General features: G+C 73.6%; 48 protein-coding genes, 1 tRNA gene, 1 rRNA gene and 1 pseudogene. 23 read left to right on the top strand and 28 right to left on the bottom strand.

The features are described 5' to 3' along the window. The 7 genes and pseudogenes from ACFVGO_RS31125 to ACFVGO_RS31095 form a co-directional block, all read right to left on the bottom strand. Positions 1-605, bottom strand: a pseudogene (locus ACFVGO_RS31125) (hypothetical protein); the annotation flags it as partial. A gap of 150 nt (positions 606-755) precedes the next feature. Next, positions 756-1,382 (bottom strand): GNAT family protein, encoded by a 627-nt coding sequence (locus tag ACFVGO_RS31120; protein WP_359899884.1) that lies wholly within the window; start codon positions 1,380-1,382, stop codon positions 756-758. Further along, entirely contained in the window at positions 1,379-1,927 is a 549-nt protein-coding gene (locus tag ACFVGO_RS31115) for a MogA/MoaB family molybdenum cofactor biosynthesis protein (RefSeq protein WP_359899788.1), read from the bottom strand. The genes ACFVGO_RS31120 and ACFVGO_RS31115 overlap by 4 nt, the downstream gene beginning before the upstream one ends. Next, positions 1,924-2,364: a cyclic pyranopterin monophosphate synthase MoaC gene (moaC, locus tag ACFVGO_RS31110; protein WP_380635337.1), complete on the bottom strand. Its 441-nt coding sequence runs from the start codon at positions 2,362-2,364 to the stop codon at positions 1,924-1,926. The genes ACFVGO_RS31115 and moaC overlap by 4 nt, the downstream gene beginning before the upstream one ends. Before the next feature lie 127 nt (positions 2,365-2,491). Next, positions 2,492-3,829: a gephyrin-like molybdotransferase Glp gene (glp, locus tag ACFVGO_RS31105; RefSeq protein ID WP_359899792.1), complete on the bottom strand. Its 1,338-nt coding sequence runs from the start codon at positions 3,827-3,829 to the stop codon at positions 2,492-2,494. A gap of 34 nt (positions 3,830-3,863) precedes the next feature. Continuing rightward, positions 3,864-4,784 carry a UTP--glucose-1-phosphate uridylyltransferase GalU gene (gene galU, locus ACFVGO_RS31100; RefSeq protein WP_359899794.1) on the bottom strand — a complete coding sequence of 307 codons (921 nt, stop codon included), beginning with the start codon at positions 4,782-4,784 and terminating at the stop codon, positions 3,864-3,866. Between the two features lie 50 nt (positions 4,785-4,834). Beyond that, positions 4,835-5,770, bottom strand: a complete 936-nt coding sequence (locus ACFVGO_RS31095; RefSeq protein ID WP_359899796.1) for a GGDEF domain-containing protein — start codon at positions 5,768-5,770, stop codon at positions 4,835-4,837. Positions 5,771-5,833: 63 nt separating this feature from the next. Here ACFVGO_RS31095 and ACFVGO_RS31090 point away from each other — a divergent pair, with 63 nt between their 5' ends. Continuing rightward, positions 5,834-6,424 (top strand): 5-formyltetrahydrofolate cyclo-ligase, encoded by a 591-nt coding sequence (locus ACFVGO_RS31090; protein WP_380353975.1) that lies wholly within the window; start codon positions 5,834-5,836, stop codon positions 6,422-6,424. Positions 6,425-6,487: 63 nt separating this feature from the next. On the opposite strand, the gene ACFVGO_RS31085 is transcribed toward ACFVGO_RS31090, so the two are convergent. Further along, positions 6,488-9,208: a penicillin acylase family protein gene (locus ACFVGO_RS31085; protein WP_359899800.1), complete on the bottom strand. Its 2,721-nt coding sequence runs from the start codon at positions 9,206-9,208 to the stop codon at positions 6,488-6,490. A gap of 239 nt (positions 9,209-9,447) precedes the next feature. Between ACFVGO_RS31085 and ACFVGO_RS31080 the strand changes: the two genes are divergently transcribed. The 5 genes from ACFVGO_RS31080 to mscL all read left to right on the top strand — a co-directional run bounded on the left by ACFVGO_RS31080 (position 9,448) and on the right by mscL (position 14,238). Continuing rightward, positions 9,448-10,932: a potassium/proton antiporter gene (locus ACFVGO_RS31080; RefSeq protein ID WP_380353977.1), complete on the top strand. Its 1,485-nt coding sequence runs from the start codon at positions 9,448-9,450 to the stop codon at positions 10,930-10,932. A gap of 395 nt (positions 10,933-11,327) precedes the next feature. Continuing rightward, on the top strand, positions 11,328-12,701 hold the full coding sequence (locus ACFVGO_RS31075) for an MFS transporter (RefSeq protein ID WP_380635332.1): 1,374 nt from the start codon (positions 11,328-11,330) through the stop codon (positions 12,699-12,701). A 126-nt stretch (positions 12,702-12,827) separates the two neighbouring features. Continuing rightward, positions 12,828-13,145, top strand: coding sequence for an FmdB family zinc ribbon protein (locus ACFVGO_RS31070; RefSeq protein ID WP_359899804.1), 318 nt, complete (start codon positions 12,828-12,830; stop codon positions 13,143-13,145). 358 nt (positions 13,146-13,503) lie between these two features. Next, the gene (locus tag ACFVGO_RS31065; protein ID WP_359899806.1) at positions 13,504-13,788 is read left to right on the top strand and encodes a hypothetical protein; all 285 of its coding nucleotides are present in this window, start codon (positions 13,504-13,506) and stop codon (positions 13,786-13,788) included. A gap of 30 nt (positions 13,789-13,818) precedes the next feature. Beyond that, positions 13,819-14,238 (top strand): large conductance mechanosensitive channel protein MscL, encoded by a 420-nt coding sequence (gene mscL, locus ACFVGO_RS31060; RefSeq protein WP_359899808.1) that lies wholly within the window; start codon positions 13,819-13,821, stop codon positions 14,236-14,238. Positions 14,239-14,273: 35 nt separating this feature from the next. Here mscL and ACFVGO_RS31055 read toward each other — a convergent pair whose 3' ends face one another. Beyond that, a complete protein-coding gene (locus ACFVGO_RS31055; RefSeq protein ID WP_359899810.1) occupies positions 14,274-14,495 on the bottom strand; it encodes a hypothetical protein in 222 nt (73 codons plus the stop codon). Positions 14,496-14,685: 190 nt separating this feature from the next. After that, positions 14,686-15,657 carry a sigma-70 family RNA polymerase sigma factor gene (locus tag ACFVGO_RS31050; RefSeq protein WP_380635329.1) on the bottom strand — a complete coding sequence of 324 codons (972 nt, stop codon included), beginning with the start codon at positions 15,655-15,657 and terminating at the stop codon, positions 14,686-14,688. A gap of 424 nt (positions 15,658-16,081) precedes the next feature. Between ACFVGO_RS31050 and ACFVGO_RS31045 the strand changes: the two genes are divergently transcribed. Next, a complete protein-coding gene (locus ACFVGO_RS31045) occupies positions 16,082-16,930 on the top strand; it encodes a phosphatase PAP2 family protein (RefSeq protein ID WP_359899814.1) in 849 nt (282 codons plus the stop codon). 111 nt (positions 16,931-17,041) lie between these two features. After that, positions 17,042-17,932 (top strand): carbon-nitrogen hydrolase family protein, encoded by an 891-nt coding sequence (locus tag ACFVGO_RS31040; protein WP_359899816.1) that lies wholly within the window; start codon positions 17,042-17,044, stop codon positions 17,930-17,932. Between the two features lie 91 nt (positions 17,933-18,023). Here ACFVGO_RS31040 and ACFVGO_RS31035 read toward each other — a convergent pair whose 3' ends face one another. Together ACFVGO_RS31035 and ACFVGO_RS31030 are read right to left on the bottom strand one after the other, a co-directional pair. Next, positions 18,024-20,492, bottom strand: a complete 2,469-nt coding sequence (locus ACFVGO_RS31035) for an ABC transporter permease (RefSeq protein WP_359899818.1) — start codon at positions 20,490-20,492, stop codon at positions 18,024-18,026. 313 nt (positions 20,493-20,805) lie between these two features. Beyond that, positions 20,806-20,878 (bottom strand) — tRNA-Arg (locus ACFVGO_RS31030). 177 nt (positions 20,879-21,055) lie between these two features. Between ACFVGO_RS31030 and ACFVGO_RS31025 the strand changes: the two genes are divergently transcribed. Continuing rightward, complete coding sequence (locus ACFVGO_RS31025) at positions 21,056-22,594, top strand: glycosyltransferase family 39 protein (RefSeq protein ID WP_380353988.1); 1,539 nt, start codon at positions 21,056-21,058, stop codon at positions 22,592-22,594. A 143-nt stretch (positions 22,595-22,737) separates the two neighbouring features. Here the strand turns inward: ACFVGO_RS31025 and ACFVGO_RS31020 are convergent, their stop codons facing one another. Next, positions 22,738-25,239, bottom strand: a complete 2,502-nt coding sequence (locus ACFVGO_RS31020; protein ID WP_380635325.1) for a D-alanyl-D-alanine carboxypeptidase family protein — start codon at positions 25,237-25,239, stop codon at positions 22,738-22,740. A 298-nt stretch (positions 25,240-25,537) separates the two neighbouring features. On the opposite strand from ACFVGO_RS31020, the gene ACFVGO_RS31015 reads away from it, so the two are divergent. The 3 genes from ACFVGO_RS31015 (at position 25,538) to ACFVGO_RS31005 (ending at position 27,981) form a co-directional block, all read left to right on the top strand. Continuing rightward, positions 25,538-26,278, top strand: coding sequence for a GPP34 family phosphoprotein (locus tag ACFVGO_RS31015; protein WP_355268249.1), 741 nt, complete (start codon positions 25,538-25,540; stop codon positions 26,276-26,278). 627 nt (positions 26,279-26,905) lie between these two features. Further along, a complete protein-coding gene (locus tag ACFVGO_RS31010) occupies positions 26,906-27,769 on the top strand; it encodes a helix-turn-helix transcriptional regulator (RefSeq protein WP_359899824.1) in 864 nt (287 codons plus the stop codon). Then, positions 27,766-27,981: a DUF397 domain-containing protein gene (locus tag ACFVGO_RS31005; RefSeq protein WP_359899826.1), complete on the top strand. Its 216-nt coding sequence runs from the start codon at positions 27,766-27,768 to the stop codon at positions 27,979-27,981. Before ACFVGO_RS31010 ends, ACFVGO_RS31005 begins: the two co-directional genes overlap by 4 nt. Before the next feature lie 106 nt (positions 27,982-28,087). Here the strand turns inward: ACFVGO_RS31005 and ACFVGO_RS31000 are convergent, their stop codons facing one another. Next, positions 28,088-29,203 (bottom strand): ADP-ribosylglycohydrolase family protein, encoded by a 1,116-nt coding sequence (locus tag ACFVGO_RS31000; RefSeq protein WP_380635323.1) that lies wholly within the window; start codon positions 29,201-29,203, stop codon positions 28,088-28,090. A 161-nt stretch (positions 29,204-29,364) separates the two neighbouring features. Then, positions 29,365-31,953, bottom strand: coding sequence for a bifunctional FO biosynthesis protein CofGH (locus ACFVGO_RS30995; protein ID WP_380353996.1), 2,589 nt, complete (start codon positions 31,951-31,953; stop codon positions 29,365-29,367). 183 nt (positions 31,954-32,136) lie between these two features. Here ACFVGO_RS30995 and ACFVGO_RS30990 point away from each other — a divergent pair, with 183 nt between their 5' ends. From ACFVGO_RS30990 to ACFVGO_RS30980, 3 genes are read left to right on the top strand one after another with little or no spacing between them, the layout of a single operon-like run. Beyond that, positions 32,137-33,387 (top strand): outer membrane lipoprotein carrier protein LolA, encoded by a 1,251-nt coding sequence (locus ACFVGO_RS30990; RefSeq protein WP_380353998.1) that lies wholly within the window; start codon positions 32,137-32,139, stop codon positions 33,385-33,387. Positions 33,388-33,390: 3 nt separating this feature from the next. Beyond that, positions 33,391-34,485, top strand: coding sequence for an ABC transporter ATP-binding protein (locus tag ACFVGO_RS30985; RefSeq protein ID WP_380354000.1), 1,095 nt, complete (start codon positions 33,391-33,393; stop codon positions 34,483-34,485). Continuing rightward, entirely contained in the window at positions 34,472-35,365 is an 894-nt protein-coding gene (locus ACFVGO_RS30980; protein ID WP_359899836.1) for an ABC transporter permease, read from the top strand. Before ACFVGO_RS30985 ends, ACFVGO_RS30980 begins: the two co-directional genes overlap by 14 nt. Here the strand turns inward: ACFVGO_RS30980 and rarD are convergent. Then, positions 35,355-36,323, bottom strand: a complete 969-nt coding sequence (gene rarD, locus ACFVGO_RS30975; protein ID WP_380539206.1) for an EamA family transporter RarD — start codon at positions 36,321-36,323, stop codon at positions 35,355-35,357. The two genes, ACFVGO_RS30980 and rarD, sit on opposite strands and share 11 nt — an antisense overlap. A 218-nt stretch (positions 36,324-36,541) precedes the next feature. Further along, complete coding sequence (locus tag ACFVGO_RS30970) at positions 36,542-37,390, bottom strand: SDR family oxidoreductase (RefSeq protein WP_359899840.1); 849 nt, start codon at positions 37,388-37,390, stop codon at positions 36,542-36,544. Positions 37,391-37,491: 101 nt separating this feature from the next. Here ACFVGO_RS30970 and ACFVGO_RS30965 point away from each other — a divergent pair, with 101 nt between their 5' ends. Then, on the top strand, positions 37,492-37,893 hold the full coding sequence (locus ACFVGO_RS30965; protein ID WP_359899842.1) for a helix-turn-helix domain-containing protein: 402 nt from the start codon (positions 37,492-37,494) through the stop codon (positions 37,891-37,893). Here ACFVGO_RS30965 and ACFVGO_RS30960 read toward each other — a convergent pair. Further along, a complete protein-coding gene (locus ACFVGO_RS30960) occupies positions 37,877-38,644 on the bottom strand; it encodes a TetR/AcrR family transcriptional regulator (RefSeq protein WP_359899844.1) in 768 nt (255 codons plus the stop codon). The genes ACFVGO_RS30965 and ACFVGO_RS30960 overlap by 17 nt on opposite strands. A 60-nt stretch (positions 38,645-38,704) precedes the next feature. Here ACFVGO_RS30960 and ACFVGO_RS30955 point away from each other — a divergent pair, with 60 nt between their 5' ends. Then, positions 38,705-38,971, top strand: coding sequence for a DUF6011 domain-containing protein (locus tag ACFVGO_RS30955; protein ID WP_359899846.1), 267 nt, complete (start codon positions 38,705-38,707; stop codon positions 38,969-38,971). A 62-nt stretch (positions 38,972-39,033) separates the two neighbouring features. Here the strand turns inward: ACFVGO_RS30955 and ACFVGO_RS30950 are convergent, their stop codons facing one another. Then, entirely contained in the window at positions 39,034-41,007 is a 1,974-nt protein-coding gene (locus ACFVGO_RS30950; RefSeq protein WP_380635317.1) for a tetratricopeptide repeat protein, read from the bottom strand. A gap of 236 nt (positions 41,008-41,243) precedes the next feature. Here ACFVGO_RS30950 and ACFVGO_RS30945 point away from each other — a divergent pair, with 236 nt between their 5' ends. Next, positions 41,244-41,960 (top strand): chitinase, encoded by a 717-nt coding sequence (locus ACFVGO_RS30945; protein WP_359899850.1) that lies wholly within the window; start codon positions 41,244-41,246, stop codon positions 41,958-41,960. A gap of 368 nt (positions 41,961-42,328) precedes the next feature. Here the strand turns inward: ACFVGO_RS30945 and ACFVGO_RS30940 are convergent, their stop codons facing one another. Continuing rightward, complete coding sequence (locus tag ACFVGO_RS30940) at positions 42,329-43,318, bottom strand: SDR family NAD(P)-dependent oxidoreductase (RefSeq protein WP_359899854.1); 990 nt, start codon at positions 43,316-43,318, stop codon at positions 42,329-42,331. A gap of 70 nt (positions 43,319-43,388) precedes the next feature. Here ACFVGO_RS30940 and ACFVGO_RS30935 point away from each other — a divergent pair, with 70 nt between their 5' ends. Next, entirely contained in the window at positions 43,389-43,838 is a 450-nt protein-coding gene (locus tag ACFVGO_RS30935; protein WP_359899856.1) for a MerR family transcriptional regulator, read from the top strand. Here ACFVGO_RS30935 and ACFVGO_RS30930 read toward each other — a convergent pair. Then, positions 43,808-44,677 carry a hypothetical protein gene (locus ACFVGO_RS30930; protein ID WP_380635314.1) on the bottom strand — a complete coding sequence of 290 codons (870 nt, stop codon included), beginning with the start codon at positions 44,675-44,677 and terminating at the stop codon, positions 43,808-43,810. The genes ACFVGO_RS30935 and ACFVGO_RS30930 overlap by 31 nt on opposite strands. Positions 44,678-44,728: 51 nt before the next feature. Between ACFVGO_RS30930 and ACFVGO_RS30925 the strand changes: the two genes are divergently transcribed. Next, positions 44,729-46,075: a tetratricopeptide repeat protein gene (locus ACFVGO_RS30925; RefSeq protein WP_380635312.1), complete on the top strand. Its 1,347-nt coding sequence runs from the start codon at positions 44,729-44,731 to the stop codon at positions 46,073-46,075. 121 nt (positions 46,076-46,196) lie between these two features. Next, a complete protein-coding gene (locus tag ACFVGO_RS30920) occupies positions 46,197-46,868 on the top strand; it encodes a DsbA family oxidoreductase (protein WP_380354013.1) in 672 nt (223 codons plus the stop codon). Positions 46,869-47,002: 134 nt separating this feature from the next. On the opposite strand, the gene ACFVGO_RS30915 is transcribed toward ACFVGO_RS30920, so the two are convergent. From ACFVGO_RS30915 to ACFVGO_RS30890, 6 genes are all read right to left on the bottom strand, one after another. Further along, positions 47,003-47,260: a hypothetical protein gene (locus tag ACFVGO_RS30915; protein ID WP_359899864.1), complete on the bottom strand. Its 258-nt coding sequence runs from the start codon at positions 47,258-47,260 to the stop codon at positions 47,003-47,005. A 65-nt stretch (positions 47,261-47,325) separates the two neighbouring features. Then, a complete protein-coding gene (locus ACFVGO_RS30910; protein ID WP_380354016.1) occupies positions 47,326-47,661 on the bottom strand; it encodes an antibiotic biosynthesis monooxygenase family protein in 336 nt (111 codons plus the stop codon). Positions 47,662-47,816: 155 nt separating this feature from the next. Continuing rightward, positions 47,817-48,773, bottom strand: coding sequence for a GNAT family N-acetyltransferase (locus ACFVGO_RS30905; protein ID WP_380635309.1), 957 nt, complete (start codon positions 48,771-48,773; stop codon positions 47,817-47,819). A gap of 43 nt (positions 48,774-48,816) precedes the next feature. Further along, the gene (locus tag ACFVGO_RS30900) at positions 48,817-49,161 is read right to left on the bottom strand and encodes a hypothetical protein (RefSeq protein WP_380635307.1); all 345 of its coding nucleotides are present in this window, start codon (positions 49,159-49,161) and stop codon (positions 48,817-48,819) included. Between the two features lie 44 nt (positions 49,162-49,205). Continuing rightward, on the bottom strand, positions 49,206-49,457 hold the full coding sequence (locus ACFVGO_RS30895) for a hypothetical protein (protein WP_359899872.1): 252 nt from the start codon (positions 49,455-49,457) through the stop codon (positions 49,206-49,208). Further along, on the bottom strand, positions 49,454-49,819 hold the full coding sequence (locus ACFVGO_RS30890) for an ATP-binding protein (RefSeq protein WP_359899874.1): 366 nt from the start codon (positions 49,817-49,819) through the stop codon (positions 49,454-49,456). Before ACFVGO_RS30890 ends, ACFVGO_RS30895 begins: the two co-directional genes overlap by 4 nt. 182 nt (positions 49,820-50,001) lie before the next feature. Between ACFVGO_RS30890 and ACFVGO_RS30885 the strand changes: the two genes are divergently transcribed. Then, entirely contained in the window at positions 50,002-50,883 is an 882-nt protein-coding gene (locus tag ACFVGO_RS30885; RefSeq protein ID WP_359899876.1) for a helix-turn-helix transcriptional regulator, read from the top strand. A 12-nt stretch (positions 50,884-50,895) separates the two neighbouring features. Further along, entirely contained in the window at positions 50,896-51,096 is a 201-nt protein-coding gene (locus tag ACFVGO_RS30880) for a DUF397 domain-containing protein (protein ID WP_359899878.1), read from the top strand. Between the two features lie 133 nt (positions 51,097-51,229). Here the strand turns inward: ACFVGO_RS30880 and rrf are convergent. Beyond that, positions 51,230-51,312, bottom strand: a 5S ribosomal RNA gene (rrf, locus tag ACFVGO_RS30875); the annotation flags it as partial.

Below are 51,312 nucleotides of genomic sequence, written 5' to 3'. Positions count from 1 at the left end.
GGGGCGGCGCCGGGCGCCGCGGCCTCGGCGCGCTGCTGCTCGCGCTTGCGCAGCCGCTCGGCCGCCTGGGCGGCCCGGACCCGGTCGAGCTTCACCTCGTACCGCTGGCGCTCCAGCTTGCGCAGGTGGCCGATGTACACGGTGAGGAGGACCGCCGGGACCGCCGGGACCCAGAGGAAGGCCAGTCCGGCCACCGCGGCGACCACCGCGCCGAGCGCGAAGGAGAAGAAGAGGGCGGTGACCATCCGGCGCCGGCGGGCCAGCAGCCGCGCCCGGCGTTCGGTGCCGGCCCGCGGCTCGGGGGCCGGCCGTTCGGCCGGGCGCCGAACCGGGGGTTCGGGCTCCCGCGCGGGGTCGCCGGAGGAGGTCCCGTCCCGTTCGGGAGGACCGTCGTCGCTCTGTTCGCCGTCACGCGGTTCGTCGCCCAGGGCCCGGGCCGCCCGCCGTTCCAGCCCCGAACGCCCGGCCAGCAGGCGGATGGCGGTGCTGAAGCGTTCCGTCGGGCGCGCCTCGTTGAGTTCGTCCTGCCTGCGGAGCCACATCGGCACCAGATAGGCGGCCCAGGCCCCTACGATGACGGCGTAGATAAGGCCGCTACTGCTCACGATTCACACCGTACGGGCGCCGGGGAAGGCCTGGCAGCAATTTGGCGCGGCGTGTCGTGTGATCAAGCTGATTCTCCGACTATTTTGCCGCTATTTGTGGGGGTCCGGTGCCCCTCCGATGCCATATCGATATTTCTTTCGAACATGTATTCAATTACTGCGCTCGCGCCCGGAACTGAGCGCCCGCCAGCGCTCCAGCATCCCCTCCGGGACCTCCTCGTCGGTCAGCGCGTAGACGAGGTGGTCGCGCCAGTCGCCGTCGATGTGGAGATAGCGCGGCCGGATTCCCTCCGAGCGGAAGCCGAGCTTTTCCACCACGCGCCGGCTCGGGACGTTCTCCGGGCGGATGCAGACCTCGATCCGGTGCAGCCCGAGCGTACGGAAGCAGTGGTTCACCGAAAGCGCCACGGCGGTCGGGATGATGCCGCGGCCGGCCACGTCCTCGTCCACCCAGTACCCGATGTTCGCCGAGCACATCGAGCCCCAGGTGATCCCGCCGACGGTCAACTGGCCGACCAGGCGGCCCTTGTGGAGCACGACGAAGGGCAGCATCCGGCCGGCCGAGGCCTCGCCGCGCAGGAAGCGGACCATCTGCCGGTACGTCGGCCGGGGGCCGCTCACCCGACCCGCCGGGCCGGGCGGCACGGTGGCCTCCCAGCGGCGCAGCCAGTCCCGGTTGCGGCGGCTCACCTCCTGCCACTCGCGCTGGTCGCGCGCCCGGATGGGGCGCAGCACGACGTCCCCCTCGTGGAGTTCTACCGGCCAGCCGGCGTTCAGTGCCCGCTCCTGGATGCTGGAGCCCCGGTCGCTGGGGCGTCGGGCCGGGGGTGGTCCCCGCCGCCGAGCTGGTCGACGGCGTGGGCGAGCAGCGGCTCCAGGACGGCCAGGCCGTCCCTGACGCCGCCGGTCGAGCCCGGCAGGTTGACGATCAGGGTACGTCCGGCGAGCCCGGCGAGCCCGCGGGAGAGCGCCGAGGTCGGCACCTTCTCCCGGCCGTACGCACGGATGGCCTCGGCGATGCCGGGGACCGCCCGGTCGATCACCCGGGCGGTCATCTCGGGGGTGAGGTCCATCGGCGAGATGCCGGTGCCGCCGGTGGTCAGCACCACGTCGTAACCGGCCGCGACGGCCTCCCGCAGCACGGCCTCCACCGGCTCGCCGTCCGGGACGACCCGGGGGCCGTCGGCGGTGAAGCCCATCGCGGTCAGGCCGGCCACCAGCAGCGGGCCGCCGCGGTCCGCGTAGACCCCGGCCGAGGCCCGGTTGGACACCGTGACGGCCAGCGCCCTCCCGGCGGGCACCGCGCCGGCCGGCGCCGTCACGCGTCCACCTCCGGCGCGAACCAGTCGCCGCTCTTGCCGCCGGTCTTGCTCAGCACCCGGACGGACTCGATCGTGGCACCCTTGTCCACCGCCTTGACCATGTCGACGACGGTCAGCCCGGCCACCGCGACGGCGGTCAGCGCCTCCATCTCGACGCCGGTGCGGTCGGCGGTCCGCACGGTGGCGGTGATCTCGACCGCGTCGTCCGCGACGGCGAGGTCGACCTTGACGCCGGAGACCGCGATCGGGTGGCAGAGCGGGATCAGGTCCGGGGTCTTCTTGGCGCCCATGATCCCGGCGATCCGGGCCACCGCGAGGGCGTCGCCCTTGGGCACGCCCTCGCCGCGCAGCAGCTCGACCACCTGCGGGGAGACCCGCACCCGGCCGGCCGCCACCGCGGTGCGCGCGGTGGTGGCCTTCTCGGAGACGTCGACCATCCGGGCGGCGCCCTGGTCGTCGACGTGGGTGAGGCGGTCGCCGGGGGGAGGTGTCGTCACGGGGAACTCCAGGGGCGCGCAGGTCGAATACCGCGCTACCGTACCGTTCCCCGGTCCGGGGAGCCGATCAGGAGTCCAGCAACACCACGTCCACCTCGCTGCCGGCCGGCAGCGCGGTGGTGTCCTCGGGGACGGTGATCAGGCAGTTCGCCCGGGCCAGCGCGCCGACCAGGTGCGACCCGGCGCCGCCCACCGGCTCCACCGTGCCGTCCGCCGCCGAGTAGCGGCCGCGCAGGAACTGCCGCCGGCCCGCCGGGGAGCGCAGCGCCGCCGGGCAGAGCGCGCGGACGACCGGGCGGTGCACCTGCGCGGCGCCGAGCATGGTGCGGATGACCGGACGGACGAAGAGCTCGAAGGAGATGTAGGCGCTCACCGGGTTGCCGGGCAGGGCGAGCAGCGGCACCCCGGCCGCGCCGCCGATCCGGCCGAAGCCTTGCGGCTTGCCGGGCTGCATCCGCAGGCGCCGGAAGTCGACGCCCCCGTAGGACTCGAAGACCTCCTTGACCACGTCGTACGCGCCGACGCTGACCCCGCCGCTGGTGACGATCAGGTCGGCCCGGCCGAGCTGGTCCTCCAGGACGGCGCGCAGCCGCTCGGCCTCGTCCGGGACGGCGCCGACCCGGTAGGCGATGGCGCCGGCCTCCTGGGCGGCCGCGGTGAGGGTGAAGCTGTTGGAGTCGGCGATCTGCCCGGGGCCGACCGGCTCGCCGGGCTGGACCAGCTCGCTGCCGGTGGACAGCACCACGACCCGGGGCCGCGGGCGGACCTTCACGGTGGGCCGGCCGATCGCGGCGAGCAGGCCGAGCTGGGCGGGACCGAGCCGGGTGCCGGCCTCCAGCACCCGGGTGCCGGCCGTGACGTCGCTGCCGCGGCGGCGGATGTGCGCGCCCTCGGCGACCGGGCGCAGGACCCGGACCTCCTCGTCCGGGACCGGCGCGGTCATCGCGGCGGCGGCCACCCCGGTGCCGGTGCCGCCGTCGGTCCACTCGACCGGGGCGACGGCCCGGGCGCCGGGCGGCAGCGGGGCTCCGGTCATGATCCGGGCGGCCTGGCCGGGGCCGACCCTGGGCAGTTCGTCGGCGCCGGCCGCGATGTCGCCGACCACCGAGAGCACCGACGGGTAGGTGTCGGTGGCGCCCTCGGTGTCGGCGGTGCGGACCGCGTAACCGTCCATCGAGCTGTTGTCGAAGGGCGGCAGGTCGCCGTCGGCGATCACGTCCTCGTCGAGCCGGCAGCCCTGGGCGTCGAGCAGCTGGAGCTCGATCGCGGGCAGCGGGCCGACCGCGGCCAGCACGTCGGCGAGGTGCTCGTCCACCGTCCAGAGGCGGGGGGCCGCCGGGGCCGGGTCCGCTCCGGCGTCGCAGCAGGCGCTGGGCGTGGTGCTGGGCTCGGTGGACCCGGTCATCGGCGGCTCGCTCTCTGTCGTGGTCGGTCCTGCGTCAGGCCTGCATCTCGGAGCCGACGAACTCCCGCAGCCAGGAGCGGAACTCCGGGCCCAGGTCCTCGCGTTCGGCGGCCAGACGGACGATAGCGCGCAGGTAGTCGGCGCGGTCGCCGGTGTCGTAGCGACGGCCCTTGAAGAGCACGCCGTGCACCTGGCCGCCGTCCGCGGCCTCGCGGTTGGTCAGCTCGCGCAGGGCGTCGGTCAGCTGGATCTCGCCGCCGCGGCCGGGCGGGGTCTCCCGCAGCACGTCGAAGACCAGCGGGTCGAGGACGTAGCGGCCGATCACGGCGTAGGCGGACGGGGCCTCGCCGGGCTCGGGCTTCTCGACCAGGTCGGTCACCTGGAAGACGTCCTCGCCGAAGCCGTTCGCCTTGACGGCGGCGCAGCCGTAGAGGTGGATCTGGGAGGGGTCGACCTCCATCAGGGCGACGACCGAGCCGCCGAGCTGCTGCTGCACCTCGATCATCCGGGAGAGCAGCGGGTCGCGCGGGTCGATCAGGTCGTCGCCGAGCAGGACGGCGAAGGGCTGGCCGGCGACGTGCTGCTCGGCGACCGAGACGGCGTGGCCGAGGCCCTTCGGGTCGCCCTGGCGGACGTAGTGCATGTTGGCCAGCTCGACGGACTCGCGCACCCGGGCCAGGCGCTGCTCGTCGCCCTTGCGGACCAGCAGCTCCTCCAGCTCGTAGGCGCGGTCGAAGTGGTCCTCCAGGGCGCGCTTGTTGCGGCCGGTGACCATCAGTATGTCGGACAGGCCCGCGGCGGAGGCCTCCTCCACGACGTACTGGATCGCCGGCTTGTCGACGACCGGGAGCATCTCCTTCGGGGTGGCCTTGGTCGCCGGGAGGAAGCGGGTGCCCAGTCCGGCCGCGGGTACCACGGCCTTGGTTACCGGAACTCGGGAGTTGGTCGTCGTCATGCGTTTACCTTACTCAGGCACGTTTTCGCCCGGCCGAGCGCAGGCGGCGGCTAGGACAGCACGTCGCGGGGCCCGGCCACAGTGGCTGGCGTATGGGTCGCGACCGGCTGGGCGAGGGGGTCCCGGCCGACACAGGCCGACAGACTACCCGCCTTTCCCGAACGGTCACGTTCGGCATCCGGTCCGTGATCGGACGGGCAACCGGCCTGCTCGGAACGGTCGGTTCGGGGGCCATCGGTTCCCGGGCGGTCGGGTTCCCCGAGTTGCCGGGACGAGAGCCGCCAGCAGTCGCCGCCGGCCGCCCGGGCCGCGGCGAGCGCGGAGTCGGCGGCGCGCAGCAGGACGGCCGCGTGGGTGCCGTCCTCGGGCAGCACGGCGATGCCGGCGGCGGCGGTCAGGCCGTTGCCGGCGGCTTGGCGGGACTCGCGCGGGCCGGAGGACCAGTCCAGCAGCAGGTGCCGGCGGACCGACCAGACCAGCCGCTCGGCGACCTGCGCGGCGCCCTCGGCCCCGGTGTCCGGCAGCACCACCAGGAACTCCTCGCCGCCGTAGCGGCCGAGGGTGTCGGCCCGGCGGATCTCCATCGCGAGCCGCTGGGCGAGGTCGCGCAGCACCGCGCCCGCCCGGCCCCGGCCGTGCTCGGCGACGACCGCGTCGAAGCCGGTGATGGCCAGCATCAGCACGGCGAGCGGGCGCGGGCCGTCGGCCTGCTCGGTGTGCTCGGCGCGGCGGGCCCGTTCGATCTCCCGGTCCAGGGTGAGCTGGAGGTGGCGGTAGTTCCACACACCGGTGAGCGGGTCGCAGGAGGCGGTGCGCTCCAGCTCGGCGCAGCGCTCCTCCAGTTCGGCGATCCGCCCGCGCAGCCGCTGGGCCCCGGCGGCGGCCCCGGCCCGCTCCCGCCGTCCGCGCAGTCCGAGGGCGGTGGCGCCGGCCAGTGCGGGGACGCTCAGTGCGGCCAGGGCCTGGACCAGCAGCGGGGTGGTCAATGGGGGGTGCCCTTTCGCGTGTCAGGCTCTGCGCGTCGACGGTGCGCAGGCCAGGAGGATCGGATGAACGAGGATCGGATGCCCAACGAGAAGAGCGGCCTCAGGACACGGCTGTTGACGCAACGGCGCGAACTGGCCGCCGAGGAGCGCGCGGAGGCCGCCGGCGCGCTGGCCGCGCACGCCGGGGAGCTGGCCGCCGCGGGCGCCACGGTGGCCGCCTACGTCTCGGTGGGCGCCGAGCCCGGGACGCGGCCGCTGCTGGACGCGCTGCGGGCGCGCGGGGTGCGGGTGCTGCTGCCGGTGCTGCTGGCGGACAACGACCTGGACTGGGCCGAGTACGCGGGGCCCGACGCGCTGGCCCCGGCCGGACGCGGGCTGCTGGAGCCGGTCGGCCCGCGGCTCGGGCCGCAGGCGGTGACGGGGGCCGCGGTGGTGCTGCTGCCGGGCCTGGCGGTGGACCGCTCCGGGCTGCGGCTGGGCCGGGGCGGCGGCAGCTACGACCGGGTGCTGGCCCGGCTGGCGCGGGCGGGCGCGCGGCCGGTGCTGGCGGTGCTGCTGTACGAGCACGAGCTGCTGGAGCGGGTGCCGGCCGAGCCGCACGACCGGCCGGTGGACCTGGCGGTGCTGCCCTCGGGGGTGCGCAGGCTGGGGTGAGAACGGCGGCGGCCCCGCTCCCTCGGGGGGAACGGGGCCGCCGGTGGCCGGGCCGCCCGGGCGTCAGCCGGTGGTGAGGACCAGCTTGTGCTTGGTGGCCTTCTCGACCGCGTCGGGCGAGTAGGACCAGGTCAGCAGCTTGCCCTTGAGCCAGAGGTCGGTCTGGTCGTTGTAGTTGTCGTGGAAGGCGTGGCCGGAGGCGCCGCCGACGTTGATCCAGCGCGAGGAGTCGAGGTCGTTCAGGTCGACCACCATGCGCATCGACGGGATCCAGTCCACCTGGTAGCCGGCCGCCGCGTTCCAGCCGGCCGCGTCGACCGCCGCCGAGCCGCCGGAGAGCCGGTACGGGCCGCGGTTGAGCAGCTTGTGCACCGCGCCGGAGGCGATCGAGGAGTTGTCGGTGCCGAGGGTCTGCTCGCGCAGCTCCAGCTTGTGCAGGCGGCCCCAGCTCCAGGTGGAGACGTCCTTGCTGAGCAGCGAGGTCAGCTCCTGGCGGGCGTTCTTCATCGCCTCCTGGAGCAGGTTGTTCAGGCCCTTCTGCTCCTTGTGCTGGTCGTCGATGTACGTCCACCACGAGCTGTCGGGCTTCTCCAGCTGCTGGCGGACCACCTCGGTCCAGCGGTCGCCGCCGTCCGGCTGGGCCTTGCCCGGCTCGCGGGTGCCGCACTCGGTGACGATCTTGGTGGAGCTGTCCGGCTTGGTCGGGTCGTCCTGCTGGCGGACCAGCAGGCAGTTGTCCTTGGCCCGCAGGTCGGCCGGGAACTTCTGGCCGAAGGCCAGGATCAGCAGCTGGCGCCAGACGCCGTTGTAGTAGGCGGCGGCGGCCGAGTCGGCGTCCTGGTGGAAGTTCCAGTCCTTCAGCAGGTCCTGGGCCTCGCGCACGTACGGGTCGCTGATCGGCTGCTTGAGCAGCAGCGGGACGAGCGTCTTGGCCATCACGCTGGTGTTGTCCAGCTGGAGGGTCTGCATGTCGTCCGGCGAGATCTTGCCGTTGTTCTTGAGCAGGCCCTCGATCTGGTCGGTGATCTCCTTGGCGCGGGTGCCGTACTCCCAGTCCTTGGTCAGGTTGTACTTGTAGCTCGGGTCCACCACGGCCTGGTTGGCGGTGACGATGTAGCCGGCCGAGGGGTTGAGGCTCCAGGGCAGCGCGGTGAAGGGGATCGGGTCCTTCCACTGGTACGCGGAGTCCCAGCCCGGCGAGGGGAGGGTGCCGTCGCCCTTGCCGCGGACCGGGATGCTGCCCGGGGCCTGGTAGCCGATGTTCTTGGCGTCGGCGTAGATCAGGTTCTGCGCGGGGACGGTGAAGTCCTTGGCGGCGGCGCGGAACTCGTCCCAGTTCTTCGCCTTGTCCAGTTCGAAGACGGCGTCCATGGTCTTGCCGGGGCTGAGCGCCGTCCACTGCAGGGCGACGCCGTAGCCGCTGGTGCCGCGGTCCGGGGCGGACTGGCCGTTGGGTGCGTACTTGCCGACGTTCTGCTGCTCGCTGCTCTGGTCGGAGATCAGCGGGGCGCCGGTCTGGGTGGTGCGGACGGTGATGGTGCGGTCCTCCCCGCCGGCGACCTTGATGGTCTCCTTGCGGAGGTCGAACTTCACGTCCTTGCCGTCCACCTGGTAGGTCTCCGGGCCGGTGACCTTCTCCAGGTAGAGGTCGGTGACGTCGGCGCCGAGGTTGGTGAAGCCCCAGGCGATGTCCTTGTTGTGTCCGATGATCACGCCGGGCATGCCCGCGAAGGTGAAGCCGGAGACGTCGAACTGGCAGGCCGGGGAGGCGGTCCGGCAGTGCAGGCCCATCTGGTACCAGACCGAGGGCAGGCCGGGGCCGAGGTGCGGGTCGTTGGCCAGCAGCGGCTTGCCGGTGGTGGTGTGCGAGCCGGCGACCACCCAGGAGTTGGAGCCGATGCCCTGGCCGGGGCGGCCGAGCAGCTGCGGCATCGAGTCGACCCGGTCGGTCAGGCCCTGCAGCATCGCCTTGGTGGCCGCCGCGCCCTGGGCGGTGGCGGCCGTTCCGGCGGCCGTCCCGGACAGCGGGGAGCCGTCGGCGGGACGGTAGTTGTCGCCGGTCACGGCGCCGGTCTTCACGATGGTGCCGTTGCGGGCGTACGGATAGTCCGGGTACAGCTCGGCGATCTTGTCGGGGCCGAAGTCCTGGGCCAGCAGCGAGCGGTCGATCTCCTCCTGGAGGTTCCCGGAGAGGTTCCAGGCCATCGCCTTGAGCCAGGCCACCGAGTCGACCGGGGACCACTGCTCGGGCCGGTAGCCGCCGTTGACGACGCCGAGCAGGCCGTACTCCAGCGAGGCCTTCGCGCCGCCGGGGTGCTCGGCGAGCCACGCGTTCACGCCGTCCGAGTAGGCCTGGAGGTGCTTCTTGGTCTCCGGCGACAGCTTGGTGTCGAACTCCTTCTGCGCCACCTGCCGCCAGCCCATGGTGCGGATGAACGCGTCGGTGTCGACCTGGCCGTCGCCGAACATCTCGGAGAGCCGGCCGGCCGTGATGTGCCGGCGGACGTCCATCTCCCAGAAACGGTCCTGCGCCTGGACGTAGCCCTGGGCACGGAAAAGGTCCTCGTCGGTGTCGGCGTACAGCTGCGGGATGCCGTTGGCGTCCCGCTTGACGTCGACGGGCGCGCTCAGGCCCGGCACCTTGACGCTGCCGTCGACCTCCGGGAAGGAGGCGCGGACCGCGGAGACCCCGCGGTAGCCGCCGTAGCCGGTGCCGGCCACCAGCAGCACGACCAGCACGATCACGATCAGACGGGCGCGCCGGAACTTCTTCGAGCGGGGCATCTGGGTCCTTGCGGTCCTGACTTCGGGGCGGGCGGGCGTGTCCAGGGCCTGCGGCCGTGACAGGGCACCACATTAGGCCGAGTCGGCCGGGCACCGTGAACGGGGGACCAAGCTAAAGATATGGCAAAATGTTAGACTGCGTAACGATCCGCAAGAGGAGCATTGACGACTTCTTAACGGGTCACCCCACAGCACCACCAGACACCCCGCCCGCCCATGCCTGCCCGAGGTGCCCCTGCGTGAACGTCTCCCATCTGAACCAGCTCCTGCTTGAGTCCTCCGTGATCCTGCTGTTCGCGGTGGGCGCCGTCCGCCTCTCCACCCGATCAGGGCTGCCCAGCCTGCTGATCTATCTCGGGATCGGCGTGGCGCTGGGACAGAACGGGATCGGCGTCACGTTCAACAACGCCGAGCTCACCCAGGTGCTCGGCTACGCGGCACTCGTGGTGATCCTCGCCGAGGGCGGCCTCAAGACCAGCTGGCGGGAGATCAAGCCGGTCATGCCGGCCGCGACCGTGCTCGCCACCGTCGGCGTCGGCATCAGTGTCTTCGCCACCGCCGCCGGCGCGCACTGGCTGGTCGGCCTGGACTGGCGCACCTCACTGCTGCTGGGCGCCATCGTCTCCTCGACCGACGCGGCCGCCGTCTTCTCCGTGCTGCGGATGGTCCCGCTGCCGCACCGGCTCACCGGCCTGCTGGAGGCCGAGTCCGGCTTCAACGACGCGCCCGTGGTCATCCTGGTCGTCGCCTTCGCCACCACCGGGGAACTGGACACCTGGTACGTCCTGATCGGCACGATCGCCGCCGAACTGGCGATCGGCGCCGCGGTGGGCCTCGCCGTCGGAAAGATGGGCTCCTACGGGCTCAAGCACGTCGCACTGCCCTCCTCGGGCCTCTACCCGATCGCCGTGATGGCGCTCACCGTGCTCGCGTACGCCGGCGGCGCGCTGCTGCACGGCTCCGGCTTCCTCGCCGTCTACATCAGCGCGGTGATACTCGGGAACTCCAAGCTGCCGCACGGCCCCGCCGTCCGGGGCTTCGCCGACGGACTGGCATGGATCGGGCAGATCGGCATGTTCGTGCTGCTCGGGCTGCTCGTCACGCCCGAGACCATGGGCGACGCGGTGGTGCCCGCGCTGGTGATCGGCGGAGTGCTGGTGTTCCTGGCACGACCGCTGTCGGTGATGGTCTCGCTCACCCCGTTCAAGGTGCCGGCCCGCGAGCAGGCGCTGCTGAGCTGGGCCGGACTGCGCGGGGCGGTGCCCATCGTGCTGGCCACCATCCCGGTGGTGTCCGGCGCGCACCGGGCCGAGGACGTCTTCAACATCGTCTTCATCCTCGTCGTCGTCTTCACCCTCCTCCAGGGGCCGACCCTGCCGTGGGTGGCCAAGCGGCTGCGGATCGACGAGGGCGACATGGGCCAGGACCTGGGCATCGAGTCCGCCCCGCTGGAGAAGCTGCACGGGCACCTGCTGTCGGTCGCGCTCTCCCCCACCTCGAAGATGTCGGGCGTGGAGATCAGCGAACTGCGGCTGCCCAAGGGGGCCGCTGTCACCCTGGTCGTGCGGGAGGGGAACTCCTTCGTGCCGGACAAGGCGACGGTGCTGCGCGGCGGGGACGAACTGCTGGTGGTCACCACGGACGAGGTCGGCGAGGCGGCGGAGCGGCGGCTGCGGGCCGTGGACAAGGGCGGCAAGCTCGCGGGGTGGCTGAACGGGCGGTGAGCGCGGGGGTCGGCTCGGCTCGGCCCCTTCACTGCTCGAAACCGGCTGGGGCGGGCCGTCACGGCCGCTCCGGCTCGCCCGGCCCGCCCGGCTCCTCCGGCCCGTCACGGCTGGGGCAGGCCGGAGGGGCCTGGGTCGGCCGAGGGTCGGCCGAGGGTATCTACGCGCGTAACTGATACGATGGTTCGATCATCCGTATAACCACCGCTAGACCACCCCCAATTTCTGCCTGACGCAGAGTTGGCGCGACCGCTCGGCGGCCGCGGTCCGGCTCCCGGCCACCACGCCGGACCGGCCCGGTATCTACCCCGGTCGACGCGCGAGAGGACGACTCTCGGCGCCGTCGGGGCCACACCATGCCCTGCCGCGCTACCAGGCAGCAGGAAGGACCGACCGTGACGGCGCGCCGAACGGTCGACACCGCCGCGGACCACGCGGCCACCCCCGCAGCTCCGGCCCCCGCCCGCGTCGGGTACGGCGAGCTGCTGCGCACGCCCGGGGCCTGGACGTTCCTGTCCCCCGCCCTCGTCGCGCGGCTGCCGTACGCGATGCTCAGCATGGGCATCCTGCTGCTCGTCACCCGGACCCACGGCTCGTACGGCACCGCCGGTACGGTCACCGCGGTCGCCGCCGTCGCCCAGGCCCTGGTCGGGCCGCAGACCGGGCGGCTCGCGGACCGCTACGGCCAGGCCGCGGTGCTCGTCCCGACCGTCCTGGTGCACGCGGCCGCGGTCGGCGCGCTGATCGCGCTCGCGCTCGGTCACGCGCCCGCCTGGAGCCTGTTCCTGGCCGCCGTCCCGGCCGGTGCGAGCGTTCCGCAGGTCGGCGCGATGGTCCGGGCCCGCTGGGTGGCCACGTTCACCGCGGACGGCGCCTCCGACGCCTCCGCGGCCCGGGTGAGCACCGCCTTCGCCTTCGAGTCCGTGACGGACGAGTTCACCTTCGTGATCGGCCCGATCCTGGCCTCCGGCATCGCCGCCCTCGCCAACCCGGCCACCGCCCTGGTCGCCGAGGCCGCGCTGACCCTCGTCGGCGGCCTGGCCTTCGCCGCCCAGCGGCGCACCGCCCCGGCCCGGATCGTGCCGCAGCCCGGCACCAAGCGCGCCTCGGCGCTCGCCTCCCCCGGCGTCCGCCTGCTGGCCGGGACCTTCCTCGGGGTCGGCGCGGTGTTCGGCGGCATGCAGGTGTCGGTGAACGCCTTCGCCGACTCGGTCGGGCAGCACGACGCCGGCGGCACCGTGTACGGGATCTTCGCCGGCGGCTCGATGCTGGCCGGCGTGCTGTACGGCGTGATCGCCTGGCGGCGGCCGGTGCAGCAGCGGATGCTGATCAGCTACACCCTGCTGGTGCTGGGCTGCTCGGTGCTGTGGGCGATGCCCAACCTGGTCGCGCTGACCGTCGCCGGGCTGGTCTGCGGACTGGCCATCGCGCCGACCCTGATCAGCGGCTACACCCTGGTCGAGACGCTGGTCGCGGACGGGGCCAAGACGGAGGCCTTCACCTGGCTGACCGGCGCGATCGGGCTGGGGCTGGCCGTCGGCTCGATGGCGGCGGGCCGGCTTATCGACGGGCACGGGCCCTCGACCGGGTTCCTGGTGCCGGTGGCCGGGGCCGGACTGGGGCTGATCGTGCTGCTCTCGCTGCGGCACCTGCTGGTGGCACCGGGACCCGGGGCGGCCGTCGCGGGCACCGCTCCGGCCCGGGGTTCGGGCGACGTCCCGGCGGAGCACGGCGGTGCCGGACGGCTGGTGGGCGCGGCCAAGGGCTGAGCGGGAGGCGGTCCGGTGGCCGGGCCCGGCCCATCTCACACCGGAGTCGCTGGACTGATCCCGCGGAATGCCGCATCATTGACCATCGTTAGCACTCATCAGGCGAGAGTGCCAGGAGGAAGACAAGTGCCCACGTACCAGTACCAGTGCACCGAGTGCGGCAACGGCCTGGAGGCGGTGCAGAAGTTCACCGACGAGGCGCTGACCACGTGCCCCGACTGCCAGGGACGACTCCGCAAGGTCTTCTCGGCCGTGGGCGTCGTGTTCAAGGGCTCCGGCTTCTACCGGACCGACAGCCGCTCGTCCTCCAGCAGCACGGTGGGCGCCGGGTCGTCGTCGACCCCCTCGACGTCGTCCGCCACGTCCACGTCCTCCTCGGCTTCGTCCTCGTCGTCGAGCTCCGGCTCCTCGTCGTCGTCCAGCCCGGCTCCCGCCGCGAGCTGACCTCGGCACCGGGCCATCGGCCCGGGACGGCCCGCAGACCTCGGAGAGGCCCGTCGGCCCCGCTTCCACGCGGGGACGGCGGGCCTTTCCGCGTTCCCGTCGGCTCCGGCCGTCGGCCTCCCCGCTTTCCCCTCTTCCCCCGCTTCCCCCCTCCTCCCCTTCTTGCCCCGCTGCGGCCCCATGGGCTTTCCGTCACCCCGGACGGGCCGGAGCAACTCGTGCGGGTGAACGAAGTTGTCCACAGGGCCCGGTTGTCCACAGGCCTGGGGAAATTGCTGTCCGAGTTCGCCGGAAACGCTCATCGTGTGGGCATCCGGTCCGCGAGGGGCCGGGCCGCCGACACTCCGGAGGTGCGTCGATGACGACCGCGAACTTCTCCCTGCCCCTACCCCTCCCGCTGCCCGCGCCCGCCGTGCCGCCCCGGCAGGAGCTGCCGGGCTTCCCGCCGATCCGGCGCGGGTGCGGCGGGTGGCACCGCTGGCGCAGTGCGGTGCGACGGCGGGCCGGGGTGCCCGTCCTGGTGCTGCTCGCGGTGGCGGCGGCGCTGGCGCTGGGGCCCGCGCGGGCCGGTCTGCCGCCGCCCCAGGGGGGCGCGCTGGGCCGGACGGGTTGTCAATCCGGGACTGCGGAAGATCACCCGTAACCGGGGGGCGACTTCGTCGTTCGAGGCGGCATGAAGGGCTTCAAGGAATTCCTGCTGCGTGGAAATGTCATCGACCTCGCCGTGGCCGTGGTCATCGGCGCGGCTTTCACCAACATCGTCAACGCCTTCGTCAAGGGCGTGATCAATCCACTCGTCGGCGTCTTCGGGACGAAGGACCTCGCGTCCTACAGTTCCTGCCTCAAGGGGCCCTGCGAGGTGAGCCCGACCGGCGAGGTCACGTCCGGAATCCTCATCCTGTGGGGATCGGTGCTCAGCGCCGCAATCCAGTTCCTGATCACCGCGGCGGTCGTCTACTTCGTTCTGATCGTGCCCATGAACAAGCTGGCGGCCCACCGCAAGACCCTCGCCGAGAAGGCGGCGGACCTCGAAGCCAAGGAGGTCACCCTGCTGACCGAGATCCGCGACGCGCTGGTCGCGCCGCTGCGCTGACCGACGGGTGCCGGTCGGCGCCCGGTCCCCGTTCCTCAGCCCCCGTGGTGCGGCGGGCGCTGACTCAGGTACCAGTCCAGCCCCCGTCCACCACCCTCCCCCGCCCCGGGGCGGGCACCCCAGCCCGCATCGGTGTCGTCGCTGGACTGCTGGTCCAACGGGTCCCGGAAGACCAGCCGGGCCTTGGCGGCCGCAGCCTCCCGGGGCTCCTGCGCCCGGTCCTGCTCCTGGCCCTTTTCCTGCCCCTGCTCGCTCACGCCGTCCACTCCGTCCACTCGTCCCTCCCCTCCAGCCTAAGAGCCCCGCGGCACGCCTCGGGCCCCGGTGCGGAACGCTCCGCGCCAGGGCCCGGATGAGGGCTCGGCCAGCGGGCCCGGCCGGCCCGTCGGACGGGCTGTCGGGCGGCCTGCCAGGCGGCAACTGCCGGGTGGCCTGTCGGGTGGCCTGTCAGGCGGCTTCGAAGCCCGCGTGGTCGGCGATCTTCTTCAGCTCGGCCAGCGCGTGCTTCTCGATCTGGCGGATCCGCTCGCGGGTGAGGCCGTGCTGCTTGCCCACCTCGGTGAGGGTGCGCTCACGGCCGTCCTCCATTCCGTAGCGGGAGCGGATGATCGAGGCGGTGCGGTCGTCCAACCGCCCGATCAGGTCGTCCAGTTCCTCGCGGCGGAGCATGACCATCACGGCGTCCTCGGGGGACGTGGCCCCGGTGTCCTCGACGAGGTCACCGAACTGGGTCTCGCCCTCGTCGTCGACCGACATGTTGAGGCTGACCGGGTCGCGCGCCCAGTCCAGCACGTCCTTGATCCGGGCCTCGGTGGTGTCCAGCTCGGCCGCTATCTCGGCCGGCTCCGCCTCACGGCCCAGCTCCTTGGACTTCTCCCGCTGCACCCGCCGGATCCGCCCGAGCTCCTCCACCAGGTGCACGGGCAGCCGGATGGTGCGGGACTGGTCGGCGATGGACCGGGTGATCGCCTGCCGGATCCACCACGTCGCGTACGTGGAGAACTTGAAGCCCTTGGCGTAGTCGAACTTCTCGACGGCGCGCACCAGGCCCGCGTTGCCCTCCTGGATGAGGTCCAGCAGCGGCAGGCCGCTGCGCGGGTAGCGACGGGCGACGGCGACCACGAGCCGGAGGTTGGACCGGATGAAGACGTCCTTGGCGCGCTCGGCGTCGGCGGCTACCGTCTCCAGCTCCTCGCGCGTGACGCCGTCGGGGAGTCCGCCCTCGTCCATCAGGTGCTGGGCGTACACGCCGGCCTCGATCCGCAGCGAGAGCTCGACCTCCTCGGCGGCATCGAGCAGGGGTGTCCTGGCGATCTCGTCGAGGTACATGCCGACCAGGTCGCGGTCGGCCTCAAGGTTGGTCGGGCGGGCCGCGCGACTCCGGTCGGCCCTGTCGCGAACGACGGCACGGGTGGCCATGCTTGCTCCCTTTGCTGGTATTGCCGAGGTCTGCCTGCCTGCCTCGTGAGGGCAAGAAGTGCGGGCCCCTGGAGGCACACACGTAACGATCCAACGAACAGAATCCGGACAACATTCCCAAGTCACTCAGATTCTTCCCGGCGATGCAGTATCCTGCCGGTTTTCACCCCGGCCTCGAACGCTGAGTGACCGGTCGGACGCGTCCCGTACCATCGGCCAACTATCCCGGGAGCGATGTCTTCACTCGACCGACACGCTGCCGCCGCCCACCCGTTGAACCCGCGAACGGCCGCCGACGTTCCCCGCGTTCCCCGCTTTCCGCGGCCGCACGCACCCCGGCACACGCAGGTCCTCCTCACAAACGATGCCGAATCGCTATCACTCCGGCTCTTGCCCGGCACGGGACACTGGGAAGGTGTCAGTCATGCACCTGACCAACGGCACGAACCGCCTCACTGCGCGTAACCGCAGTCTCCTTCGGGACACCGCGCTCGCGCTGGGCTGTGCCGCACTGTTCGGCCTGCTGGCCGCTCCGGTGACCGGCCAGTGGCACCCGCTGGTCCGCTTCGACCAGGAGTGGATCGGCGAACTGCACACCTACGCCCGGGAACACCGGGTGTGGACCGCCTCCGTGCAGACGCTCTCGGACATCGGCGGCACCGTCACGATGCGGATGCTGCTCGGAATCGCCGCCGGGTGGCTCTGGTTGATCGGCGCACGGGTGCTGGCCGGCTGGGTGGCCGCCCAGGCGCTGGTCGGCTGGGGCGCCCAGTGGGCGCTGAAGCTGGCCTTCGGCCGCAGCCGCCCCTCCTTCACCGATCCGGTCTCGCACGCCGACGGCCCGGCCTTCCCCTCCGGACACGCCATGGCCTCGGCGATCACCTGCGCCGTCCTGGTCGGCCTGCTCTGGTACCGGGTCGGCCGGCGCGGCCGCACCGCCGCCTGCCTGGTGGCGGCGGCCACGGTGCTGACCATCGGCTGGACCCGGATCGCGCTCGGGGTGCACTGGCCCAGCGACGTCCTGGCCGGCTGGCTGGCCGCCGGCATCGTGCTGGGCACCGTGACCGCCGTGATCCAGGTCTGGCGCCCCGGCGCCCTGGCCCGGGACGTACGGCGGGTCAACTGGCGCACCAGGGACCGGGTCCAGCGGGTCGTCGTGTCGGGCGGGCGCTCCTCGCGCACGGCCGCCCCGCTGGACGAGGACGGGCCGCACGGCCCGCCGGAGGAGGTCCCGGGCGACCCGTCCGGCCGGGCCGACGAGACCGTCCGCTGAGGCCTCGTCAACCCACGGCCCGCTCCCGGCCACCGCCGACCACCGCCGACCACCGCCGACCACCGCCGACCACCGCCGACCACCGCCGACCACCGCGCTAGCGTGGCGGCCATGCCCGACACCACCGCCCCCACCGCCCCCATCTCCTCCGCCGCGCCCGCCGGTTACCCCGTGCGCCCGCTGCGGATCGCCACCGTCCAGGCCCAGGCCGTGGCCGGTGACATACCCGCCAACGTCGCCCAGGCCGCCGAACTGATCCGCGAGGCCGCCCGGGCCGGCGCCCGGCTGGTGCTGTTCGCGGAGAAGGTCCTCTCCGGGTACGAGCCCGAGCTGATCAGCGCCGACCCCGTCAAGTACGCCGTCCAGACCGGCGATCCGCGCCTCACGCCGATCGCCGAGGCCTGCCGCGAGACCGGCACCGCCGCCATCGTCGGCGCCGCCGTACGGGACGGCGCCGACCTGCGCGTCTCCGCCCTCGTCCTGGGCCCGGACGGCGAGTTCGTCACCCGCTACGACAAGCAGCACCTGTTCATGACCGAACGCGAGCACTACCGCCCCGGGACGGCCGGCTGCACCCTGGAGCTGGACGGCTGGCGGCTCGGGCTCGGCGTCTGCTACGACTCCGGCTTCCCCGAGCACGCCCGGGCCGCCGCGCTCGACGGCTGCCACGCGTACCTGGTCGGCGCGCTGTTCAGCATGGGACACGGCCACCACGAGTCCCGCACCTGGTTCCCGGCCCGCGCGCTCGACAACACCCTCTACACGGTGCTCGCCAACCACATCGGCCGCACCGGCGGCTGGCACACCTGCGGCGGGAGCGCGGTCTGGGGCCCGGACGGCCGGCTGATCGCCGAAGCGAGCGAGGACCGGCGCGAACTCGTCGTCGTCGACCTCGACCCGGACGTCCTGCGCCGCACCCGCGAAACCGAGTCCCTCCTCGCCGACCTCGCCCTCGCCACCGCCCGCCCGCAGGCCCCCCGAGCCCGCTTCACCCTGGCCTGACGCACCTCGGCGGCCACCCCGGCCGGCCACCCCGGCCGGGAGCGTCGGGGCACGGGGCGCGGTCGGCTCCGGCGCACCGGCCACGGCCCGGTCAGGAGGCGCGCATCGCCGCCACCGCGGTCATCCGGCCGACCCGGCGGGCCGGCAGCACCGCGGCGGCCAGGCCGACCAGGACGGTCAGGGTCAGGGCGGCCAGCACCGGCAGGACCGGCGGGGTGCCGACCGTTCCCAGCGTCGAGGTGATCGAGCGGGCGGCCGCCCAGCCGTAGGTGACGCCCAGGCCGGTGCCGACCAGCGCGCCGGCCAGCGAGAGCAGCAGCGCCTCCAGGGTGAGCATCCGGCGCAGTTGCTCGCGCGACATCCCGATCGCGCGCAGCATGCCGATCTCGCGGGAGCGTTCGCTGATGCTGAGCATCAGGGTGGCCGCGACGCCCAGGCCGGCGATGGCGACGGAGAAGGACAGCAGGGCCATGCTGACGGTCTTCAGCCGGTCCAGCAGCGAGCGCAGGGTGTCCGCCTGGGCGGCCGTGTCGGCGACGGTCACCTGCGGGTGGTCGGCGAGGGCGCGGTCCAGGGCCCGGCGGGCGGTCGGCCGGTCGTCGCCGGCGGCCGGGGAGATCCAGGCCGTGGTGACGGGCGCGCCGGGGGCGAGGCGGTCCAGGGTCGTGGGCGTCACCAGCAGGGTGGCGCCGCTCTGCAGGGTGAACGGCAGGCTGCTGCGGCCGGGTTGGAGCCTCAGCTCGACGCCGCCGGCCCGCCGCACCCCGGTCTCGCCGAGTCCGCTCAGTGCGGTGCCCTCGGTGAGTGCGCGGGCCCGGTCCACGTCGTCCGTCGAGGAGTTGAGCCGGGTGGGGTCGACGGCGGCGACCACGGTGGGCCGGCCGTCGAGGTCGACGGTGGCCGAGCGGACCGGGGTGACGGTCAGCCCGTGGTCGGCGCCGAGGGCACCGAGTGCCCCGGTGGGCAGGGCGCCGCCGCCGGTGGCGGCCGCCGAGAAGACGCCGGGCTGGCGCGCGGACATCACGGGCACCAGCGACTGCGAGGTGATGTCGAGCGCGGTGACCGCGCCGACCATCACGGTCACGCCGAGCAGCAGCGCCGAGCCGGTGGCCCCGGTGCGGCCGGGGTTGAGCCGCAGCTGCTGGGTGGCGAGCCGGCCGGCCGTCCCGCCGAGCCTGCGGGCGGGGCGGCCCAGTACGGCGACGACCGCGGGCAGTACCCGGTGGGACAGCCGCAGCACCCCGAAGAAGTTGGCGATGGCACCGACGGTGACGGCGAGCAGCGACAGCGGCGGCGGGGTCAGCGCCCCGGCCACCAGCAGCACCGTGCCCGCGAGCAGCAGCCCGGAGGTCCACACCGCGGCCCGCGCCCTGGCCGCCCCGCCGGCCGGCGCGGGGGTGCCGCCGAGCGCGGCGATCGGCGGCACGGCCGCGGCGGCCTTCGCCGGACCGCGTACGGCCAGCAGGGTCAGCAGCACGCCGAACAGTCCGGCCAGCAGGCAGGTCAGCGGGGAGGGCATCAGCGACAGGTGCACCGGTCCGAGGTCGAGCCCGCCGACCACGGCCGTGCCGAGCGCGCCGAGGGCGACCCCCAGCAGCACGCCCGCCGCCGAGGCGCCCGCCCCGAGCAGCAGTCCCTGGCGGCGGATCAGCCGGCGCAGCTGCTGCCGGTCGGCGCCCACGCAGCGCAGCAGGGCGAGCTGGCGGGTCCGCTGGGCGAGCACGACCGTGAAGGTGTTGCCGACCACCATCCGCGCCACCGCGAGCGCGATCAGGACGAAGGAGAGCGCGGCGACCAGCACCACGCCGTACATGGTGCTGCTCTGCCGGGTCGCCTCGGTGACCGAGGCCGCGCGGGTGTGCACCTGGGCGTCGGCGCCGAGGGCGGCGCGCAGGGCGTCGACGGTCCCGGTCCGGGAGGCGCCGGGGGTGGCCCTGACGTCGAGTCGGTCGGTGGTGACGCCGGTCGCGTAGCCGGCGACCGCGCTCGCCGGGACGCCGATGATCGGGGCTCCGGCGAGGCTCGGGGCGCCCCGCTCGTCCAGGGTGCCGACCAGCCGGGCGGTGGCGGCGGTGCCGTCGGCCCGGGTCAGGTGGACCTCGGCACCCACGGCGGCGTCCAGCCGGTGCGCGGTCCCGGTGTCGAGCAGCACCTCGCCGGGGCCGGCGGGCCAGCGGCCGTCCTTGAGCAGTTGCCATCGCAGCGCCGGGTCCTCGGCGACGGCGCTGACCGCGGCGGTCCGGTCGAGCGGCCGCCCGTCGGCGGCCAGCACGGCGCTCCTGCCGGTCAGCCGAGGGGCCACCGCGGCCACCCCGGGGGTCTGCCGCACCCGCTCGGCGGCGGCCGCGTCCAGCCCGCCGGCCGCGGGCTTCCCGGTCACCTGGATGTCGCCGGGGCCGACCTCGGCGGCCGCGGTCTGGCTGTAGGAGTCCACCAGCGCCCCGCTGCCGCTGACGGAGGCGATCAGGAAGGCCACCCCCAGGGCGATCGCGGCGCCGCTCAGGAGCAGTTGGCGCAGCTGGCCGCGCAGCTCGGCCACGGTGTATCGGTAGGTCGTCATGGTTCCCCGGCTCGTCCGCCCTGACCGGGAACGGTGCTCCGGCAGGGGTCTCGACGAGCCTAGGAGCGCGGCGGCCGCGCCCCGTCGGCACGAGGTCTGTTTCATGATCAAACCGTGGGCGCACGGCGGCCTCCGCCGTCTCCTCCCGGAGAGGTACGCCGCCCCTGACGCCGGCCGGTCCGCCCGCCGCCGGTCGCACCCGGCGGTCGGCGGCGGGCGGCGGGCGGCGAGCCAGCGGGCGGCGCCGGGCCCGGGAACGCCGCAGGCCCCCCGCCCGGAGTGGGCGGAGGGCCTGTGACCTGCTTGTTCGCTGTGCCCCAGGCAGGATTCGAACCTGCGACACCGGCTTTAGGAGAGCCGTGCTCTATCCCCTGAGCTACTGAGGCGCGGCCCGGGTGCTACCAGGCCGCTCACAGCGTACCGGATCAGGGGTGGGGCGCGGGGTGACGGAGGGGGTGCGGGCGGGGTGCGGGCGGCCGACGGGGCGTCAGGGCGGTTCAAGTAGCCTGCCGGGCAGGGTGGGATCCGCCCCGGAACGCCTCGCTAAGGAGACGAAGGACCTGATGAAACCTGCTGTGCACCCGGTGGGCCGGCTGTTGGGGCAGGTGTGGGTGTGGCCCTCGGTGGTCATGCTGGCGGTGGGCGGGTACCGGCTGGGGACGCCGGACCTGTGGCGGGACGAGATGGCGACCTGGACGGTGGCCACCCGCTCCCTGGGGGACCTGCTGCGGCTGCTCCAGCACGTCGACGCCAGCAACGGCGCGTACTACCTGCTGATGCACGGCTGGACGGCGGTGTTCGGCGACTCGACGGTCTCGCTGCGAATACCCTCCGTGCTGGCGATGGCCGGGGCGGCGGCGTTCGTGGCGCTCACCGCCGAGCGGCTGTTCGGCAGCAGGGTGGCGGCGGTCGGGGCCGGACTGCTGTTCTCCGTCCCCCCGGAGATCTCCCGCTACGCCCAGGAGGCGCGCTCCTACGCGCTGGTTACCTGCGCGATCGCGGCGGCCTCGTACTTCCTGCTGCGGGCGCTGGAGCGGCCGACCTGGCGGCGCTGGGCGCCGTACTGCGTGGCCATGGCGCTGGCCGGCGCCGGGCACCTGGTGTCCTTCAGCACGGTCGCCGGGCAGGTGGCGCTCCTGGCGCTGCACCTGTGGCGCACCCGACCGGAGACGGACCGGCGACTGCTGTGGCACTACCCGGTGGCGGTCGCGGTGGCGGCGCTGCCGGTGCTGCCGGTGGTGCTGCTGGGCAGCCGGCAGTCGGACCGGCAGCTGGGCTGGATACCGACCCCCTCCCTGCGCGGCCTCGCCTACTTCGGGGAGCGCCTGTTCGGCTCGGACGTCGTGTTCTACGCCTTCGTCCCGCTGGCGCTGCTGGCACTGGCGCTGCCCGGCCGGCGGATCCGGGCCTGGCAGGCGCTGCTGCTCGCGGAGCTGCCGGTGGTGGGCGTCTGGCTGGTGTCCCGCCTGACCGACACCTCGTACTTCCTCGGGCGGTACCTGCTGTTCACGGTGCCCGCCTGGGCGGTGCTGGCCGGCGGCGGCGCCGGGGCGCTGTACGGCGCGGCGGCGGCCCTGGCCCGGCGACGCGGCCGGGCCCCCCGGGGGGCCGTCGCGGCGGCCGGGCTGCTGACGGTCGGGCTGCTCGCGGTACCGGCCGTGGCGTCGCTGCCGCGGCAGCCCGAGGTTCGGTACGTGGGCTCGCACAACGGCTCGGAGGAGCCGTTCAAGGCGGCGGCCCGGGAGATCTCGGCCGGCTACCGCTCCGGGGACGGGATGGCGGCCCCGCTGGGCGACCAGTCCTGGGCGCTGGCCTGGCCCGGCGTCGACTACTACCTGCCCTCGGACGTGCGCCCCTATCCGGTCTTCGTCGCGCAGAGCGCCGACGACGCCGGGGAGCTCTCGCCGATGCCCTGCCCGCAGCCGGCGGACTGCCTGGGCGGGGTGTCCCGGATCTGGCTGCTGGTCCTCGGCGACACCCAGGACCCGCTGGGCGCGATGCCCACGGACCAGGCGCAGGTGCTCCGCGCCCAGTACGGCGACCCGGACCGGGTGACGCCGCTCGGCGGTCTCACGCTCGCGCTGCTCGACCGGGACGCCTAGCCCCGGCGGAGAAGGAGGAAAAGGAGGAAGGGGAGCCGGTGCGGACCGGCTCCCCTTCCTCCTTCGATGCCTCAGCGGCTCAGTGGCTCAGCAACTCGGCGGCCCAGCGGCTCGGCGGCTCGACGGCTCGACGGCTCGACGGCTCACAGCGTGCGCAGCAGCCGGGACTGGATGGACGGCGGGTTCAGGTCGGACTGGAGGGCCACCGGGACCTCCGCCTTGCCGTCGCCCGCGCCCACCCGCAGCACGCCGACCTCCATGCCGGCCGTCCCCCTGTGGTCGATCTTCGAGGTGTCCAGGGTGACCGTGCCGGAGATGCCGGGGAAGCCCGCCACCACCAGGTCCTTGGTCGCGACGACCGCGACCTTGCCGCCGAGCCCGTCCTCCACCGAGCCGACGACGTCCCCCTTCTTCACCACGACCTGGCCGGTCACGCCGTTCTGCGCGGCCTGGATCTGCTTGCCGCTGACCTTCAGCACGGTCGGCAGGATGCCGTCGCCCGGGTTGGGCGAGGTGGCCTGCTGGCCCAGCGTGACGCCGAGGATCAGCCGCTGCACACCGCCGATCTCCTTGTAGGCGGCCCACATCAGGCAGCCGCCGGCCGGGGTGCTGGAGCCGGTCTTGACGCCGATGACGCCGGTCTTCGGGTTGATCAGGTTGTTGGTGTTGGAGATCTTCGCGTTGTTGAAGTTGGTCTCCGGGGTGGAGACGATCTGCCGGAAGATCTCGTCCTGCATGACCTGCTCGGCCAGCTTCAGCTGGTCCTTGGCGGTGGACTTGGTGTCCGCGCTGAAACCCGCCGGGTCGGCGTAGATGGTGTTGGCCATGCCGAACTTGGCCGAGGTGTCGTTCATCAGCTTGACGAACTCGGCCTCGGAGCCGGAGTGGAAGCGGGCGAGCAGCCGGGCCACGTTGTTGGCCGAGGGCAGCATCAGCAGTTCCAGTGCCTGGTACTCGGTGAGCACCTGGCCCTCGGTGAGCGTCACCCGGGACTCGTCGACGTTGCCGGACTCCTGCGCGGCCTGCTTGTCGACGGTGATCTTCGGGCCGCTCTCCCCCTTCTTCAGGGGGAACTTCTGCAGGATCAGGTAGGCGTTCATCACCTTGGTGACACTGGCGATCGAGGACGGCGTCTCCTGGCCCGAGCTGCCGAGGCTGCCGACGCCGACCACCTCGGCGGCGGACTGGCCCTTGGCCGGCCAGGCGAGGTCGAGCACGTCGCCGGAGAAGCTGTAGCTGCCCGCGGCGGTCATCTTCAGCTTGGGGTCGGGCAGCGGGCGCAGCAGCTGGGCCACCGCGAGCGCGCCGAGCACCACGGCGAGGAAGACCGTCCAGATGGTCACCCGCTTGAGGGCGCGCCGCAGCGGTGAGACCGGGCGGGCGTTGAGGGAGGCCAGGACCTCCATCGCCTCGGCGGTGTTCTCCGGCGACGGCAGCGGCTCCGGTGCGGGCAGCGGCTCGGGCTTGGGCAGCGGCGGGACCGGCGGCACCGGCCGCGGGTCGGGCTCCGGCAGCGGCTTCGGGGCCGGCACGGGCGCGGGCACGGGGGCCGGCTTCGGCAGCGGCGTCCGGCCGGGGGTCGGCTCCGGCTCGGGAACGGGCCCGGGCTCCGGACGCGGCTCGGGCTTCGGCTCCGGCACGGTGCCGGCCGGGGCGGCGGTGCCCGCGGCGGAGGCGCGCGGCGGCGCGGGCTTCTCCAGCTTCTCGGCCCGGTCCGGCCGCTGACCGGGCTGCCCGGTCCTGGTCAGCGCGAGGGTCACGGAGCCGATGGCGGGAGCGTCCTCGGCGTCGGCGTCCTCGGCGTCCTCGGGGTCCCCGGTGTCCTCCGGGTCGTCCTCGGTTCCGGCGTCCCCGGTCTTCCCGGTCTTCTCGGTCTGCTCGCTCTTCTCGGCGGAGCCGGTCTGCTCGGCCTTCCCGGTCCGCTCCGCGCCGCCGGCCCCGTCGGTGCCGTCGGCCTTGCGGGAGTTGTCCGTGTTACGAGCGTTGTCGGCATTGTCGGCCGCTTCGTCGGCCGCCTTCTCCGCCTCGTCCGCGGTCCCGGCCGGTGCGGCCGAGGACCCCGGGCCGCCCTCGGAGTCGCCCTCGGAGCCGGTCTCCCCGGACGGCTCGGCCGCCTTCCGCCCGGCCTTCCCGGCCGCCGTGGCACCCGTCCGCATGGCGAGACGCGGGTCGGCGGCGACCGGACGCCCGGCGGGCGCGGTCTCCTCCGCGGTTTCCGGCGACGTCGCCTTCTCCCCCTCCCCACCTTCGGAACTCCCCTTGCCGGCGGCCTTCACCAGCTCGTCGGGCAGCCGCAGCGCGGTGGTGCTGTTGTCCACCGGCAGCCGCAGCATCGTCGTCCGGCTGTCCACATCCCGGACGCGGAGCTGTACGGTCGAGCCGCCCTTGGGCGCCGCCTCCGGAGCGTCGGCGGGCGCCTTCGGGGCCGCCTCGCCGGAGGCCTCCGCGGGGCTGTCCGAGGAGGTGTCGGAGGAGGTCTCGGCGGTCGCCTCGTCGGCGGCCGTTGCCGACGGCCCGTCAGCAGCCGTACCGGAGCCGCCCTCGGCCGGCCCGGCGGCCGACGCCGCCGTACCGGTCCGTTCGCGCTCGCGGTCGCGCTGCCGCTCGTCGCCGTCCCTCAGCACCCTGTCGGGGGACTCGCCCACGTATCCCAGCCTCCTCAACGCCCGGCGGGGCACCGGCGAACCCGATTTCGGGAAGCCGACGCCCCGCCCCGTGTACCTGTACAGTCTCCGCCACCGGCGGCCGTTCCGGCCGCACACACCCCGCCCGACCGGCGCTTATTGTCGCCACCCGGTCGCGCCGCGGCCTGTTCACCGATCAGACGCAAGGCCCGCCGCCGCCGGTTCCGCACCTTCACCGCAAGGTCACGATTCGGAGGCGTACTCGACAAGCCCGTGTGAGAGGCGTCACCCTGTCTCTCATCCACGCGGGGAGGCTTGGATGGGCAAGAGCCGCAGAACTGTTCCCGAGGAACTCTTGCTGCTCGCTTTGGACCCGACCACGGGTACCACGGCGCAGCCGCAGACCCTCGACCTCGGACTCGCCGGGGCGCAGCTCGTCGAGCTGTCCCTGGCCGGACGGATCGTACCGGAGGGAGACCGGATCGCCGTCGTGCTCGCACGACCGACCGGCGACCCGACCCTTGACCACGCACTGGAACTGCTGCGCCGACGCGGCAGTCCGGTCCGCGCGGCGCACTGGATCGGCGGGCCCCGGCTGGGGCTGCGGCAGACCTATTTGGCGCACCTGGAGCGCTGCGGCATGGTCACGGCCGTGCCGGGCCAGGTGTGCGGGGTGCTGCCGACGACCCGGTACCAGGCGTCCGACGACTGCACCAACGCCGCGATCAAGCAGCGGCTGGACACCGCGATCCGCACCGGTGTTCCGCCGGATCCGCGGACGGCCGCGCTCGCCGCGCTCGCCCACTCGGTCGGGCTGGGCAAGCACCTGTACCCGGGCAACGAGGGCCGGTCCTCGCGGTCGCGGTTGCGCGACCTGATCCGGTACGACCCGCTGGGCGGGATGGTCGCGCACGCCGTGATGGACGTGCAGAACGGCCTGCCGGCGCAGCAGAACCGTTCTTCCCAGGGTTCCGGGGCCGCTGCCGGCCGCCCCGGCGCCCGTACGGCGGGCCGGGGTTCGGGCGGGCGGGTCCCCGCCTCCCGGGTCGGCGTCCGCTGACCCGGGAGGGCACCGGACCCCGGGGGTGCACCGGACCCCGGGGGTGCACCAGAACCGGGGAGGGCAGCAGACCCCGGGAGGGCACGAGGGCCGGGAAGTCCTGGAGGGCTTCGACGGCCGCAGCGGTCCGCACGGCCCGGCGGGCAGCCACCACGGCGCCCGACACCACCGGCCGCGCACCCGGCGGCGCACACCGTCCCCCTCGCACCGCCCGAAGGCGCTGAGCGCCCCGACGCACCACCGGTGCCACCGGCACCACCGGCACCACCAACAGCACCGAGGGGCGGTCGCCCCGCGACGCGAGTCGCCCGGCGACCGCCCCTTCGCCGTCCCCGGACGCCCGGCAACCGCCCGCCCCCGCACCTGCCGGGGCAGGTGCGGGCCGGTCCGGGGGCGGCCTCCGCAGTACCTGTCCGAGTCGTCCGAGCCGCATTACCACCTGGGGGCTTTCGCTGTCTCGCGGAAGTGCTTTTCCGATGATCTGTGCTACCGCGCTGCTGTGATTCCCCGGCGCCGACCTGGCCCAAGGTGACATGCTGCTCCAAGTCAGGGGGGTTGGTCCCAATGTCCGAAGTGTTCCGAGGGCTGCCGCTCCAACGAGCACCAGAGGTCCGGCCGGAGGTCGAAGTGTCCGCCAACGTCAATCCCACCGTGCGCCGCCGGCGCCTCGGTTCGGAGCTGCGCAAGCTCCGCGAGGGCCTGGGCATGACGGCCGAGGAGGTCGCCGGCCGGCTGATGGTCTCCCAGTCGAAGATCAGCCGGCTGGAGAACGGCCGCCGCAGCATCAGCCAGCGCGATGTGCGCGACCTCTGCGACGTCTACAACGTGCCCGACGACCAGCTGCGCGCCAGCCTGATGGAGATGGCCAAGGAGTCGCGCCAGCGCGGGTGGTGGCACGACTTCAACGACATGCCGACCCCGTACAGCGTCTACATCGGACTGGAGGCCGAGGCCTCCTCGATCCGCGCGTACGAGTCCTCCTTCGTCCCCGGCCTGCTGCAGACCGAGCACTACGCCCAGGCCGTGGTCGAGGGCACCCAGCCGGACACCGACGCGGTCGCCGTGCAGCGCCGGGTGCAGGTCCGGATGAAGCGCCAGGAGCGCATCCACGGCGAGAACCAGCTGGGCAGCCTGTGGACCGTCATAGACGAGGCGGTGCTGCGCCGCGAGGTCGGCAGCAAGGCCGTGATGGCCCAGCAGTTGCAGCAGATGCTGGAGCTCAGCCAGCGCGCGAACATCACCATCCAGGTGATCCCGTTCTCGCACGGCGCCCATCCCGGCATGACCGGGACATTCTCGCTGCTGGAGTTCCCGGAGTCAGCCGATTCCACAGTTGTCTACTTCGAAGGTGTGACGAGCGATCTGTACCTGGAGAAGGAGGCGGACGTGCGCCGCTATACCGGTCTGTACGACTACCTGAGAGCGGCCGCACTCGGTGTCGCGGAGAGCCGGTCGCTGATAGCCGACATCGAGAAGGAATTCCACGAATGATCACCCCGTCCGAGTACGGAACCCGTTGGCGCAAGAGCAGTCACAGCGGGGGCCAAGGCGCCTGTGTGGAGATCGCCGTCCCAGGCGCGGGGGAGGTGGCCGTCCGGGACTCCAAGGACCCCAGGGGGCCCCAGCTGCGCTTCTCGGCCGATGCCTGGAACGCCTTCGCCTCGGCGGTGGGGGACGGCGCCTTCGGCGGCCTCCCGGACTAATCCTCCCGCCCGGTTCCGCACTCGGACCAGTTGCCCGTAGCGGTGGCCGTCGCCCTCGGCGGCGGCCCGCGCTACGGGCAACTCCCGTTCCGGGGGCCCGGGTCGCTCAGCCCGTCACCGGGTAGCGGGTGGCCCAGTTGGCGCCCTCCGGGGTCCGCCGGTCGTGCAGTTCGGTGCCGTGCACCAGCTCCAGCACGAAGTCGTCGGCGAGTTCGAGGATCGCCCCGCGCCCTTCCAGCCCGGCCAGCAGGCCCGGCGGCAGCGCGGTGTCTCCGTGCAGCGCCCCGAGCAGGTTGCCGCAGATCGCGCCGGTGGAGTCGCTGTCCCCGGAGTGGTTGACCGCGAGCAGCAGGCCCGAGCGCACGTCGTGGGCGACCAGGGCGCAGTAGACGCCGATCGCCAGCGCCTCCTCGGCCACCCAGCCCTCCCCCAGCGCCTCGACCCGGTCGGCGGACGGCTCGCCGGCCCGCACCGCGTCCAGGGCGGCCCGCAGCGCGGCGGTGGTCTCCTCGTGCGCCGGCCGCTCGGAGAGCAGCGCGAGCGCCAGGTGGACGCCCTCCTCCAGGGTGCCGCCGCGGGCGACGGACTGGACGATCACCGCGAACGCGCCCGCCGCGAGGTATCCGGTGGGGTGGCCGTGGGTGAGCACCGAGCACTCCACCGCGAGTTGGAACACCAGGCCCGGCTCCCAGGTGGTGAGCAGCCCGAAGGGCGCCGCCCGCACCACCGTGCCGCAGGCCTTGGAGTGCGGGTTCTTGGGGACCTCCAGGGTGCCGAGCCGCTCGGCGTGGACCCCGCTGAGGCCCGGCAGGCAGCCCTGTCCGGGGGCGCGCTGGGCGTAGAGCCACTCCTCGCGGCCGAGCCAGCCGAGGTCGGGGCGGCGCTCGTCCGGGCCCCAGTCGCGCTGGGTGGCGGCCCAGCGCAGGTAGGCCAGGTGGAGGTCGGTGGGCGGGTGCCAGCTGCCGGTGTCGCGCCGGATGTGGGCGCGGATCAGCCCGTCGACGGTGAAGAGGCTGAGCTGGGTGTCGTCGGTGACGGCGCCGGTGCGCCCGTACGCGGGGACGTAGCCGGTGACGCCCTGCGGGCCGTGCTGGGCCCGGATCTTCTCCAGCGACTCGAACTCGACGCCGGCGCCGAGCGCGTCCCCGACGGCACCGCCGAGCAGACAGCCCCGCACCCGGCTGCGGTAGTCCTGCTGCTGGGCGCGTGACCACAGTGGCATCACGACGGGGCGCCTTTCCTCGGGTGTGGGGTCCGCGCGTCGCTCGGCCGGGAGCGCGCCCTGGCACTGTATTCGAAGAGCCGATCGAATCGGCCCCTCCCCGGGAGTTCGGTGCCCCCGTCCCGGCCGCCGTGCGGGCGGCGGCCGGGACGGCACGGGTCTCAGTCCAGTACCGGCAGCAGCTCCGGCAGGTGCCCGTCCGAGGCCAGCGCCGCGGCCCGCCGCTCGGCCGGCACCTCGCCGTAGGTGGTGGTGCGCTGGCGGTGCGGGCGGCCCGCGGCCTCGGCGATCGCCTGGAGGTCGCGCACCGACTTGTAGCTGCCGTACGCCGAGCCGGCCATCCGCGAGATGGTCTCCTCCATCAGCGTGCCGCCGAGGTCGTTGGCGCCCGAGCGGAGCATCTCGGCCGCGCCCTCGGCGCCCAGCTTGACCCAGCTGGTCTGGATGTTGGGGATGTGCGGGTGCAGCAGCAGCCGGGCCATCGCGACCACCGCGCGGTTGTCCCGGGCGCTCGGGCCGGGCCGGGCGATGCCGGCCAGGTAGACGGGCGCGTTGGTGTGGATGAACGGCAGGGTCACGAACTCGGTGAAGCCGCCGGTCCGTTGCTGGATCCCGGCGAGCAGCCGCAGGTGGCCGAGCCAGTGCTGCGGGGTGTCCACGTGCCCGTACATCATCGTGGACGAGGAGCGCAGGCCCAGTTCGTGCGCGGTGGTGACCACCTCGACCCAGGTGGCGGCCGGCAGCTTGCCCTTGGTGAGCACCCAGCGGACCTCGTCGTCCAGGATCTCGGCGGCGGTGCCGGGGATGCTGTCCAGGCCCGACTCCTTGGCCCGCTGCAGCCAGTCCCGGATCGACAGCCCGGTGCGGGTCGCGCCGTTGACGACCTCCATGGGCGAGAAGGCGTGCACGTGGATGCCGGGCACCCGCTCCTTCACCGCGCGGGCGATGTCGAAGTAGGCGGTGCCGGGCAGGTCCGGGTGGATGCCGCCCTGCATGCAGACCTCGGTGGCGCCCACCTCCCAGGCCTGCGCGGCCCGGTCGGCGACCTGCTCCAGGGAGAGGGTGTAGGCGTCGGCGTCGGTGCGGCGCTGGGCGAAGGCGCAGAAGCGGCAGCCGGTGTAGCAGACGTTGGTGAAGTTGATGTTCCGGGTGACGCAGTAGGTGACGTCCTCCCCGACCGTGTCGCGGCGGACGTCGTCGGCGATCCGGCAGAGCGCGTCCAGGGCCGGGCCGTCCGCGTGGAACAGGGCCAGCGCCTGGTCGTCGGTCAGTCCGGTCGGGTCGTCGGCGGCCACCGCGAGGGCCTCCCGCAGGTCTCCGGCGAGGCGCTCTGGCGCGCCCTTCGCGAGCACCTGCTCGCGCAGCACCTCCCAGTCGCCGTACACGTCCTCGAAGTCGGCCCGGCGGTCGCCGGTGCGGCCCTCGGTGTCGATGGTGGCGTGCAGGTCGGTGCGGCCGTACGACTCCGGCAGGTCCTCGGGCTCCTGCCAGGGCAGGCCGCGGACCACCGCGTCCGGGTCGGCCAGGCCGGTGGCGGGGTCGGCCAGGGCGCGCACGTGCGGCAGCACCCGCGGGTCCAGCCAGGGTTCGCCGCGGCGCACGTACTCGGGGTAGACGGCGAGGCGCTCGCGCAGTTCGAAGCCGGCCGCCGCCGAGCGCTCGGCCAGCCGCTCGATCTGCGGCCAGGGGCGCTCGGGGTTGACGTGGTCCGGGGTGAGCGGGGAGACCCCGCCCCAGTCGTCGATGCCGGCCGCGATCAGCCGCTCGTACTCGCCGTCCACCAGGTTGGGCGGGGCCTGGAGGCAGGCGGCCGGGCCCATCAGGTGCCGGGCCACCGCCACCGTGGCCACCAGTTCGTCCAGTTCGGCGTCCGGCATGCCGCGCATCGCGGTGTCCGGCTTGGCCCGGAAGTTCTGCAGGATCAGTTCCTGGACGCCGTGGTAGGCGCGGGAGACCTTGCGCAGCGCGAACAGCGACTCGGCGCGCTCCTGGTACGTCTCGCCGATGCCGATCAGCAGGCCGCTGGTGAACGGGACGGAGCTGCGCCCGGCGTCCTCCAGCACCCGCAGCCGGACGGCCGGCTCCTTGTCCGGGGAACCGTGGTGCGGGCCGCCGGGCTCGCTCCACAGCCGGGTGGCGGTGGTCTCCAGCATCATGCCCATGGAGGCGGAGACGGGCTTGAGCCGCTGGAAGTCCGTCCAGCTCAGCACCCCGGGGTTGAGGTGCGGCAGCAGGCCGGTCTCCTCCAGGATGCGGATCGACATGGCGCGCACATAGGCGATGGTGTCGTCGTAGCCGTGCGCGTCCAGCCACTCGCGGGCCTCCGGCCAGCGGTCCTCGGGCTTGTCGCCGAGCGTGATCAGGGCTTCCTTGCAGCCGAGTTCGGCGCCCCGGCGGGCCACGTCCAGCACCTCGTCCGGGGACATGTACATCCCGTGGCCCTCCCGGCGCAGCCGGCCGGGGACGGTGACGAAGGTGCAGTAGTGGCACTTGTCGCGGCAGAGCCGGGTGAGCGGGATGAAGACGCTCTTGGAGTAGGTGATGACGCCGGGACGGCCGGCGGCTTCGAGGCCCGCGTCCCGGACCCTGGCGGCACTCGTACAGAGGTCCAGCAGGTCGTCGCCTCTGGCCTGGAGCAGCACGGCGGCCTCGGTCGTGTCGAGGGCGACGCCGTCCCGGGCGCGGCGCAGGGCTCGGCGCATCGCGTTCTCGGTCGGCGGGGTGCTGGCGTCCATGGCGGTTCCGTCCATGGCGCGACCCTACGCCAGGCGGTGGTACCGCGGGTGGAGACAACCCTGAGGCCGTCTCAGGGTCGGCGTACCCAAGAAGGTCAACCCGATCTGGCCCCACAGGGCGATGACGGCGGCGCCGCGGCGGCCTCTAATGGACGGGCAAGGCCAATCACACGTGTTCGCGGAGGAGTTGAGGACGCCATGACCAACGAAAAGGCGGCGGGGGACGATCTGGACGGCGGTGCGCCGTACCGCTCCCGGCGACGCGTCCTGATGCGCGCCGGGGTGCCGGTGGCGGTGGTCGCGGTGATCGCCGCAGGGGTGGGGCTGGTCCCGGCGCTGGCCGCCGACGGCGCGCCCGACCTGCCGACGCTGACGTCGGAGCAGCTGGTCGCCAAGGTGCTCGGGTCGGAGACCCAGACGCTGTCCGGGACGGTGTCGATCAGCACCGACCTCGGGGTGCCCGGCCAGCTGCTCGGCGCGGCCGGCGGCCTCGGCGGGGCGGTCGGCGGGCACGGCGGTGACGGCCGGGGCTCCACCGCGGACCCGCAGTCCAAGCTGCTCGGCCTGCTCGGCGGGGACCAGACGCTGCGGGTCGCGGTGGACGGCCCGGACCGCCAGCGGGTGGACGTGCTGGAGAACATGGCCGGCTACACCCTGGTCCGCAACGGCGACCAGGCCTGGGCCTGGGACAGCTCGTCCAACTCCGCGGTGCACATGACCGGGCGGGCGGCCGCCGCCGAGCAGCACGGCAAGGCGCCGCTGTCCGAGCTGCCGACCACCCCGCAGGAGGCCGCGAAGCAGTTCCTGACCGGGAGCGCCGGCACGACCTCGGTGACCGTCGCCGGGACGGCCAAGGTGGCCGGGCAGAACGCCTACGAGTTGAGCGTGAAGCCCACCCAGTCCGGTTCGACGCTGGCCGAGGTCCGGATCGCGGTGGCCGCCGACAACGGGGTGCCGCTGGCGGTGGCGGTGAAGTCCGTCGACGGCAGCACCGTGCTGAACGTCCGCTTCACCCAGGTGTCCTTCGCCAAGCCGGCCGACAAGACCTTCGACTTCTCCGCCCCCAAGGGCGCCAAGGTGACGGAGCAGAAGGCCGGGGACGTGGCCGAGGGCGCGCCGGGCGACGCCCGGGAGCACCGCGGCACCGGGGCGCCCGAGGGCGTCGACGTGATCGGCGAGGGCTGGACGACGGTCGTCTCCACCCGGCTGCCCGACGCGGCGGACGGGGCGCCGAAGGCCGACGCCAAGGGCGGCAAGCACGGCGGCCGCGGGAACGGGGCGGCGCAGTCGCTGAACCCGCAGGCGATGGTGAAGTCGCTCGGCAAGCCGGTCGCCGGCGGCACCCTGGTGAGCACCAAGGTGCTCAACGTCCTGCTCACCGACGACGGCCGGGTCCTGGCCGGCGCGGTGACCCTGCCGGTCCTCCAGCACGCCGCCGGGGTGAACTGACGGATGACCAAGGCTCCCGTAACGGGGGACGTTACGGAGTCGGCCGGGGGTACGGGCGCGGTGCCGCGTCCGGCCCCCGCGCCCGTTCCATCCGCTTCCCCCGCCTCCTCCCCCGTCTCCGCCGCTTCCCCGGCCGCTCCGGCCCCGCGTGAGGCCGCCGACGACGTCATCCGGACCCGCGGCCTGACCAAGCGCTTCCGCGGCGGCCAGCTCGCCGTGGACGGCCTGGACCTGGCCGTGCCGCGCGGGTCCGTCTTCGGCTTCCTGGGCCCCAACGGCTCCGGCAAGACCACCACCATCCGGATGCTGATGGGCCTGATCGCCCCCACCTCGGGCGCGGCCAGCGTCCTCGGCGAGCCGATGCCGCAGTCCGTCGCCACCGTGCTGCCCCGGGTGGGCGCGCTGATCGAGGGCCCGGCCCTGTACGGCTTCCTCTCCGGCCGGGACAACCTGGTGCGCTTCGACGCCGCCGACCCGACCGCCGACCCGCGCACCCGCCGGCAGCGGGTCGAGGCGGCACTGGAGCGGGTCGGCCTGGGCGCCGCGGCGGGCAAGAAGGCCCGCGCGTACTCGCTGGGCATGAAGCAGCGTCTGGGCCTGGCCTCCGCGCTGCTGCAGCCGCGCGAACTGCTGGTGCTGGACGAGCCGACCAACGGGCTGGACCCGCAGGGCATGCGGGAGATCCGGACGCTGGTCCGGGAGGTCGCGGCGGAGGGCACCACGGTGTTCCTCTCCTCGCACCTGCTGGACGAGATCGAGCAGGTCTGCACCCACGCCGCGGTGATGTCCCGGGGCCGGCTGGTGGTGCAGGGCACCGTCGCCGAGCTGGCCGCCCGGGCGCAGGGCCGGCTGGTGGTCCGGACCCCGGACGTGGCGCGGGCCGCGGAGGTGCTGGCGGCCCACCGGGTCACCGCCCTGGTGCCGGGCGAGGACCGGGTGGACGGCGAGCCGGGCGTCCTGGGCGAGGAGGCCCTGCCCAGGCTGTGCGCGGCGCTGGTCGAGGCCGGGGTACGGGTGCACGGCTTCGGGCTGGAGCGGGGCACGTTGGAGGACGCCTTCGTGGCGCTGACCGGGGAGGGCTTCGATGTCGCGGGCTGAGGCACTGTCGCGGGCCGGGGCGCCGCCGACCGGCACCGGCCGCCGGCCGCAGACGGCGGCCGGGTTCCTGGCGCTGTTCCGCAGCGAGCTGCACCTGACCTTCCGCCGGATGCGCACCAAGGTGCTGCTGGGCATCCTGGCGGCACTGCCGGTCCTGATCGGGGTGGTGGTCAAGCTCAACACGGACAGTCCGCACGAGGGCGGCGGCGGTCCGAGCTTCATCGCGCAGACCACGCAGAACGGGCTCTTCCTGGTCTTCACCGCGCTCGCGGTGGCGCTGCCGGTCTTCCTGCCGATGACGGTCGGCGTGGTCGCCGGGGACTCGGTGGCGGGCGAGGCGGCCGCCGGGACGCTGCGCTACCTGCTGGTCGCCCCGGCCGGGCGGACCAGGCTGCTGGCCGCCAAGTTCACCGCCGGGCTGGTGTTCTGCGCGGCCGCCACGGCGACCGTCGCGGTGACGGCGCTGGCCGCGGGCGCCGCGCTCTTCCCGCTCGGCCGGGTCACGCTGCTCTCCGGGGACACCATCGGCCTCGGCGACGCGCTGCTGCGCGCGCTGCTGGTGGCCCTGGTGGTCGCGGCCTCACTGGCCGGGCTGGTGGCGATCGGGCTGTTCGTCTCCACCCTCACCGGCAGCGGCATCGCGGCGATGGCCGCCACCGTCGGGCTGGTGGTCACCGTCCAGATCCTGGACGTCTTCCCGCAGCTGCACGCCGTCAGCCCGTTCCTGTTCTCCCACTACTGGCTGAGCTTCGCGGACCTGCTGCGGGCGCCGATGTACTGGGACGGCGTGCTGAAGGACCTCGGCCTCCAGGCCGCCTACGTCGCCGTGTTCGGCTCGGCGGCCTGGTCCCGCTTCACCAGCCGGGACATCAGCGTGTGACGGCCGCCTCGGCGGGTGCGGGCTGCGGCCGTGCCGCGGCCCGCACCGCGCGGTCGGCCCGCACCTGGCGCAGCGCGTCCCAGGTCAGCAGCGCGAGCGCGGCCCAGACCAGGCCGAAGCCGGCCCAGCGGGCGGGCGGCATGGACTCGTGGAACACCGCGACGCCGATCAGGAACTGGAACACCGGCGCCAGGTACTGCAGCAGCCCGAGCACGGTCAGCGGCACCCGGACGGCGGCCGCGCCGAAGAGCAGCAGCGGGATCGCGGTGATCACCCCGCTGAGCATCAGCAGCCCGGAGTGCCCCCAGCCGTACGAGCCGGCCACCGTGTGCCCGAAGGTGCCGCGCCCGCTGACCTCCAGGTGGACCAGGTAGCCGAGGGCGAACGGGAACATGAAGGCGCTCTCGGCGGCCAGGCTCTCCAGCCCGCTCAGCCCGACCTGCTTCTTCAGCAGGCCGTAGGTCGCGAAGGAGAGCGCCAGGGTGAGCGCGATCCAGGGCAGCTGCCCGTACGCGACGGCCAGCACCGCGACGGCGGCGGCGCCGATGCCCACCGCCGTCCACTGCGCGGTGCGCAGCCGCTCCTTGAGCACCAGGACGCCGAAGGCGATGGTGACCAGGGGGTTGATGAAGTAGCCGAGGCTGGTCTCGACCACGTGCCCGGCGTTGACGGCCCAGATGTAGACGCCCCAGTTGACCGAGATCACGGCGGCCGCGCCGGCCAGCATGGCGAGCCGGCGGGGCTGGCGCAGCAGCGGGCGTATCCAGCCCCAGTGCCGCTGGGCGATCAGCAGCAGGACGACCGCGACCAGGGACCAGACCATCCGGTTGGCCAGGATGTCGTCGGCGGCACCCGGTTCCAGCAGCGGCCAGAACAGCGGGAAGAGCCCCCAGATGCCGTAGGCGGCGACGCCGGACCAGAGGCCCCGGCCGTAGTCCTGCTGGTCTGTTCCCGCCATGGCCGAGTGCCTTCCCGCGCGCGTGTGTCGAGGCGACGGTAGCGGGCGGGAGGGCGGGCTGTCATCTCCGTTTCCGGATTTTGGTCATGACATTGCTCGCGGGCCGGACGGCTCCGCCGCTCCGGGGGCCGCAGCGGCGGCGCGGGAGTCCGGGGCCGCGGCGCCTCAGGGGTTCGAGGAGAACTCCGGCGGCGCGGCGGTCCCGGCCCGCGGGTGCCTCAGGAGTTCAGGGCCGCGCGGACGGACTCGGCCAGCGGGACGGTCGGACGGCCGATCAGCCGGGCCAGGTCGCCCGGGGTGCCGGCCAGCTCGCCGCGCGCGATGCCCGCGTCCACGTCCACCAGGGCCTCGGCGAAGCCCTGCGGCAGGCCCGCGCCGACCAGCGCGTCCAGGTGCTCGGCCGGGGTGACGTCCCGGTGCTCGACCGGCCGGCCGGAGGCCTTCGCCAGCTCGGCGGCCAGCTCGGGCAGGCTCCAGGCGGCGTCGCCGCTCAGCTCGTACACCTCGCCCCGGTGCCCCTCGCCGACCAGGACGGCGACCGCCGCGGCCGCGTAGTCCGCGCGCGGGGCGGTGGCGACCCGGCCCTGCCCGGCACTGCCGAGCACCACGCCGCGCGCCACCGTGCCGGCCGCGTCGCCCAGGTAGTTCTCGGTGTACCAGCCGTTGCGCAGGAAGGCGTGCGGCAGGCCGGAGGCGAGGATCAGCTCCTCGGTCGCCTTGTGCTCGTCGGCCAGCCGGAAGGTGGCCGCACCCGGGATGCTGGTGTAGGCGAGCAGCGCGACCCCGGCGGCCTTGGCGGCCTCCACCACGGCCCGGTGCTGCGGGATCCGGCGGCCGACCTCGCTGCCCGAGATCAGCAGCACCCGGTCGCCCCCGGCGAAGGCGCCGGCCAGGGTCTCCGGCTTGTCGTAGTCGACCACCCGGACGGTCACGCCGCGGGCGGCCAGGTCGGCGGCCTTCTCGGCGGAGCGGACGGCGACGGCCACCTCGCTCGCGGGGACCTCGGCCAGCAGGCCCTCGACGACGAGACGGCCGAGCTGGCCGGTGGCACCGGTGACGACGTACATGGTGTGCTCCTCAGGGGTTGCTGCGGGGTTCTGGCCTCGAAACTCACCCTAGGGGTTGCACTAACCTTTCGAAAGTACGCACTTCAAAGTAGGGTACTGATATGAAGGTAAGCGAGCTGAAGGCCGGCGGGCTGCCCCCCGCCGACGTCTTCGACCGGATGTGCCCGTCCCGGGGCGTGCTGGAGCACGTCACCAGCCGCTGGGGCGTGCTGGTGCTGGGCGCGCTGAACGAGCGCGGCTACCGGTTCAGCGAACTGCGCCGCAAGGTCACCGGGGTCAGCGAGAAGATGCTCGCCCAGACCCTCCAGACCCTGGAGCGGGACGGCTTCGTGCTGCGCGAGGCCCACCCGGTGATCCCGCCGCGGGTCGACTACAGCCTCACCCCGCTGGGGCGGGAGGCGGCGGAGCTGGTCGCGGCGCTGGCGCACTGGTCGGAGCGGCGGGTGCCGGAGGTCGAGACGGCCCGCCAGGAGTACGACGGGCGGGCTACCGCCCCGCGATGAGGGCGTCGAGCCCGTCCAGGACCCGGGCCAGACCGAAGGCGTAGGCGTGGTCCGGGCTGTACGCGCCGCCGTGCGCCGCACCGGCCGCGGCACCCACCCGGGCGGCGACCGGGTAGCGCTCGGGGTCGAAGACCCGGGCGAGCAGCCCGGCGTTGGCCGCCCACCACTGCGCGTCGGTCATCGCGCTGTCCTGCCGGGCGGCGCGCTCGTCGGCGGCCATCCGGGCGCAGGTCTGGACGAAGCCGAGCAGGTGGGTCAGCGCGGCGTCCAGGTCGACGTCGGAGAGCCCGGTGCCCTCGAAGGCACGCAGCTCGTACTCGTACTTGGCCATCAGGCCGGGCCCCAGCGGCGGACGGCTGGTGGAGACGGCGGCGACCCACGGGTGGGCGCGGTGCAGCGCCCGGTTGTCGTCCGCGACGGCGGTGACCCGGGAGCGCCAGCCCTCGTCGGCGGGGGTGCTGCGGGGCATCGTGGCGTAGACGGTGTCCAGCATCAGGTCGAGCAGCTCGGCCTTGCCGGGCACGTAGGTGTAGAGCGCCATCGGGGACAGCCCCAGCTCCTGCGCGACCCGGCGCATGGTGACGGCGTCCGCTCCCTCGGCGTCGGCGAGGGCGATCGCGACGGTGGCGATCTCACCGGTCGAGCGCGCCTGCCGGGGCCCGCGCCGGCCGGGCTTCTCCTCGGCGGTGAGCCCCCAGAGCAGGGCGAGGGTGCGTGCCGGGTCTCCTGCGCTGCTGCGGTCGCTCGCCATGGGGCCATCGTTTCACGCACCGGCAGGGGCCTTGACGGCGTGGGCGGCTACCGTCTCAGCATGACCAGCCCGACCAACCCTCCCGGCTCGTCCGGCCTGCCCGGCTCGACCGGTCCGACCCGCGCGTCCGGCGCGTCCGGCCCGGAGCCGCTTCCCGGGACGGACACCGCGCAGACCCTCCGCCCGCGGGTGACCTGCCGCCGCTGCCACCGGCCGCTGCACGACCCCGAGTCGCGGATGCTGCGGCTGGGACCGGAGTGCCGGGACCCGGCGGAGCGGGTCGCGCGGTACGACGTCGACCAGGAACCGCTGCCGGGGATGGGTTAGGGCCGGCCCGGGCCTCAGACCTCACCTCAGACCTGGCCTCAGGCCTCGTCTCAGCCCCTGCCTCAGCTCCGGCCGAAGAGGCGGCGCAGGCGGCCGGGGCGGGGCTCCTCCCCGGCGGCCCGCTCGGCCTCCGACCGCTCCGCCGCCTCCGGTTGCCCCGCGGTCCCCGGGCGCTCCGCCGCCTCGGCCTGGTCCGCCGCCTCCGGTGCGGCCTCCGCCCCCGCGTCGGCGGCGTCCTCCTGCTCCATCAGGTGCCGGGCGAGCGCGCGGTCCTCGTCGGACGTCCAGGGCGCGGCGAGCACCAGCGCGGACAGCGAGCGGAGGATCGTCACCGCCCGGGTGCGGCGGGCCCGGGCGCCGTGGTGCAGCCGCTGCTGGAGCAGTGCGGCGACGTCGGCCCGGGTCTGCGGCTGGGTCCAGCCGATCGCGACCAGCGCGAAGCCGGCCGCCTCGACCACCCAGTCCTCCGGCCCGAGCAGCAGGTCGCGCAGCACCCGGCGGCGCTCGGAGCCGGCCCAGGGCTGGTCGGTTCGGTGGTGGGCGATGCCGAGGCAGGCGAAGACCTGGACGGCCCGCACCCAGAGTTCGGGCTGGTGGGCGAGCAGGGCGCGGCCGAGTTCGTCCTCGCGCGGCACGGGCGGGTGGACCAGAACGCCGAGCAGGTCGTCCAGCGGCAGTCCGGCCAGTCGGACGGCGTGGTCGTAGGCGGCGGGGACGGTCGGCCAGAAGATCTCGGCGGTGGCGCGGACGAGTTCGGCGCTCCGCGGCGCGGGCGGGGCGACGGCCGGGCGCGGGTCGGTGCCGTCCCAGGCCCAGATCCGGGTGGTGGGTTCGGTCAGCGGCAGCCGGGGGTCGGGCTCGCCGACGGCCCGGTAGCCGACGGTGGAGCGCGGCAGCGCGAGCCGGACGGCCAGCACCGAGCTGGGCGGCTCCACGGTGGAGGCCGTGCAGTCGATCTCGGTGTCGCAGCCGGTGTCGGGGGCGGCGAGCACCTGGTGCAGCACGTTGACGGTGGCCTCGGTGGCGCCGGAGACCAGGCCGAGCCAGGGCTCCCGGTGGCTCAGCCGTTCCAGCAGTTCCTGGGCGTACTCGTGCTCGGGGTGGGAGCGGTGGTGGTCGGCCAGGCCGAGCAGGTGCGCCGGGTCGCCGTCGAGGGCGTGGCGCAGCCCGTACCGGGCCGGGCCCGCCTTGGGGTGGTCGGGCTCGGCGGCGAGCACCCGGTCGAGCCAGGGCAGGCCTTCGGCGGGGCGTCCGAGGGCGCCGTACAGCTCGGCGACGTCGACGGCGAGGTAGCTGCTGGAGTCGTCGCGGTCCGGCGCGACCCGGGCCAGCTCGGCCTCCCAGACGGCGAGCGCCCGTTCCGGCCGGCCGGCCGAGCGCAGGGCGTTGCCGAGCATCACTGCGGTCAGGTAGCCGGGGGCCAACCGGTGGGCCCGATCGGCGAGTTCGACGGCGCGGTCGGTGTCGCCGAGCCGGCGGGTCAGGCCGGAGGCCATCGCCAGCAGCGACACGTGGTCCTCGTGCCGGGCCAGGACGGCCTGTACGAAGTCGTGGAACGGCCGTACGGCTCCGGCCGGTTCGGCCGGGAGCGGGTCGGGCAGCGCGCCGGTGGCGCGGGCCACCGCCTGGGCGACGGCGTCCGGGTCGACCAGGCCGGGCAGGTCCTCGCGGGCGAGCCAGGCGGCGTGCGCCCAGGGGCGGGCCGGCTCGTGCTGGACGGCGGAGGCGAGCAGGCCGACGGCGGTGTCCCAGTCCCCGGCGGCGGCCTCCACGTGGGCCCGGCAGGCCACCGTGCCGAGGTACACCTGGCCGTCCAGCGGGAACAGCTCGCGGGCCGCGGCCGGTCCGCCCGCCGCCGCGCACAACTCGGCCAGTGCCTCGTGCAGTTCGGGCAGCTGGGGGTCGGCGAGGATCGCGTCGCCGAGGTGGTCGGCGGCGTGGGCCAGGTCGCCGGAGTCGATCGCCAGCCGGGCGAGGGCGACGTCGCCCTCGGCGGCCAGGCGGTCGTCGCCCGTGTCGTCGGTGTGCCCGCTCATTCGCCCCTGCTCCCCGTTCCCCCGGTGGTGCCGTCCCGCTCGGAAGGAGGCTATCCGGTGCGACCGACAGCCCGGCGGGCCCCCGCCGGCGGGCGGCGTCCAGCGACCGGACCGGATACGACCCGTACGAGTGGTTTAGACCTCCGATAGCCATATTTGACGTTTTCCGACCGCGAGGATGACGGAGGCTCTTCGCACGCGAAATGCCAATCCCGCTACCGGAATCGAGGAGATCGATGAAGCTCTCGCGCACCCTGTCCCTGGCGGCCTCCGCCGCCGTGCTGAGCACCCTCGCCGTCGCCGGCCAGACCGCCCCCGCCTCCGCCGCCGGGTCCTTCGTGGTCAGCGAGGCCCAGTTCAACAAGATGTTCCCGAGCCGGAACTCCTTCTACAGCTACCAGGGCCTCACCGACGCCCTGGGCGCCTTCCCCAAGTTCACCACCACCGGCGACACCGCCACCCGCAAGCGCGAAGCCGCCGCCTTCCTGGCCAACGTCAGCCACGAAACCGGCGGCCTGCGGTACGTCGTCGAACAGAACACCGCCAACTACCCGCACTACTGCGACAGTTCGCAGTCGTACGGCTGTCCGGCCGGGCAGTCCGCGTACTACGGGCGCGGGCCGCTCCAGCTGAGCTGGAACTTCAACTACAAGGCGGCCGGCGACGCCCTGCACATCGACCTGCTGCACGACCCGTACCAGGTCGAGAAGAACCCGGCGACGTCCTGGAAGACCGCCCTCTGGTTCTGGAACACCCAGAGCGGCGCCGGGCGGATGACCGCGCACGACGCCGTCGTCAACAACAAGGGCTTCGGCGAGACCATCCGCACCATCAACGGCGCGCTGGAGTGCGACGGCAAGAACCCGGACCAGCGCAACGACCGGATCAACCTCTACAAGCAGTTCGTCGGCGTGCTGGGCACCGACGTCGGCGGCGGCAACATCTCCTGCTGACGGCCCGCCGGGAGCGGGGGCGGGCCCTGCGGAGTGGGAGGTCGGTCGGGCCGACTTCCCACTCCCTGTCGGTGCCGGCTGCTTCACTGGCGCCCGACGTCGAACGAAAGGGCGGCCGCGATGGGTGTGCTGACCGACTACTTCCGCGCGGCCGACGCGGCCACGGTCGTCCGGGCGCTGGAGCTCGGGGACGGCGGGCTGCCGCCGCTCGACGGCGACGGCTCCTCCGAGAAGGCCGCCGACGGCGCCGACCCGTCCGACCTGCTGCCGCTGGCCGAGGAGTTGATCGCCCTCGCCCGGCGGGCGCGGGCCGCCGGGCGAGCAGCTGTACTGCTGGATGTCCCTGTAGCGGCGCCCGGTCCGGCGCCTCAGCGCGGCACCGGGGTGGCGCCGGTCGCGGCCAGCGAGAGCTCCCAGAGGCGGGCCGCCCCGTCCGGGTCGAGGGCGTACGGGCGGACGCCGCCGTCGTCCATCGGGGTGTCCGGGCCGCTGACGCGGGCGACCTCGCAGTCCTCCAGGTAGAGCCCGCCGCGGCCGTCGAGCAGTGGGGAGGTGGCCGCCCACAGGCCGGTGGCCGCGCCCTGGGAAGGGGACTTGAAGTCCGCGCCGATCACGTTGCCCCGGTCGTCCACCCAGCCGCGCTCGACCTGCTCCCGCCGGGTCATCTCCCGCTGGAGCCCGGTGATGATCTTCCCGGGGTGGAGCGCGAACGCCCGGACGCCGTCTTCCCGGCCGAGCGCGTCGAGGTGCACGGCGAACAGGGAGTTGGCGGTCTTGGACTGGCCGTACGCCAGCCACTTGTCGTAGCCGGTGCGGAAGTGCGGATCGTGCCGGCGGATGTCGGTCAGGGCGTGCCCGGCGGAGCTGTTGACGACGACGCGCGCGCCGTCCGGGGCGGCGGCCAGCAGCGGGTACAGCTCGCAGGCGAGGAGGAAGTGTCCCAGGTGGTTGGTGGCGAACTGCCCCTCCCAGCCCGGCCCGACGCGCCTCTCGGGGGTGGCCATGACGCCGGCGACGGCCAGCAGCAGGTCGAGGCGGTCCGCGGCCTCGCGGATCAGCCCGGCGGCGGCACGGACGCTCACGGGGTCGGCGAGGTCCATGGGGACGACCCGGCCGCCGGTTCCGGCGAGTGCGGCACGGGCGACGTCCGGGCGGCGGGCCGGAACGATCACGGTGGCCCCGGCGGCGGTCAGCGCCCGGGTGGTCTCCAGGCCGAGGCCGGAGTAGCCGCCGGTCACGACGGCGGTGCGGCCGGAGAGGTCGAGGCCCGCCAGGACGTCCTCGGCGGTGGCGGCGGCGGAGAAGGGCGAGCCGGTCGGCTGCTGCCGGCCGGCGGTGGCCTTGCTGGTGGTGGTCATGGCGACGACGGTAGGAAGTGGAGCGCGGTCTAGATCAAGCCCCGCGGGTCCGCTCCTATGCTCTGACGCCATGACGGAACTCAGCATCGGCGAAGTGGCCGAGCGCACCGGGCTCAGCGTGCACGCCCTGCGCTTCTACGAGCGCGAGGGCCTGCTGGTCGGCCCGGTGCGGCGCACGGCGGGCGGACGCCGGCGGTACGCCGTACTCGACGTGCAGTGGCTGGAGATCTGCATCAGGCTGCGCGAGTCCGGCATGCCGCTCGCCGACCTCCGCCGCTTCGCCGACCTGGTGCGGCAGGGGCCGGGCAACGAGGCCGAACGGCTGCGACTGCTCGACGCCCACCGGCAACGGGTCGACGAGCGGATCCGGGAGCTGGAGGAGTGCCGCTCGCTGATCGCCTGGAAGACCGCCGTCTACGCCGACCACCTGGAGCGCGGCGAGGCCGCCGGGCTCTGGGACCCGACGGCGGGCTCTCCGGCGGCTCCCGGTCAGTCGTCCTCGCTCTCGTCGAGGTCGTAGGGCGGGATGGTCCAGCGCAGGACCGTGCCGCCGGCCCCGTCGGCTTCGAGGGTGACCGGGAAGACCTGGCCGCAGTCCCGCCCACCGTGGTGCCGGACGGCGTGGTCGCCCGGGTCCCAGTCGATCCCGAGCACCTGGCAACCGCCGACCTCGATCGCGCCCACGTGCAGCGGGTGGTGCAGGCCGGCCCGCCGGAAGCGGAGGTAGTCGACGTGCTTCTCCACCATGGTGGCCACTCCCCTGCCGCGCAGGCCGCCCTGCCAGGTGCTGATCTCGACCTCCCGCGCGACGGCCTCCGCGACCGGGAGGTCGAGCCACCCGTACGGCCCGTCCTCCCCGCCGTGCGGGGAGAGCGGCTCGCCGCCGAACCGCTCGTGGGCGTCCTTCCCGTACCGGCCCCAGAAGGAGAGGTCGGCGAGTCCGTCGGCCGGTTCGTGCTCCAGCCCCGTCCAGGCGTCCAGCCCCACGGCGTCGCCGACCGCCATGCCGCCCCGGTCGACCGGCAGGTCCCCGAGCAGCACCGGCACCGCCGGGTCCGCGCCCGCGGGCCAGGGCAGGCCGAGGGCGATCTCCAGCGTCGCGATCGTCGGCTCCTCGTCGAAGGCCGAAGGCTCCGTGGTGGCCCGCACCGCCAGCGGCCGGTCGGCGGCGGCGGGGACGGCGACCGCCTCGTACTCCCACTCCTGGAGGTGCCCGCCACCCGCCTCCGCCGCAGCCGCGGCCCGCACCGACAGCGGCTCCCCCACCCTCGGCCACTCGTCGATCCAGCTGGCCATCGCCAGCACCACCACCCCGGAGGGCGCCGTGACAAATCCCAGGTCAACGAAGGCTTCGGACATCCGCCGATTATCTCCGGGCAGGATGTCGGCCCCGTCCCATAGCCTGGCCCGGTGAATCTCGACGATCTCGCCTGGCAACGGCAGTTCGACGGCGGGATAGAGCCCGCCATGGCGGAATACCTGGCCAGCCAGGGGCAGTTGGATCTGCTGATCGAGACCGCCCGGGACCGCGGTGAGTGGTTCTGCGCCGAGGTGGCGGTCAGCGAGCTGTGCGCGGTGGGGGAGTTCGAACGGGCCCTGACGGTCCTGGAGCCGTTCGTCGCGGTCGGCTGGCCGTTCGCCGTACGGGAGTCCGCCACGATCATGGTCCAGCAGGGCCGGGTCGAGGAGGGGCTGGCGTTGGTGCGTCCGGACGCGGCCGGCCTGAAGTCGGCGCACGACTGCCGCTGGTTCGCGGAGGCACTGGTGGAGGCCGGGCGGGTGGACGAGGCCATCGAGGTGCTCACGCCCCACCTCGGGGAGCCCTGGATCCTGGAGTCACTGGTCGATCTGACCAGGGGGCAGAACCGTGACGCCCGCGTCCTGGAACTGCTCGCCCCGTGCGCCGAGCGGGCCCTGGGCGGCACGGCGGACTGCCGGTGCTCCGCGGCCGGGGGTCGGCGCGAGTGCCGACACCAGCCGTCGGAGGTGCTGGCGCTGTACGGGCGAGCCCTGGAGCGCATGGGCCGGGCGGACGAGGCGATCCGGCTGCTGGGCCCGGTCCTGCCCGTCGTCCCGCGCATCGCCTGGCTGTACGCGGACCTCCTCGCCGGCCAGGGCCGGATCGACCGGCTCCGCGAGCTGGCCGCCGGCGAGCACGCGCGGCTCACCCGGAACCGGTGCGCGGAGGCGCTGGAGGAGCAGGGGCGGGTCCAGGAGGCCGAAGCCGTCCTGCACGAGGCCGTCGAAGCGAACGGCCGGCACGCCCGTCGGCGCCTCATGGCCTTCCTGGCCCGCCAGGGACGCCTCGACGAGGCCGTCGACGTCGGACGGCCCACGTACGAGCGTGCCAGGGGAAACCTCCTCCACGAGGCGATCGAACTGCTGATCAAGGCGGGCCGCCCGGAGCGGGCGCTGGAGCTCGTCGACGGCCTCGGCACCGCGTACGTCGGCGCGCATTCCGATGTCCTGCGCTACACCCGGCTGCGCCTGCTCGCGAAGGCCGGACGCCGTGCCGAGGGCATCGCGGAGGCGCGGGCCCTGAGCGAGCGGGAGCCCGGCCAGTGGGACACCACGCTGGCCTGGCTGCTGGATCAGGACGGCCGGGCGGACGAGGCCCTCGACCTGCTCCGGTCGTCCACCGAGCACGGGGCCCATCGAGCGGTTGCCGAGATCCTGAGCAGGCAGGGCCGCTACGCCGAGGCCGTCGCCGCCGTCCCCACGGTGTCCGCCCAGCGCGAGGCCTGGGATCGGCGCTGAGACAGGAGGCCGCCGCCGACCGACCTGGATATTTCAGTGAGAGAAATATCCAGGTGGACGGAGGCGTTCCGGCAGGAGCAGGCGCGGGAGGTCCGCGCGAGGCTGGAAGGAGTGCGGCGCCGTGCGCGTGGAGATCTGGAGCGACATCAACTGCCCGTGGTGCTACATCGGCAAGGCCCGGTTCGAGCAGGCGCTGGCGGCATTCCCGCACCGCGAGGAGGTGGAGGTCGTCCACCGCTCCTTCGAGCTGGACCCGCGGGCGCCGCACGAGGCCCGTCCGGTGCTGCCGCTGCTCGCCGCCAAGTACGGGATGAGCCTGGAGCAGGCCGAGGCGGCGGAGGCCCGGATCGCCGAGAACGCGCACGCCGAGGGCCTGCCGTACCTGCGCGAGGGGCGTGACGCGGCGAACTCCTTCGACATGCACCGTCTGCTGCACTTCGCCGAGGAGCACGGCCGGCAGGGGCAGCTGCTGGACGCGCTGTACCGGGCGAACTTCGCCGAGGAGCGGTCGGCCTTCGAGGCGGGCCGGCTGGTCGAGCTGGCGGTCGACGCGGGGCTGGACGGCGAGGCGGCCGCGGCGGTCCTGGCCGACCCGGAGGCGTACGCGGAGGCGGTGCGCGAGGACGAGGCCACGGCGAGCGCCATGGGGGCGACGGGCGTGCCGTTCTTCGTCCTGGACCGGCGGCTGGGCGTCTCGGGCGCTCAGCCCGCGGAGACGTTCAGCCGGGCGCTGGAGCAGGCCTGGGAGAGCCGGGTCGCCCTGCCGCTGACGCCGCTCGTGCCCAAGGACTGAGCAGCCGCGGAGCGGGAGGTCGGCCCGGCCGCTCCGGCGGGCCGGCCTCCAGGCGATCCCGAACGCCGTACCGGCGGGCACGATGCCGTTCGTCCGCGGTTACGGTCCCGGGGACGGACCGACCTGACGAAGGACTACCCGCGGTCGAGGGACCTCAGGAACTCCGGCCGCAGCCGCCAAGGAAGGCCGTCCTCGGTATCGACCTGGTACACGGGCCCGACGTGGCCACCGTCGCGGTCATCGGCCTCGACGACGCATTCGACGACCACGCCCCGGGTGCCGAGGATCTCGCCGCCCAGGTGGCCGAGTTCGGGCCGCGGCGGGTCCGGGGTGGTCAGTGCCACCCGCTCACCGCGGGCGAACGTGGCCTCGTCGGGCCAGGGAGTCGTCATACCACCAGGTTATGGGCCTCGCCCCGCCGTCCCGGACCCGACGACTGCGGCCGGGCTCCGGGGAGCTACTCCCGCACGAACCCGTGGCTCCGCTCCACCTTCGCCACGTGCAGCGTGTAGCGCTCGTACCACTCGGCCCGCCCGCGCTTCTGCGCCGCGCGGTGCTCGGCGTTGGTCCGCCACTCCGTGAGGGCGTCGGCGTCACGGAAGTACCCGACGGTGATGGACAGCCCGCCGGGAGTCTGCGCGTGGTCCATCCCCAGGTACCCCGGGATGTCCTTCACCAGGTCTTCCATGCGGTCGTTGGTCTCGCTGTAGCCGGCCCGCTCCTGGGTCGACACCGCGGTGAAGACCGCCGCGTAGTAGGGGGTTTCAAAGGCCTCGACAGGCACGGCAGTCACATTCGCATCATTGCTCACGGCGTCACCGTAGGGCGGGACCCGCCCGGCGTACCAGCGTCTTTGCCGAACGGGATCCACAAGGGATCCAGATCTTTGCCAAGCCGCCCGGTCCCTCCGACGAGGAACACCGGGGCGCACGCCGGCCGGTGCGGGTCCTAGTCGTAGAAGAACTGGCGGAGGTCCTCGACCGAGCCCGGGCCGAAGAGGAACGCCTCGAACCCGTTGACCGCGCGAAGCGGTGGCGGTCCGTCAGCGGAGAGCCGCCGCAGCCAGGCCTCGCCCTGCTCGCCCACCGCGTGGACGGCGGAAAGCAGTTCGGCCATCCCCGCCGGGCGGGGTGGGACCACTCCGGTGACCGGGACGAGGTCCCAGCCGCCCGCCCCGGCGGCGAGCCGGAGCGCGCCCGCCCAGGTGGCGATCCGGCAGAGCCGGTTGCGCAGGGGCAGCTCGACGGACGGGTACAGGTATCCGAGTCCGACGGTCGCGGCGGCGAGGTCGTCCATCACCTGCCGTTCGAGGGCGGTGCGGACCCAGCGGCCCTCCTGGGCGTCCTCGATGGCGGCCTGCCACCACTCCCAGGCGCTGTCGAGACGCGCCGTGAACTCGTCCACCCGGCCGGGTCGCAATCCGCTCTGCGACGGAGATCCGGCCGTGCCGCTCCGCGGTCGGTGGAGGTAGAACAGTTCCGGGTCGCCCTCGTCGAGGCCGTGGAGAAGGCCGACCGGCCGCCACCCGGCCCGCTGCAGCAGTCGCCGCATCGGATGGTTGGAGACATTGGTCGAGGTGAACAGCTTCGGGGTCTCGCAGGAGGCCGCCACGGCGTCCAGCAGCCGGCGGCCGACGCCGGTGCCCCGAGCGGACGGTCCGACCATCAGCATCGTGACGAAGCCCTGCTCGAAGAACGTGTACTCGACGACGCAGTAGCCGAGCGGGCCGGTCGCGCCTTCCGCCACGAACAGCGGGCTGATCGGGCCCTGCCGGCACCACCTGCGGATGCTCGCCGCCCGGTCCTCGTCGCCTTCGAGCGCGACCGAGTCGATACCGACCAACGCGTCCGCGTCGGCCTCCCTGCCGCGCCGCACGACGAACTCGCCCAGGTCCACTGCTTCCATGGGGACATGCTGCCAGTCCGGACCGATGCCCCCGCGCCACCGCCTACCGCGGGCCGGGGATCGCGTCGGCGCGGGGGTTCAGACGGGTGGCCAGCCAGGGGGAGTTACGGCCGGCGGCCTCGCGGTAGGCGACGCGCTGGACGGCGAAGAGCAGACGGTAGAGATTGAGGGCGGTGTCGGAGTCGTCGGCGGCGAAGCCCAGGTGGTGGACGAAGTCTTCGAGCTTGGGCCAGTCGAAGTCGTCGGGGACGGGCGGGGCGACGGCGACGCCGAAGACCGTGTTGAAGGCGGCGGCCACGGCGTAGTTGGCGGCGGCGAGGGCGTTGACGACGTCGGGGTCGGCGGCGGGGCTGGCGGCGGGGTCGGCGGCGGGGTCGGGGACGCACATGGGGGGCTCCTGTTCGTCGGGCTTTGCAAGGTTGCGCGCGGAGGTCACCGGCGATCGCGGTCGTGGCCGACGTCGAAGAGGAGCGTGAGGAGGTTGAAGAGAGTGGAGGCGGGGGCCGCGTTGAAGCGGACGAGGACCCGGCCGTCCAGGGTCCTGCCCGTGCCGGCCGACGGGAAGACCAGGCCGAACTCGCGGCCACGCTCCTGGAGTTCACCGAGCAGGCTGCGGACCTGGTCCTCGGTGTAGGCCCGGATGCGGGGGTCGGTGGGCTGCATGGGGTAGCGGCGGCGGTTCACGCGGAGGCCTCCAGTTCGAACCAGACGACCTTGCCCTGCTTGCGTGGCTCGGCGCCGAAGCGGTGGGTGAGGGCCTGGACGAGGAAGAGGCCCCGGCCGGAGAGGGAGAGCAGGTCATCGGGGAGGCGGGGCTCCGGGAGGACCGGGCTGTTGTCGGCGACCGAGACCCGGAGGCGGTGATCGGCGAGGGCCAGCACGACCACGGGTGCAAGGGTGCCCCCGTGCCGCCAGGCGTTGACGAAGACTTCATGGAGGGCGAGTTCGGCGTCGGAGATGACGGACGGTCGCCACCCCGCGGAGGTGAGCAGGTCGGAGAGCTCGGTACGAGCGCTGGACCAGTCGGGAAGGTTGCAAGCACGCATGAGACACCCCAGGGGAGGAAGAGGGGAATCGACGAAGCAGACACTCCGTCATGTGATCGGTGCAACACTGAGAGTAGGGCGATAGGTGTTACGCGTGCAACCAGATCGCCGAGATACCTCGCCCAACTTGGCTAAGCTCACTCGTGTGGGTGGAGACTGGCCCGACACGGAAGGAATCCCCCTTGGCACTCAGGACCCAAATCAGCGAGCGACAGCGGCGGTTCGGCGCTGAGCTGAGGAGGTTGCGCGAGGCTGCGGGCCTGGCAGTCAAGGACGCCGGCGCCCTCATCGGCATCGCAGGCCCACAGCTCAGTCACATCGAGGCGGCTCGAACGGCACTCGACCCGGAGCGACTCTCGGTCTTGCTCGGTGGCTATGGGTGCACGGATGAGACCTACGCCGGGCTGCTACACGCTCTTGGAGCCAGCAGCGGCAAGGGTTGGTGGAGCAAGTACAAGGGCCAGGTTCCCGACCTATCGCTCGATCTCGCCGAGCTCGAAGACCGAACTGCCCGTCTGGACAACTTCGAGACCCTGTACATTCCCGGGCTGCTCCAACTACCCGAATACGCCGAGGCCATCTACAAGGACGCCTACCGCAACGGGCGCTGGGATCTGGCGACAGCCATCCAGTTCCGCATAGATCGCCAGCGCATCCTGGAGAACGAAGAGCAACGGCAGTTTCGATTCGTCATCCATGAAGCGGCCCTGCGGATGCTCTTCCCTGGCGTAGAAGTCATGAGGGCTCAGCTGGACCACCTGGTCAGCCTGGCCGAACGCCCCAACATCACCATCCAGGTCCTCCCCTTCACGGCTACGAGGAAGCCTCCCCAATCAGGCCCCTTCGTACTGTGCGACCCCGGATGCGTTGACCTCGCAACCATCCTGCTGGATGTGCCCGGGCGCGCCGAGCACCATGGCTCCCCTGAGACCATTGCGGCGTACGGATGGAAGTTCCAACAGTTGAGCGAGATCTCACTGCCAGCCGTCGATGCAACGGCGCCGACCAGCTCGCGAAACTCCTGGGGAATTCTTCAACATCTCCTCTACACCCTACATACCTGAGAGGCACCTCGGATGGCTGGATTCTCCTGGCAGAAGTCATCGTTCAGTGGCGGCGATGCCGGCAATTCCTGTCTGGAACTAGCCCATGGCACCGACGATCTCCGCCACGTTCGCGAATCGGACGACCCCTCCGTCGTCCTGACCACCACGACCACCAAGCTCCGCGCCTTTCTCCTCGGCGCCCAGGCCGGCGAGTTCGACCACCTCGTCTGAACCCGGCCCCGCCCGCTCGCCGCTCCGGCGAGCGGGCGGTCCTCATTGCAGTGCCTGTTCCGAGGCATTCGACCGTCCCGGAAACGCGAAGAACCCCCATCCGGATCCCGGATGGGGGTTCTTCTGAATAATTGTTCGGCGGCGTCCTACTCTCCCACAGGGTCCCCCCTGCAGTACCATCGGCGCTGTAAGGCTTAGCTTCCGGGTTCGGAATGT

Source organism: Kitasatospora sp. NPDC057738 (genome assembly GCF_042798815.1).
In the GTDB taxonomy this organism is placed as follows: domain Bacteria; phylum Actinomycetota; class Actinomycetes; order Streptomycetales; family Streptomycetaceae; genus Kitasatospora; species Kitasatospora lactacystinica.
This window is presented reverse-complemented; position numbering and strand designations above follow the sequence as displayed.

Coding starts and splice junctions, on each gene's coding strand:
- moaC (WP_380635337.1), bottom strand. CDS start 2,364: ATGGTCGACGTCTCCGAGAAGGCCACCACCGCGCGCACCGCGGTGGCG.
- glp (WP_359899792.1), bottom strand. CDS start 3,829: ATGACCGGGTCCACCGAGCCCAGCACCACGCCCAGCGCCTGCTGCGAC.
- galU (WP_359899794.1), bottom strand. CDS start 4,784: ATGACGACGACCAACTCCCGAGTTCCGGTAACCAAGGCCGTGGTACCC.
- ACFVGO_RS31090 (WP_380353975.1), top strand. CDS start 5,834: ATGAACGAGGATCGGATGCCCAACGAGAAGAGCGGCCTCAGGACACGG.
- ACFVGO_RS31085 (WP_359899800.1), bottom strand. CDS start 9,208: ATGCCCCGCTCGAAGAAGTTCCGGCGCGCCCGTCTGATCGTGATCGTG.
- ACFVGO_RS31065 (WP_359899806.1), top strand. CDS start 13,504: ATGACGACCGCGAACTTCTCCCTGCCCCTACCCCTCCCGCTGCCCGCG.
- mscL (WP_359899808.1), top strand. CDS start 13,819: ATGAAGGGCTTCAAGGAATTCCTGCTGCGTGGAAATGTCATCGACCTC.
- ACFVGO_RS31050 (WP_380635329.1), bottom strand. CDS start 15,657: ATGGCCACCCGTGCCGTCGTTCGCGACAGGGCCGACCGGAGTCGCGCG.
- ACFVGO_RS31045 (WP_359899814.1), top strand. CDS start 16,082: ATGCACCTGACCAACGGCACGAACCGCCTCACTGCGCGTAACCGCAGT.
- ACFVGO_RS31040 (WP_359899816.1), top strand. CDS start 17,042: ATGCCCGACACCACCGCCCCCACCGCCCCCATCTCCTCCGCCGCGCCC.
- ACFVGO_RS31035 (WP_359899818.1), bottom strand. CDS start 20,492: ATGACGACCTACCGATACACCGTGGCCGAGCTGCGCGGCCAGCTGCGC.
- ACFVGO_RS31025 (WP_380353988.1), top strand. CDS start 21,056: ATGAAACCTGCTGTGCACCCGGTGGGCCGGCTGTTGGGGCAGGTGTGG.
- ACFVGO_RS31015 (WP_355268249.1), top strand. CDS start 25,538: ATGGGCAAGAGCCGCAGAACTGTTCCCGAGGAACTCTTGCTGCTCGCT.
- ACFVGO_RS31005 (WP_359899826.1), top strand. CDS start 27,766: ATGATCACCCCGTCCGAGTACGGAACCCGTTGGCGCAAGAGCAGTCAC.
- ACFVGO_RS31000 (WP_380635323.1), bottom strand. CDS start 29,203: ATGCCACTGTGGTCACGCGCCCAGCAGCAGGACTACCGCAGCCGGGTG.
- ACFVGO_RS30995 (WP_380353996.1), bottom strand. CDS start 31,953: ATGGACGGAACCGCCATGGACGCCAGCACCCCGCCGACCGAGAACGCG.
- ACFVGO_RS30990 (WP_380353998.1), top strand. CDS start 32,137: ATGACCAACGAAAAGGCGGCGGGGGACGATCTGGACGGCGGTGCGCCG.
- ACFVGO_RS30985 (WP_380354000.1), top strand. CDS start 33,391: ATGACCAAGGCTCCCGTAACGGGGGACGTTACGGAGTCGGCCGGGGGT.
- ACFVGO_RS30980 (WP_359899836.1), top strand. CDS start 34,472: ATGTCGCGGGCTGAGGCACTGTCGCGGGCCGGGGCGCCGCCGACCGGC.
- rarD (WP_380539206.1), bottom strand. CDS start 36,323: ATGGCGGGAACAGACCAGCAGGACTACGGCCGGGGCCTCTGGTCCGGC.
- ACFVGO_RS30970 (WP_359899840.1), bottom strand. CDS start 37,390: ATGTACGTCGTCACCGGTGCCACCGGCCAGCTCGGCCGTCTCGTCGTC.
- ACFVGO_RS30965 (WP_359899842.1), top strand. CDS start 37,492: ATGAAGGTAAGCGAGCTGAAGGCCGGCGGGCTGCCCCCCGCCGACGTC.
- ACFVGO_RS30960 (WP_359899844.1), bottom strand. CDS start 38,644: ATGGCGAGCGACCGCAGCAGCGCAGGAGACCCGGCACGCACCCTCGCC.
- ACFVGO_RS30955 (WP_359899846.1), top strand. CDS start 38,705: ATGACCAGCCCGACCAACCCTCCCGGCTCGTCCGGCCTGCCCGGCTCG.
- ACFVGO_RS30950 (WP_380635317.1), bottom strand. CDS start 41,007: ATGAGCGGGCACACCGACGACACGGGCGACGACCGCCTGGCCGCCGAG.
- ACFVGO_RS30945 (WP_359899850.1), top strand. CDS start 41,244: ATGAAGCTCTCGCGCACCCTGTCCCTGGCGGCCTCCGCCGCCGTGCTG.
- ACFVGO_RS30940 (WP_359899854.1), bottom strand. CDS start 43,318: ATGACCACCACCAGCAAGGCCACCGCCGGCCGGCAGCAGCCGACCGGC.
- ACFVGO_RS30935 (WP_359899856.1), top strand. CDS start 43,389: ATGACGGAACTCAGCATCGGCGAAGTGGCCGAGCGCACCGGGCTCAGC.
- ACFVGO_RS30930 (WP_380635314.1), bottom strand. CDS start 44,677: ATGTCCGAAGCCTTCGTTGACCTGGGATTTGTCACGGCGCCCTCCGGG.
- ACFVGO_RS30915 (WP_359899864.1), bottom strand. CDS start 47,260: ATGACGACTCCCTGGCCCGACGAGGCCACGTTCGCCCGCGGTGAGCGG.
- ACFVGO_RS30905 (WP_380635309.1), bottom strand. CDS start 48,773: ATGGAAGCAGTGGACCTGGGCGAGTTCGTCGTGCGGCGCGGCAGGGAG.
- ACFVGO_RS30900 (WP_380635307.1), bottom strand. CDS start 49,161: ATGTGCGTCCCCGACCCCGCCGCCGACCCCGCCGCCAGCCCCGCCGCC.
- ACFVGO_RS30890 (WP_359899874.1), bottom strand. CDS start 49,819: ATGCGTGCTTGCAACCTTCCCGACTGGTCCAGCGCTCGTACCGAGCTC.
- ACFVGO_RS30880 (WP_359899878.1), top strand. CDS start 50,896: ATGGCTGGATTCTCCTGGCAGAAGTCATCGTTCAGTGGCGGCGATGCC.